The sequence below is a fragment of the Pseudomonas sp. S3_A09 genome (genome assembly GCF_054668065.1).
In genome coordinates this window covers 1,848,935-1,904,617 of record NZ_CP162752.1, presented here as the reverse complement: position 1 = coordinate 1,904,617, position 55,683 = coordinate 1,848,935, and the positions used below count along the sequence as shown (strand labels likewise).

56 protein-coding genes and 2 pseudogenes (2 of these 58 only partly in view) are annotated in these 55,683 nt (G+C 60.7%); 28 read left to right on the top strand and 30 right to left on the bottom strand.

What is annotated here, in order from left to right; translation table 11 throughout:
- From rpsD to bfr, 5 genes and pseudogenes are all read left to right on the top strand, one after another.
- Positions 1–107, top strand: the 3' end of a protein-coding gene (gene rpsD, locus AB4N92_RS09020) for a 30S ribosomal protein S4 (RefSeq protein ID WP_003176404.1). 514 nt of this gene lie to the left of the window's left edge; only the last 107 of its 621 coding nucleotides appear in the window; the start codon falls outside the window, past its left edge; it ends in the stop codon at positions 105–107.
- Between the two features lie 22 nt (positions 108–129).
- Positions 130–1,131, top strand: coding sequence for a DNA-directed RNA polymerase subunit alpha (locus tag AB4N92_RS09015; protein ID WP_003176403.1), 1,002 nt, complete (start codon positions 130–132; stop codon positions 1,129–1,131).
- A 41-nt stretch (positions 1,132–1,172) separates the two neighbouring features.
- Complete coding sequence (gene rplQ, locus AB4N92_RS09010; RefSeq protein WP_003176402.1) at positions 1,173–1,559, top strand: 50S ribosomal protein L17; 387 nt, start codon at positions 1,173–1,175, stop codon at positions 1,557–1,559.
- A gap of 238 nt (positions 1,560–1,797) precedes the next feature.
- A pseudogene (locus AB4N92_RS09005) lies at positions 1,798–3,245 on the top strand (catalase).
- A 155-nt stretch (positions 3,246–3,400) separates the two neighbouring features.
- Complete coding sequence (bfr, locus tag AB4N92_RS09000; RefSeq protein ID WP_003176400.1) at positions 3,401–3,865, top strand: bacterioferritin; 465 nt, start codon at positions 3,401–3,403, stop codon at positions 3,863–3,865.
- A gap of 66 nt (positions 3,866–3,931) precedes the next feature.
- Here the strand turns inward: bfr and uvrA are convergent, their stop codons facing one another.
- The gene (gene uvrA / locus AB4N92_RS08995) at positions 3,932–6,766 is read right to left on the bottom strand and encodes an excinuclease ABC subunit UvrA (protein ID WP_010206877.1); all 2,835 of its coding nucleotides are present in this window, start codon (positions 6,764–6,766) and stop codon (positions 3,932–3,934) included.
- A 178-nt stretch (positions 6,767–6,944) separates the two neighbouring features.
- Between uvrA and AB4N92_RS08990 the strand changes: the two genes are divergently transcribed.
- On the top strand, positions 6,945–8,339 hold the full coding sequence (locus AB4N92_RS08990; protein WP_010206876.1) for an MFS transporter: 1,395 nt from the start codon (positions 6,945–6,947) through the stop codon (positions 8,337–8,339).
- A 9-nt stretch (positions 8,340–8,348) separates the two neighbouring features.
- Positions 8,349–8,864 carry a single-stranded DNA-binding protein gene (locus AB4N92_RS08985; protein WP_003232445.1) on the top strand — a complete coding sequence of 172 codons (516 nt, stop codon included), beginning with the start codon at positions 8,349–8,351 and terminating at the stop codon, positions 8,862–8,864.
- 90 nt (positions 8,865–8,954) lie between these two features.
- On the opposite strand, the gene AB4N92_RS08980 is transcribed toward AB4N92_RS08985, so the two are convergent.
- Entirely contained in the window at positions 8,955–9,890 is a 936-nt protein-coding gene (locus AB4N92_RS08980; RefSeq protein ID WP_021492992.1) for a hypothetical protein, read from the bottom strand.
- A gap of 182 nt (positions 9,891–10,072) precedes the next feature.
- Here AB4N92_RS08980 and tam point away from each other — a divergent pair, with 182 nt between their 5' ends.
- Positions 10,073–10,834: a trans-aconitate 2-methyltransferase gene (gene tam, locus AB4N92_RS08975; RefSeq protein ID WP_042570817.1), complete on the top strand. Its 762-nt coding sequence runs from the start codon at positions 10,073–10,075 to the stop codon at positions 10,832–10,834.
- Positions 10,835–10,855: 21 nt separating this feature from the next.
- Here tam and AB4N92_RS08970 read toward each other — a convergent pair whose 3' ends face one another.
- Positions 10,856–11,419 (bottom strand): cysteine hydrolase family protein, encoded by a 564-nt coding sequence (locus AB4N92_RS08970; RefSeq protein ID WP_042570818.1) that lies wholly within the window; start codon positions 11,417–11,419, stop codon positions 10,856–10,858.
- Between the two features lie 97 nt (positions 11,420–11,516).
- Here AB4N92_RS08970 and AB4N92_RS08965 point away from each other — a divergent pair, with 97 nt between their 5' ends.
- The 3 genes from AB4N92_RS08965 (at position 11,517) to AB4N92_RS08955 (ending at position 14,502) form a co-directional block, all read left to right on the top strand.
- Entirely contained in the window at positions 11,517–12,476 is a 960-nt protein-coding gene (locus AB4N92_RS08965) for a GlxA family transcriptional regulator (RefSeq protein ID WP_137206169.1), read from the top strand.
- A gap of 171 nt (positions 12,477–12,647) precedes the next feature.
- The gene (locus AB4N92_RS08960) at positions 12,648–13,757 is read left to right on the top strand and encodes a DUF3182 family protein (RefSeq protein WP_137206170.1); all 1,110 of its coding nucleotides are present in this window, start codon (positions 12,648–12,650) and stop codon (positions 13,755–13,757) included.
- Positions 13,747–14,502, top strand: a complete 756-nt coding sequence (locus AB4N92_RS08955; RefSeq protein WP_010206862.1) for an alpha/beta hydrolase family protein — start codon at positions 13,747–13,749, stop codon at positions 14,500–14,502. Before AB4N92_RS08960 ends, AB4N92_RS08955 begins: the two co-directional genes overlap by 11 nt.
- A gap of 4 nt (positions 14,503–14,506) precedes the next feature.
- Here AB4N92_RS08955 and AB4N92_RS08950 read toward each other — a convergent pair whose 3' ends face one another.
- The 3 genes from AB4N92_RS08950 to AB4N92_RS08940 are packed head-to-tail and all read right to left on the bottom strand — an operon-like array spanning position 14,507 to position 17,482.
- Complete coding sequence (locus tag AB4N92_RS08950; RefSeq protein WP_010206861.1) at positions 14,507–15,454, bottom strand: lysylphosphatidylglycerol synthase domain-containing protein; 948 nt, start codon at positions 15,452–15,454, stop codon at positions 14,507–14,509.
- The gene (gene clsB / locus AB4N92_RS08945) at positions 15,444–16,706 is read right to left on the bottom strand and encodes a cardiolipin synthase ClsB (protein ID WP_010206860.1); all 1,263 of its coding nucleotides are present in this window, start codon (positions 16,704–16,706) and stop codon (positions 15,444–15,446) included. Before clsB ends, AB4N92_RS08950 begins: the two co-directional genes overlap by 11 nt.
- A complete protein-coding gene (locus AB4N92_RS08940; RefSeq protein WP_010206859.1) occupies positions 16,703–17,482 on the bottom strand; it encodes an endonuclease/exonuclease/phosphatase family protein in 780 nt (259 codons plus the stop codon). Before AB4N92_RS08940 ends, clsB begins: the two co-directional genes overlap by 4 nt.
- 171 nt (positions 17,483–17,653) lie before the next feature.
- On the opposite strand from AB4N92_RS08940, the gene AB4N92_RS08935 reads away from it, so the two are divergent.
- Positions 17,654–19,738 carry a mechanosensitive ion channel family protein gene (locus tag AB4N92_RS08935; protein ID WP_021492987.1) on the top strand — a complete coding sequence of 695 codons (2,085 nt, stop codon included), beginning with the start codon at positions 17,654–17,656 and terminating at the stop codon, positions 19,736–19,738.
- Between the two features lie 86 nt (positions 19,739–19,824).
- On the top strand, positions 19,825–20,709 hold the full coding sequence (locus AB4N92_RS08930; protein WP_010206856.1) for a sugar nucleotide-binding protein: 885 nt from the start codon (positions 19,825–19,827) through the stop codon (positions 20,707–20,709).
- Positions 20,710–20,773: 64 nt separating this feature from the next.
- Here the strand turns inward: AB4N92_RS08930 and AB4N92_RS08925 are convergent, their stop codons facing one another.
- From AB4N92_RS08925 to AB4N92_RS08905, 5 genes are all read right to left on the bottom strand, one after another.
- The gene (locus AB4N92_RS08925) at positions 20,774–21,472 is read right to left on the bottom strand and encodes an OmpW/AlkL family protein (protein ID WP_010206855.1); all 699 of its coding nucleotides are present in this window, start codon (positions 21,470–21,472) and stop codon (positions 20,774–20,776) included.
- Positions 21,473–21,566: 94 nt separating this feature from the next.
- A complete protein-coding gene (locus AB4N92_RS08920; protein WP_010206854.1) occupies positions 21,567–22,079 on the bottom strand; it encodes a DUF3299 domain-containing protein in 513 nt (170 codons plus the stop codon).
- An 11-nt stretch (positions 22,080–22,090) separates the two neighbouring features.
- A complete protein-coding gene (locus AB4N92_RS08915; protein ID WP_010206853.1) occupies positions 22,091–23,356 on the bottom strand; it encodes an ABC transporter permease in 1,266 nt (421 codons plus the stop codon).
- A gap of 1 nt (position 23,357) precedes the next feature.
- Positions 23,358–24,068, bottom strand: coding sequence for an ABC transporter ATP-binding protein (locus AB4N92_RS08910; RefSeq protein ID WP_021492985.1), 711 nt, complete (start codon positions 24,066–24,068; stop codon positions 23,358–23,360).
- Positions 24,069–24,206: 138 nt separating this feature from the next.
- Positions 24,207–24,809, bottom strand: coding sequence for a DUF2796 domain-containing protein (locus tag AB4N92_RS08905; protein ID WP_010206849.1), 603 nt, complete (start codon positions 24,807–24,809; stop codon positions 24,207–24,209).
- Between the two features lie 130 nt (positions 24,810–24,939).
- On the opposite strand from AB4N92_RS08905, the gene AB4N92_RS08900 reads away from it, so the two are divergent.
- Positions 24,940–25,287 (top strand): hypothetical protein, encoded by a 348-nt coding sequence (locus AB4N92_RS08900; protein WP_010206848.1) that lies wholly within the window; start codon positions 24,940–24,942, stop codon positions 25,285–25,287.
- On the opposite strand, the gene trxA is transcribed toward AB4N92_RS08900, so the two are convergent.
- The 3 genes from trxA to AB4N92_RS08885 all read right to left on the bottom strand — a co-directional run bounded on the left by trxA (position 25,284) and on the right by AB4N92_RS08885 (position 27,416).
- Positions 25,284–26,156 (bottom strand): thioredoxin, encoded by an 873-nt coding sequence (trxA, locus tag AB4N92_RS08895; RefSeq protein WP_010206846.1) that lies wholly within the window; start codon positions 26,154–26,156, stop codon positions 25,284–25,286. The genes AB4N92_RS08900 and trxA overlap by 4 nt on opposite strands.
- Before the next feature lie 151 nt (positions 26,157–26,307).
- The gene (locus AB4N92_RS08890; RefSeq protein WP_010206845.1) at positions 26,308–26,964 is read right to left on the bottom strand and encodes a class I SAM-dependent methyltransferase; all 657 of its coding nucleotides are present in this window, start codon (positions 26,962–26,964) and stop codon (positions 26,308–26,310) included.
- Positions 26,961–27,416, bottom strand: a complete 456-nt coding sequence (locus tag AB4N92_RS08885) for a YbaY family lipoprotein (RefSeq protein ID WP_010206844.1) — start codon at positions 27,414–27,416, stop codon at positions 26,961–26,963. The genes AB4N92_RS08890 and AB4N92_RS08885 overlap by 4 nt, the downstream gene beginning before the upstream one ends.
- Before the next feature lie 140 nt (positions 27,417–27,556).
- Here AB4N92_RS08885 and nrdR point away from each other — a divergent pair, with 140 nt between their 5' ends.
- The 12 genes and pseudogenes from nrdR to AB4N92_RS08825 all read left to right on the top strand — a co-directional run.
- Positions 27,557–28,021, top strand: a complete 465-nt coding sequence (gene nrdR, locus AB4N92_RS08880; RefSeq protein ID WP_010206843.1) for a transcriptional regulator NrdR — start codon at positions 27,557–27,559, stop codon at positions 28,019–28,021.
- Positions 28,018–29,154: a bifunctional diaminohydroxyphosphoribosylaminopyrimidine deaminase/5-amino-6-(5-phosphoribosylamino)uracil reductase RibD gene (gene ribD, locus AB4N92_RS08875; protein ID WP_010206842.1), complete on the top strand. Its 1,137-nt coding sequence runs from the start codon at positions 28,018–28,020 to the stop codon at positions 29,152–29,154. Before nrdR ends, ribD begins: the two co-directional genes overlap by 4 nt.
- Before the next feature lie 48 nt (positions 29,155–29,202).
- Positions 29,203–29,865: a riboflavin synthase gene (locus tag AB4N92_RS08870; protein WP_010206841.1), complete on the top strand. Its 663-nt coding sequence runs from the start codon at positions 29,203–29,205 to the stop codon at positions 29,863–29,865.
- A gap of 15 nt (positions 29,866–29,880) precedes the next feature.
- Positions 29,881–30,972: a bifunctional 3,4-dihydroxy-2-butanone-4-phosphate synthase/GTP cyclohydrolase II gene (gene ribBA, locus AB4N92_RS08865; protein ID WP_010206838.1), complete on the top strand. Its 1,092-nt coding sequence runs from the start codon at positions 29,881–29,883 to the stop codon at positions 30,970–30,972.
- A 90-nt stretch (positions 30,973–31,062) separates the two neighbouring features.
- Positions 31,063–31,539: a 6,7-dimethyl-8-ribityllumazine synthase gene (ribH, locus tag AB4N92_RS08860; protein WP_003194576.1), complete on the top strand. Its 477-nt coding sequence runs from the start codon at positions 31,063–31,065 to the stop codon at positions 31,537–31,539.
- Positions 31,536–32,036: a transcription antitermination factor NusB gene (gene nusB, locus AB4N92_RS08855; RefSeq protein ID WP_460129857.1), complete on the top strand. Its 501-nt coding sequence runs from the start codon at positions 31,536–31,538 to the stop codon at positions 32,034–32,036. Before ribH ends, nusB begins: the two co-directional genes overlap by 4 nt.
- Before the next feature lie 18 nt (positions 32,037–32,054).
- Positions 32,055–33,020, top strand: a complete 966-nt coding sequence (gene thiL, locus AB4N92_RS08850; protein ID WP_236267430.1) for a thiamine-phosphate kinase — start codon at positions 32,055–32,057, stop codon at positions 33,018–33,020.
- A gap of 66 nt (positions 33,021–33,086) precedes the next feature.
- The gene (locus AB4N92_RS08845) at positions 33,087–33,806 is read left to right on the top strand and encodes a substrate-binding periplasmic protein (RefSeq protein ID WP_010206832.1); all 720 of its coding nucleotides are present in this window, start codon (positions 33,087–33,089) and stop codon (positions 33,804–33,806) included.
- A 150-nt stretch (positions 33,807–33,956) separates the two neighbouring features.
- Positions 33,957–34,574 (top strand): GTP cyclohydrolase II, encoded by a 618-nt coding sequence (gene ribA, locus AB4N92_RS08840; protein WP_010206831.1) that lies wholly within the window; start codon positions 33,957–33,959, stop codon positions 34,572–34,574.
- Complete coding sequence (locus AB4N92_RS08835) at positions 34,571–34,990, top strand: nuclear FMR1 interacting 1 family protein (RefSeq protein WP_010206829.1); 420 nt, start codon at positions 34,571–34,573, stop codon at positions 34,988–34,990. Before ribA ends, AB4N92_RS08835 begins: the two co-directional genes overlap by 4 nt.
- Positions 34,987–35,775, top strand: coding sequence for a cobalamin-binding protein (locus AB4N92_RS08830; protein ID WP_021492980.1), 789 nt, complete (start codon positions 34,987–34,989; stop codon positions 35,773–35,775). The genes AB4N92_RS08835 and AB4N92_RS08830 overlap by 4 nt, the downstream gene beginning before the upstream one ends.
- A 55-nt stretch (positions 35,776–35,830) precedes the next feature.
- A pseudogene (locus AB4N92_RS08825) lies at positions 35,831–36,025 on the top strand (cobalamin-binding protein); the annotation flags it as partial.
- A gap of 93 nt (positions 36,026–36,118) precedes the next feature.
- Here AB4N92_RS08825 and AB4N92_RS08820 read toward each other — a convergent pair.
- The 16 genes from AB4N92_RS08820 to exaC all read right to left on the bottom strand — a co-directional run bounded on the left by AB4N92_RS08820 (position 36,119) and on the right by exaC (position 53,329).
- Positions 36,119–38,014 (bottom strand): TonB-dependent receptor domain-containing protein, encoded by a 1,896-nt coding sequence (locus AB4N92_RS08820; RefSeq protein WP_236266945.1) that lies wholly within the window; start codon positions 38,012–38,014, stop codon positions 36,119–36,121.
- A 157-nt stretch (positions 38,015–38,171) separates the two neighbouring features.
- Entirely contained in the window at positions 38,172–40,070 is a 1,899-nt protein-coding gene (dxs, locus tag AB4N92_RS08815; RefSeq protein ID WP_010206825.1) for a 1-deoxy-D-xylulose-5-phosphate synthase, read from the bottom strand.
- A gap of 110 nt (positions 40,071–40,180) precedes the next feature.
- Positions 40,181–41,068 carry a (2E,6E)-farnesyl diphosphate synthase gene (gene ispA / locus AB4N92_RS08810; RefSeq protein ID WP_236266946.1) on the bottom strand — a complete coding sequence of 296 codons (888 nt, stop codon included), beginning with the start codon at positions 41,066–41,068 and terminating at the stop codon, positions 40,181–40,183.
- Positions 41,065–41,307, bottom strand: a complete 243-nt coding sequence (locus AB4N92_RS08805; protein WP_003194556.1) for an exodeoxyribonuclease VII small subunit — start codon at positions 41,305–41,307, stop codon at positions 41,065–41,067. The genes ispA and AB4N92_RS08805 overlap by 4 nt, the downstream gene beginning before the upstream one ends.
- Before the next feature lie 290 nt (positions 41,308–41,597).
- A complete protein-coding gene (locus AB4N92_RS08800) occupies positions 41,598–42,032 on the bottom strand; it encodes a hypothetical protein (RefSeq protein ID WP_028618099.1) in 435 nt (144 codons plus the stop codon).
- Between the two features lie 29 nt (positions 42,033–42,061).
- Positions 42,062–42,628, bottom strand: a complete 567-nt coding sequence (locus AB4N92_RS08795; RefSeq protein WP_010206821.1) for a hypothetical protein — start codon at positions 42,626–42,628, stop codon at positions 42,062–42,064.
- A 153-nt stretch (positions 42,629–42,781) separates the two neighbouring features.
- On the bottom strand, positions 42,782–43,414 hold the full coding sequence (gene ycaC / locus AB4N92_RS08790) for an isochorismate family cysteine hydrolase YcaC (protein ID WP_010206820.1): 633 nt from the start codon (positions 43,412–43,414) through the stop codon (positions 42,782–42,784).
- A gap of 563 nt (positions 43,415–43,977) precedes the next feature.
- Positions 43,978–44,754, bottom strand: coding sequence for a LexA family transcriptional regulator (locus AB4N92_RS08785; protein WP_029529012.1), 777 nt, complete (start codon positions 44,752–44,754; stop codon positions 43,978–43,980).
- A gap of 214 nt (positions 44,755–44,968) precedes the next feature.
- Entirely contained in the window at positions 44,969–45,496 is a 528-nt protein-coding gene (gene ppa / locus AB4N92_RS08780; RefSeq protein ID WP_003219382.1) for an inorganic diphosphatase, read from the bottom strand.
- A 109-nt stretch (positions 45,497–45,605) separates the two neighbouring features.
- On the bottom strand, positions 45,606–46,421 hold the full coding sequence (locus tag AB4N92_RS08775; RefSeq protein WP_021492978.1) for a M90 family metallopeptidase: 816 nt from the start codon (positions 46,419–46,421) through the stop codon (positions 45,606–45,608).
- A 6-nt stretch (positions 46,422–46,427) separates the two neighbouring features.
- On the bottom strand, positions 46,428–47,084 hold the full coding sequence (locus AB4N92_RS08770; RefSeq protein WP_010206817.1) for a DedA family protein: 657 nt from the start codon (positions 47,082–47,084) through the stop codon (positions 46,428–46,430).
- A gap of 305 nt (positions 47,085–47,389) precedes the next feature.
- Entirely contained in the window at positions 47,390–47,848 is a 459-nt protein-coding gene (locus tag AB4N92_RS08765; RefSeq protein WP_021492977.1) for a GNAT family N-acetyltransferase, read from the bottom strand.
- 92 nt (positions 47,849–47,940) lie between these two features.
- Entirely contained in the window at positions 47,941–48,774 is an 834-nt protein-coding gene (gene eutC / locus AB4N92_RS08760) for an ethanolamine ammonia-lyase subunit EutC (RefSeq protein ID WP_010206815.1), read from the bottom strand.
- Entirely contained in the window at positions 48,771–50,165 is a 1,395-nt protein-coding gene (locus AB4N92_RS08755) for an ethanolamine ammonia-lyase subunit EutB (protein ID WP_021492976.1), read from the bottom strand. Before AB4N92_RS08755 ends, eutC begins: the two co-directional genes overlap by 4 nt.
- 52 nt (positions 50,166–50,217) lie before the next feature.
- A complete protein-coding gene (eat, locus tag AB4N92_RS08750) occupies positions 50,218–51,651 on the bottom strand; it encodes an ethanolamine permease (RefSeq protein WP_198831825.1) in 1,434 nt (477 codons plus the stop codon).
- Positions 51,652–51,808: 157 nt separating this feature from the next.
- Entirely contained in the window at positions 51,809–53,329 is a 1,521-nt protein-coding gene (gene exaC / locus AB4N92_RS08745) for an acetaldehyde dehydrogenase ExaC (RefSeq protein ID WP_010206811.1), read from the bottom strand.
- Positions 53,330–53,602: 273 nt separating this feature from the next.
- On the opposite strand from exaC, the gene AB4N92_RS08740 reads away from it, so the two are divergent.
- Together AB4N92_RS08740 and mpl are read left to right on the top strand one after the other, a co-directional pair.
- On the top strand, positions 53,603–55,501 hold the full coding sequence (locus AB4N92_RS08740; protein ID WP_042570824.1) for a sigma-54-dependent Fis family transcriptional regulator: 1,899 nt from the start codon (positions 53,603–53,605) through the stop codon (positions 55,499–55,501).
- 57 nt (positions 55,502–55,558) lie between these two features.
- A protein-coding gene (mpl, locus tag AB4N92_RS08735) for a UDP-N-acetylmuramate:L-alanyl-gamma-D-glutamyl-meso-diaminopimelate ligase (RefSeq protein ID WP_236266947.1) crosses the window boundary here: on the top strand, positions 55,559–55,683 show its start. The gene runs 1,225 nt beyond the window's last position; 125 of the gene's 1,350 nt are visible here — the first part of the coding sequence; it begins with the start codon at positions 55,559–55,561; its stop codon lies beyond the right edge, outside the window.

Below are 55,683 nucleotides of genomic sequence, written 5' to 3'. Positions count from 1 at the left end.
AAGTAGACACTGAGAAGAAGTCGGGCGTTTTCAAGAACGTTCCTGCTCGCAGTGATCTGTCCGCCGACATCAACGAAAGCCTGATTGTCGAGCTCTACTCCAAGTAAGGGCTAGAAAATAGGTGCATCCATGCAGATTTCGGTAAATGAGTTCCTGACACCCCGCCACATTGATGTGCAGGTTGTCAGTCCAACCCGCGCCAAAATTACTCTCGAGCCTCTCGAGCGTGGTTTTGGCCACACCCTGGGCAACGCGCTGCGCCGCATCCTGTTGTCCTCAATGCCCGGCTGTGCAGTAGTCGAGGCCGAGATTGACGGTGTGCTCCACGAGTACAGCGCCATCGAAGGTGTACAGGAAGACGTAATTGAAATCCTGTTGAACCTTAAAGGTCTGGCTATCAAGCTGCACGGCCGTGACGAAGTTACGCTGACCTTGTCGAAGAAGGGTTCGGGGGTGGTTACCGCTGCCGATATTCAGCTGGATCATGATGTCGAGATCGTTAACCCCGATCACGTAATCGCTAACCTGGCGTCTAACGGCGCCCTGAACATGAAGCTCACCGTAGCTCGTGGTCGTGGTTATGAACCGGCCGACTCGCGTCAGAGCGATGAAGACGAAAGCCGCAGCATTGGTCGCTTGCAGCTTGACTCTTCGTTCAGCCCGGTTCGCCGTATCGCATACGTGGTTGAAAACGCCCGTGTCGAACAGCGTACTAACCTGGACAAGCTGGTTATTGATCTGGAAACCAACGGTACTCTGGATCCTGAAGAGGCTATCCGCCGCGCTGCAACCATTCTGCAACAGCAGTTGGCTGCGTTCGTCGACCTCAAAGGTGACAGCGAACCAGTGGTAATCGAGCAGGAAGACGAGATCGATCCGATCCTGCTTCGCCCGGTTGACGATCTGGAACTGACTGTACGTTCGGCTAACTGCCTTAAGGCGGAAAACATTTACTACATCGGCGACCTGATTCAGCGTACCGAAGTAGAACTGTTGAAGACTCCGAACCTGGGCAAGAAATCCTTGACTGAAATCAAGGACGTTCTGGCCTCCCGCGGTCTGTCCCTCGGCATGCGCCTCGACAACTGGCCGCCTGCAAGTCTTAAGAAGGACGACAAGGCGACTGCCTGATCGTCGTAATCACCGAACGTGAGTTTGGTAAGGAATGAACCATGCGTCATCGTAAAAGTGGTCGTCACCTGAGCCGTACCAGCTCGCACCGCAAGGCCATGTTCCAAAACATGGCGGTGTCGCTGTTCGAGCACGAGCTGATCAAAACTACACTGCCGAAAGCTAAAGAACTGCGTCGCGTTGCTGAGCCGCTGATCACTTTGGCCAAGACAGACAGCCTGGCTAACCGCCGTCTGGCTTTCGACCGTACTCGTTCGAAAGCTATCGTTGGTAAGCTCTTCAACGACCTGGGCAAGCGTTACGCTACCCGTGAGGGTGGCTACCTGCGCATCCTCAAGTGCGGTTTCCGCGCTGGCGACAACGCGCCTATGGCGTACGTCGAGTTGGTTGATCGTGCTACTGCCGGCGAAGCTGTAAGCGCCGAGTAAGACGACAAGCTGTAACGAAGAACCGGGCCTAGTGCCCGGTTTTTTGTGCGCGTAATAAAAGCGCGATGCGTACAAGCTTCCGGGGGTTTAGCTTGGCACTATGACGTTTGGGGAGTTTGGTAGTTATTCTCTATCGATGCCTACAATTTAATGAATTTGTAGACGTCATATTGATGATCAATACTTCCTCCAAGCCGATTAGCCGGCAGTTCCAAGTCCGACCTGAGGGAAATTGAGCATGAGCCAGAACAAAATCCTTACTACCGCCAGCGGCGCGCCCGTTGCGGATAACCAGAATTCCCGATCCGCCGGCCCGCGCGGTCCGCTGCTGCTCGACGATTTTCACCTGATCGAGAAGCTCGCTCACTTCAACCGTGAAAACATTCCTGAGCGTCGTGTGCATGCGAAGGGGTCGGGTGCCTACGGTACTTTCACGGTCACCCAAGACATCACTCAGTACACCAGCGCCAAGCTGTTCGAGTCGGTTGGCAAGCAAACCCCTACCTTCCTGCGGTTTTCCACCGTAGGGGGGAGCGCGGTTCGGCTGATACCGAGCGCGACCCACGTGGTTTCGCCTTGAAGTTCTACACTGAAGAAGGCAACTGGGACATCGTGGGTAACAACACCCCCGTGTTTTTCATCCGCGATCCGTTGAAGTTCCCGGACTTCATCCACACCCAAAAACGCCTGCCGCAAAGCAACCTGAAAAGCGCGCAGATGATGTGGGATTTCTGGTCGCACTCCCCAGAGGCACTGCACCAGGTCACCATCCTGTTTTCGGACCGTGGTATTCCTGACGGCTACCGCCACATGCACGGCTTCGGCAGCCACACCTATAGCCTGATCAACGCCAAGGGTGAGCGTCACTGGGTTAAGTGGCACTACAAAACCAAGCAAGGCATCAAGAACCTGGCGCCGGCCGAAGCGGCACGCCTGGCGGGTACCGACCCTGATTACGCCCAGCGCGATCTGTTCGGTGCGATCGAACGGGGTGACTTCCCGAAATGGCGTGTCTGCATCCAGATCATGACCGAGGCTCAGGCCAACGCTCATTACGAAAATCCTTTTGATGTGACCAAAACCTGGTCGCAGAAGGAGTTTCCGCTGATCGAAGTCGGAGAACTGGAGCTTAATCGCAACCCACAAAACTACTTCGCTGAAGTGGAACAGGCTGCGTTCGGGCCTAGCAACATGGTTCCAGGTGTAGGCCTGTCGCCAGACCGTATGTTGCAAGGCCGTGTGTTCGCGTATGCAGATGCCCACCGCTACCGTGTTGGCACCAACCACCAGCAACTGCCGGTGAACGCCCCACGTAGCCCGGTGAACAGCTATCAGCGTGATGGCTCGATGGCATTCGGCAGCAACGGTGGCGCAGCGCCCAACTACGAGCCGAACAGCTACGCCGATGCGCCGAAACAAGCCCCTCAATACGCTGAGCCTGCTTTGGCCTTGAGCGGTGCGGCAGATCGTTACGATCACCGTGAAGACACTGACTACTACAGCCACGCCGGTGCGCTGTTCCGCCTGATGAACGATGAGCAGAAAGCCTTGCTCACCAGCAATATCGCCGGAGCAATGGGCGGCGTTTCCAGTGATGTGGTCCAGCGTCAATTGCAGCACTTCTACAAGGCAGATCCTGCTTATGGAGAAGCAATCGCAAAGGCACTGGGTGTATCGCTTAACTAACTCTAAACGATAAGCAGAACCGCCCTCATTTGGGCGGTTTTTGCGTTATTTCAGCTACTTTTCTCCGGAAATCTTCACTTTTCTGCCGTTGGTCCCGTGACCTTCAGGTCATCATGGTTCAAACTACAGACTTTCAAGCAGGGAGATGTAGGGCGATGCAAGGTCACCCCGACGTAATCGATTACCTCAACACGTTGCTGACGGGCGAACTGGCGGCTCGTGACCAATATTTCATCCACTCGCGTATGTACGAAGACTGGGGCTTTACCGAGCTCTACGAGCGTATCAACCATGAGATGGAAGAAGAGGCACAGCACGCCGACGCACTGATGCGCCGTATCCTCATGCTCGAAGGCACGCCGCGTATGCGTCCCGATGATCTGGACGTGGGCACAACCGTACCTGACATGCTCGCTGCCGACCTGCGCCTCGAGTACAAGGTCCGTGCCGCGCTCTGCAAAGGCATCGAACTCTGCGAGCAGCACAACGACTATGTTACCCGGGAGATCCTGCGGGTGCAGTTGAATGACACCGAAGAAGATCACACCTACTGGCTTGAAAAGCAGTTGGGCCTGATCAAGCTGATCGGCCTGGAGAATTACCTGCAATCGCAGTTCTGATTTCCGGCTACAAAAAAGCCCCTGTCACCGCAAGGTGACAGGGGCTTTTCATTGGGCCTGAAAAGGTCAGGCCCGGTCGCGTTCCAGCAACGGCTTCAGGTAGTAACCGGTATGCGACTGCGGCATTTCGGAGACCTGCTCCGGCGTGCCTACGGCAATGATCTGGCCACCCTTGGAACCGCCTTCCGGCCCCAGGTCCACCAGCCAATCGGCCGTCTTGATCACATCAAGGTTGTGCTCGATTACCACCACGGTGTTGCCGTGGTCGCGCAGGCGGTGCAGCACGTCCAGCAATTGCTGTATATCCGCGAAGTGCAGGCCCGTGGTCGGCTCATCGAGGATATACAGGGTCTTGCCGGTATCGCGTTTGGACAGCTCGCGAGACAACTTCACCCGCTGCGCCTCACCACCTGACAGCGTGGTCGCCGACTGACCCAGCTTGATATACGACAAACCCACGTCCATCAGCGTCTGCAGTTTGCGCGCCAACGCCGGAACTGCGTCGAAGAACACCCGCGCTTCCTCGATGGTCATCTCCAGGGTTTCGTGGATGCTCTTGCCCTTGTACTTGATCTCCAGGGTCTCGCGGTTGTAGCGCTTGCTTTTGCACACATCGCACGGCACGTAGATGTCCGGCAGGAAGTGCATTTCCACCTTGATCAAGCCGTCGCCCTGGCACGCTTCGCAGCGTCCGCCCTTGACGTTGAACGAGAACCGACCCGGCCCGTAACCCCGTGAGCGGGATTCCGGAACCCCGGCAAACAGTTCACGAATGGGCGTGAACAAACCGGTGTAGGTCGCCGGGTTGGAACGTGGCGTCCGGCCAATCGGGCTTTGGTCGATGTCGACCACCTTATCCAGGTGTTCCAGGCCTTTGATGCTGTCGTGCGCCGCCGCTTCCAAGGTGGTCGCGCCGTTCAGGGCAGTGGCACTCAAGGGAAACAACGTGTTGTTTATGAGCGTCGATTTACCTGAGCCGGAAACACCGGTCACGCATGTCAGCAAACCAATTGGAATTTCCAAGTCGACATTGCGCAAGTTGTTACCGCGTGCGCCCTTGAGGTGCAGCGCCAGCTTCTTGTTACGCGGTGTGCGTTTGGCCGGCACTTCGATCTTGACGCGGCCAGACAAGTATTTGCCGGTCAGCGAGTCCGGGTGAGCCATGACTTCGGCCGGGGTGCCTTCAGCGACAATATGTCCGCCATGCACACCGGCGCCCGGGCCGATATCAACCACGTAATCCGCCAGGCGAATCGCGTCTTCATCGTGTTCGACCACAATCACCGTGTTGCCGATATCCCGCAGGTGTTTCAACGTACCCAGCAGGCGATCGTTGTCGCGCTGGTGCAGGCCAATCGACGGTTCGTCGAGGATGTACAACACACCCACAAGGCCGGCGCCGATCTGGCTGGCCAGGCGGATGCGCTGTGCTTCACCGCCGGACAAGGTATCGGCGCTGCGGTCCAGAGAGAGGTAATCCAGGCCAACGTTGACCAGGAACTGCAACCGCTCGCGAATCTCCTTGAGGATCTTGTCGGCGATTTCTCCACGGCGGCCGGTCAGCTTGAGTACGCCAAAGTATTCGCAGGCATCACCGATCGGCAGGTTGGTCACCGCCGGCAATGTTTTCTCGCCCACCCACACATGCCGCGCCTCACGACGCAGGCGAGTGCCGCGGCAATCCGGGCAAGGTTGTGTGCTGAGGAATTTCGCCAGTTCTTCGCGCACGCTGGCCGATTCGGTCTCGCGGTAGCGACGCTCCAGGTTCGGCACGATGCCTTCGAACGGGTGCGAGCGCTTGACGATATCGCCACGGTCGTTCAGGTACTTGAAGTCGACGTTCTGCGAACCACTGCCGTGCAAGATGACCTTCTGCTGGTCCGCCGGCAGTTGGTTGAACGGTACCTCCAGGCTGAACTTGTAATGCGACGCCAACGACCCCAGCATCTGGAAGTAGTAAACGTTGCGCCGATCCCAGCCGCGTATCGCCCCCTCCGCCAGCGTCATGTCACCGTTGACCAGGCGCTTGATGTCGAAGAACTGCTTCACCCCCAGGCCATCACAGGTCGGGCAGGCGCCGGCCGGGTTGTTGAAGGAGAACAGCTTGGGTTCAAGCTCGCTGATGGCGTGGCCGCAAATCGGGCAGGCAAAGCGCGCGGAGAAGATGATCTCTTCGCCCGGCTCGTCGTCCATCGGCGCCACGAGTGCAATGCCGTCGGCCAGCTTCAGCGCGGTTTCGAAGGATTCCGCCAGGCGCTGCTGCAGATCGGCGCGCACTTTGAAACGGTCAACGACCACATCGATCGAGTGCTTCTTCTGCTTGTCGAGCTTCGGCGCCTCGTCCAGCTCATAGAGCTTGCCGTTGATGCGTGCACGTACAAAACCTTGCGCCCGCAGCTCTTCGAAGACGGAAAGGTGTTCACCCTTGCGCTCACGGATCACCGGTGCCAGCAGCATCAGCTTGGCGCCTTCCGGCTGGGCCAGCACCAGGTCGACCATCTGGCTGACTGTCTGGGCTTCCAGGGGAATGTCGTGGTCCGGGCAACGCGGAATACCCACACGTGCATACAGCAGGCGCAGGTAGTCGTAGATTTCGGTGATGGTGCCCACGGTAGAGCGCGGGTTATGGGAGGTCGACTTCTGTTCGATGGAGATCGCCGGCGACAGGCCTTCAATGGTGTCGACGTCGGGCTTTTCCATCATCGACAGGAACTGGCGGGCATAGGCCGACAGCGATTCCACATAGCGACGCTGGCCTTCGGCATACAGCGTGTCGAACGCCAGGGACGATTTGCCGGACCCGGACAAACCGGTGATGACGATCAGTTTGTCCCGGGGCAGGGTCAGGTCGATGTTCTTCAGGTTGTGGGTTCTAGCCCCACGAATCAGGATCTTGTCCAAGATGGCCTCGCACGGCGGGCGTAAATAATGCCGGAGTATACGGCTAAAGACTGGATGAATATACACTGTCAAAAGGCCGCTTGCAGCCTTAGATGAAAGCTGCGCGGCAAAGCGCCGCATATACCCTCTCAATCGATGGGACTGGTAGAATCGCCGCCGGTTCACATGAGGTTTTTCCATGCACGATCCCCACAGCGAGCGCATGAGTAGCGGCGAGACCCGAGCGGCAAGCGGTCTGGCCCTGGTGTTCGCCTTCCGTATGCTGGGCATGTTTATGGTGTTGCCGGTGCTGGCGACCTATGGAATGGATCTCGCCGGCGCGACCCCCGCATTGATTGGCCTGGCCATTGGCGCGTATGGCCTGACCCAGGCCATTTTCCAGATCCCGTTCGGGATCATTTCCGACCGTATTGGCCGTCGCCCGGTGATCTACCTCGGGCTGATCGTGTTTGCCCTCGGCAGTGTGCTGGCGGCCCAGTCCGACTCCATATGGGGCGTGATTGCCGGGCGTATCCTGCAAGGCGCCGGCGCGATTTCCGCGGCCGTGATGGCCTTGCTGTCGGACCTGACCCGCGAACAACACCGCACCAAGGCCATGGCCATGATCGGCATGACCATCGGTCTGTCGTTTGCCGTGGCCATGGTCGTCGGCCCTTTGCTGACCCGCGCGTTCGGCCTGCACGGACTGTTCCTCGCCACCGGTGGCATGGCGCTGTTCGGCATCGTGATCGTGGCCTTTATGGTGCCGCGCTCCACCGGCACGTTGCAGCATCGCGAATCGGGTGTCGCGCGCAAGGCACTCTTGCCGACACTCAAGCACCCCGACCTGCTGCGCCTGGATTTAGGTATCTTCGTATTACACGCCATGCTGATGTGCAGCTTCGTTGCCTTGCCCCTGGCACTGGTGGAAAAAGCCGGTCTGCCCAAGGAACAGCACTGGTGGGTCTACCTGACAGCGCTGCTGATCTCATTCTTCGCCATGATTCCGTTCATCATTTATGGCGAGAAAAAACGCAAAATGAAACGAATCCTGCTCGGTGCCGTCACGACGCTGATGCTCACTGAGCTATTCTTCTGGCAGTTCGGCGACAGCCTGCGGGCGCTGGTAATCGGCACGGTGGTGTTCTTCACTGCGTTCAACCTGCTGGAGGCTTCACTGCCTTCGCTGATCAGTAAAGTTTCACCGGCCGGTGGCAAGGGCACGGCGATGGGCGTGTATTCCACCAGTCAGTTCCTCGGCTCTGCACTGGGCGGCATCATGGGGGGCTGGATGTTCCAGCATGGCGGTTTGTCGGTTGTCTTCCTCGGATGCGCCGGGCTGGCTGCACTTTGGCTGGCCTTTGCTGTTACCATGCGCGAACCTCCCTACGTCACAAGTTTGCGTTTGCCGCTATCGCCTGAGGCGATCCGCGAAAGCGGCCTGGTAGAGCGCCTTAAGGCCGTCGTAGGGGTAACAGATGCAGTCGTGGTCGCGGAAGAGGCGGCCATTTACATCAAATTGGACACCGAATTATTGGATCGCGCGACGCTCGAGCAACTGGTCAACCCAGTGCCGACAGCGCGCCCAGCCTAGGAGAACGTTATGGCCCGTGGGGTTAACAAAGTCATATTGGTCGGTACATGCGGCCAGGATCCCGAAGTTCGCTACTTGCCTAACGGTAACGCCGTGACCAACCTGAGTCTGGCGACCAGCGAACAGTGGACCGACAAGCAGACTGGCCAGAAGGTCGAGAAAACCGAATGGCACCGCGTGTCGATGTTCGGCAAGGTTGCCGAGATCGCTGGTGAGTACCTGCGCAAAGGTTCGCAGGTCTACATCGAAGGCAAACTGCAGACCCGCGAGTGGGAAAAAGACGGCATCAAGCGTTACACCACTGAAATCGTGGTCGACATGCAAGGCACCATGCAACTGCTGGGCGGCCGTCCGCAGGGCGACCAACAAGGCCAAGGCGGCATGTCCAACTCGGCACCGCGTCCACAGCAGTCCCGCCCACAGCCAAGCCAGCAGCCACAGCGTGAGTCGCGCCCAGCGCCACAACAGGCTGCCCCGCAACCGGCTCCGGATTTCGACAGCTTTGATGACGATATTCCGTTCTGACGGACGACTTCGCGTCAGTATCCATCAAACCCCTGGGTCCCATGACTCAGGGGTTTTTTATTGGGTGTGACACAGGCCTTGGCCATGAGGCTATCGAATCCAATCATCCACGGAGCGTCGTTTGGCTTTCTTGCCTGTCAGCAAGATGGGTTTTCCCCAGTCGAACAATGATGTGGATATCCGATGTTTCTTGCCTTTGAACACGGTGCTGAGCATTGCCCGGATATTCTCCAGCAAGGGAGGTTCAAGATCCGCTTGAAGGGGGTAGCCCTGCGGATAATTTCGCCGTTCGACCCAATACACGATGCGAGAAGTGATGAACAGGAAGAGCATCATCGCGCCCATCGTGAACGGCAGCGTCAAGTACGGCGGGAGGCTCTCGGGCTTGTTCCAGATGACGTCCAGGCCGTAGTCCCGTAGCAGAAGCGCGCCCGCGATGAAGAACCCCGGCAACGTATTGAAGATGAGCAGCAAGCAGGTCAACATCGATAAGCGTTCGAGGAACGGTGCCCTGACTTCCTCCGCCGTATGATCAATCGGACTGTCCTGCCCGATGATTCGCCCTATAACCTTGACTTCGGTCATGGCGTTGCCCGTCACGAAGATGGGCACAATCAGGTACTCACCGGGGTTTATGCAGTCAAAGTCGATGCGTATTGTCGTCGGGCTTGTAATCGTTGCCGCACAGTCGGTCTGGTCTTCGAAAGGGACGGTCTTGGCGCTCACCAGGGTGCAGTCATCGCCGACCTGTATCTGGAGTGGCGCCGATGGCGTCAGGTCCGATTGCACGACCGGTTGATTGCCTTTGTTCCAGATCAGCATGCCGATCACGTACACGCCTCTGTGCTGATTGCCTTCTTCATCACATATGCGAAACGGCAGTTCTTTCGGTATCTCAGCCACGATGCCCCTGAGCAGCAGGCGCGCCTCCAGGCGTTTATGGGGGAGGCTGGGCTTTCGGCCGAACAGCGTGGTGATCAAACGAACAAGTGCAGTAACCGGGGAGAGAAATTCTCCGAGTGTCATATAGGCCTCCCATCCCTAGGCAAAAAACGAGGTATGTCATCTTCAACGTGTCGTGACTATAAACGCTTTGTACCGGGGAGGCTGTTTTCGGGACAGCGGACCAGGCGTGCAGCACTCGGTATTTGTCCTCGAGGCTCACACGATTTAGGCTGGCGCCAACGTCAACAAGATGGAAAGCCGCGATGACCTGGTCTGCCAAGCAATACACACTGTTCGAACAACAGCGCACCCGTCCCGTCCGTGACTTGGTCGCGGCCATTCCGAATGCCGAGGTGCGCAACGCCGTGGATCTGGGCTGCGGCCCCGGTAACTCCACCGAAGTGCTGGCCGAGCGTTTTCCGCAAGCCCATGTCACCGGCATGGACAGCTCCGACGACATGCTGGTGGACGCCCGCAAACGGCTGCCGGCACTGAGCTTCGAACTGGCGGATATAGGTGACTGGAAACCTGTGCAAGCCTTCGATGTGATCCTGGCCAACGCGTCCCTGCAATGGTTACCGGATCACGCCATGCTTTACCCGCACCTGGCCCGCCAACTGACGCCCGGTGGCACGCTGGCGGTGCAAACCCCGGACAACCTCGATGAGCCTGCCCACCGGCTTGCCCGCGACGTCGCGGCCGATGGTCCTTGGTCGGCCAAGATCGGCGCGGTCAAACACAACCAGCGTCATACCGCGAGCTACTACTACGAACTGCTGAGCAAGCATTGCAGTACCGTCGATGTGTGGCGCACCACGTATCAGCACCCGTTGGCGGACCACGCGGCGGTGGTGGAGTGGTTCAAAGCATCGGCGCTCAGACCGTTCCTTGCGCCTTTGACCGACGGCGAGAAAGCCGCCTTCCTGCAGGAATACCAGGCGCGGATTACCCAGGCCTATCCAGCCCTGGCGGATGGCACCGTGTTGCTGCCGTTTCCGCGCCTGTTCATCATCGCGACCCGCTGACGCTAAGACGACAAGTGGCGGTCAAGCCGCCGCCGCTTGCGCTTTCAAGTACTCATCTGCCGACACCACACCCGCATAACCAAAGGCCAGCGACGCCATGTACGCCCCATGCACCTGCGCCGCCGGAATCACCTGGCCATTGAACTCCAGGTCCCGTGTCGCGCACGCGTCATGAATCACCGTGACCTTGTAGCCCAGGTCCGCCGCCGCCCGTACCACGCCGTCGATGCACATGTGGCTCATGCTGCCAACCACTACCAGGTCTGTGATGGTGCGTTGTTCCAGCAGTGCGCGCAGGTTGGTTTCGCGAAACGCATTCACAAAGTGTTTAAGCACCACCGGCTCACTGCCTTCGTTCAGCACCTTGGAATGCAGATGCGCCCCTTCGGAGCCCGGCGTGAAGAACGGCGCGTCATCGGACGTGAACTCATGGCGCACATGAATCACCGCATCGCCTGCCTGGCGAAACGCCTGCAGTACTTGCGCGGCCTTGTCTGCCGCGGCGTCCACGCCGTCGAGTGGCCACTTGCCTTGGGGGAAGTAGTCGTTCTGGATATCGATTAGGATGAGCGCTTGCTTGGCCATGTTGTGTTGCCTCGTGATGGGTTGATGGGCCCAGTATCTTAGCTGGCGCCCGCACCGGGGATTGGCTGCGCCGACAATAACAGGGGGAAAACTGACAATGGTGGTCGTCGAGCTGGGCGTGTTGATCTATCAAGGTGCGCAGTTGGCCGCCGTGCATGGCTTGACCGACCTGTTCGGCGTGGCCAACCGCATCGCCGCCGAACATCAATCCGCGCAATTGCCCTTGCTGCGGGTCAGCCATTGGCAGGTGGATGTTACCGGTAAACCGGCGCGCGTATTCAGCAGTCACCCTGGCCCCGAGCAACCGATGATGGCCGTGCTGGTGCCGCCGTCGATTGGTGAATTCACCGAAGACCAGGCGCCCCTCGCGCTGTTGGAGTGGATTCGCCAGCAACACGCGGCGGGTACGGTGTTGGGCGGTGTGTGCATTGGCTCGATCATGCTGGCGCGCAGTGGGTTGCTTGACGGACGTAGTGCCACCACCCATTGGTCTTCTGCCAAATCTTTCGCCGCCCGTTACCCGGCGGTGCGCCTGGAGGCGGATAAGCCCATCGTCGATGACGGCGACCTGATCACCACTGCCGGCTTGATGGCCTGGTCCGAACTCGGCCTGCGCCTGGTCGACCGCCTGATGGGCCCAAGTATCGCGGCCGATACCGCGCGGTTCCTGGTGATCGAACACAGTGACAGTGCCAGCCAATGCGGCAGTAACTTTGCGCCGATTCTCGGCCACGGCGACACGGCCATCCTCAAGGTTCAGCACTGGTTGCAGGCCAGCGGCGCGGTGGATGTTTCCCTGGCCGCGATGGCCCGGGAAGCCGGTTTGGAAGAGCGCACCTTCCTACGGCGCTTTCGCAACGCCACGGGTTTGAAACCCACCGAATACTGTCAGCACTTGCGCGTGGGCAAGGCGCGGCAGATGCTGGAATTCACTAACGGCACCATCGACCATATCGCCTGGACTGTGGGTTACCAGGACCCGAGTGCCTTTCGCGCCACCTTCAAGAAGATCACCGGCTTGGCGCCCAGCGATTACCGCAGCCGTTTCGGCGTGTGAATCGTGCAGAACGCCGCCGCATCAGAAGGGCGTCGTGCAGAAAAGAGCAGGCCAACTGCCATCGGTTTTTCAGCAACTGGTTGATTTGAAAGTATTCTTGCCCGAGAGCGCCTTGGCCTGATCTCTGCAACGTTCTGTATACACACATGGCGGGATGGCCAAGGGGGACGCATGACCCCGATTCAACGCAAGAAGCTGGTAGTCGCTCACTCCACACGTGAGGGCGCGCCCCTGCATGAAATCGAAACCAACCGCGCCCTGGCGCGCTGGCTGGCGCAGATCCTCGGGCTCAAGTTCGGTGGCAGTTATGACGCTGATCTGCACGCGGGGCTGGCGCTGTACCTGCTGCCCACACAAACCCTGGTCGGCCCGGCCCAGGCGCGAGCGCTCAATATCACGGGGCCGCAGGATTTGTGGGGCGGGTACGTTGACCACGATTTCATCTGCACCAAAGCCATCAGCCATGGTTTGCTCGGCCCTGAAGCCAAAGCGCCCGAAGGTTGGTCGGCACTGTTCTGCGAGCGTGTCCGTAAAGTCGTGCTGGACGGCTTGAGCGTTTTCGCACTGGAAGACGCGCGCCCAGCCGCCACGCGCTTGCTCTACAGTGGACCCATCCGTTTGAAACCCGTGCACGCCTGCGCGGGCCGAGGGCAGGAAGTTATCCACAGCCTGGATGAATTCGAAGCGCTGCTGGCGCGACCTGATGCCGCGAAACTCTTTAGCGAAGGCGTGGTGCTGGAGCAAGACCTGCACGACGTGGTCACCCACAGCGTCGGCCAGAGCTTTATCGGTGATTACGTGTTCAGCTACTGCGGCGAGCAATACCTGACGCAAGACGGGCAGGGCGAAGACGTTTACGGTGGCTCCAACCTGCTGGTGGTGCCGGGTTACTACGAAGACCTGTTACAGCTCCAACTGCCCGACGACGTACGCGAAGCCATCAAACAAGCCCAGGTCTTCGATACGGCTGCCGATGAAGCCTACCCTGGCTTCTATGCATCGCGGCGCAACTATGACATTGCCCAGGGTCTCGACAGCGACGGCCAGCGCCGCAGTGGTGTGCTCGAACAATCCTGGCGGATGGGCGGGGCCAGCAGCGCGGAAGTCGCGGCGCTACAAAGTTTTATCAACAACCCTGGCCTGCGTGCGATCCATGTGTCCTCCGTGGAAACCTATGTGGACCAACCGTTGCCGGCCGATGCCATCGAGGTGTATCGCGGCCCGGCGGAAAACAGCGAGTTTCTTCTCAAGTACGTGACGGTTAAATCTTATGACGGCTAGAAGCGAAAGCATTGCGATCGATATTGACGACGAACAGATGAGCGGCACCTTCCTGAGCCCCAAATCCAAAGTGCCCGGCGTGTTGTTTGTGCACGGTTGGGGCGGTAGCCAGGAGCGAGACCTTGAGCGCGCCAAAGGCATCGCCGGCTTGGGCTGTGTCTGCCTGACCTTCGACTTGCGCGGGCACGCTGGCACGGGCATTCCATTGTCGCGCGTCACCCGCGAAGACAACCTGCGCGACCTGCTGGCGGCCTATGACCGGCTGTTGGCGCACCCGGCCATCGACACCTCGGCGGTCGCGGTGGTGGGCACCAGTTACGGTGGCTACCTCGCGGCGATTCTCACCTCACTGCGCCCGGTGCGCTGGCTGGCGCTGCGCGTGCCGGCGCTGTACCGCGATCATGAGTGGCTCAAGCCCAAGCGTGATCTGGACAAGGCCGACCTGATGGATTACCGCAGCACCTTGGTCCACGCCGAAACCAATCGCGCCTTGCACGCGTGTTCGGCGTTTACCGGGGATGTCTTGATCGTTGAGTCGGAAACCGATGACCACGTGCCCCATGCCACCATCATGAGTTACCGCGCGGCGTGCCAGCAGACTCACTCCCTGACCCATCGCATCATCGACGGCGCCGACCATTCCCTCAGCGATCCGGTGTCCCAGCAAGCGTACACCTCAATCCTGGTGGACTGGATCACCGAGATGGTGGTGGGCGAGCGGTTGAGCATCATCCAATCCCAGTAAGCGTTCAGGCGGGTGTTTTTTTCACCCGCAACGCCTTTGCCTTCGCCTCCACGCCCAGATACATCACCAGTGCGATCAGCAGCGGCACAATAAAGTAGATGGCCCGATACGCAATCAACCCGGCCAGTAAGCTGCCCCGCGACGCTTCATGCTGCAACAGCGCAATAAAGACCGCTTCGAGCACACCCAGCCCGGCCGGAATATGGGTGAGCACCCCGGCAATCGCGCTGATCAACAACACGCCCAGCACCAGCGGATAGTCCAGCTTGGCCGGCAAAAGGGTGAAGATCACCGCGGCCATCAGCGACCAATTCAACGCGCCCAGCATCAACTGCAAACACGCCATGCGCACCGATGGCAGGTTGATTTCCATGCCGCGAATTGTCCACGCGCGTTTCTTCGAAAACTGGCAGGCCAGTAGATAGCCGAGGCTGGCCAGTACCAACAATGCGCCAATGCCTTGCAATGCGGTGGTGCTGACTTTCCATCCCGGCGGCATGGTCACCAGGCCGCTGCTGAACACCACCCCGGCAATCGCCATGTAGCCAAACCAATTGGTGGCCAGGCTCAGACCGAGGATCTTGGCGATATTGCTGGTGCTCACCCCTAGTCGCGAATACAGCCGATAACGCATGGCAATGCCGCCGACCCACGCGCTCAGATTGAGGTTGAAGGCGTAGCTGATGATGCCCACCGGCAGGATCTGCTTCCACACCAGGTTCTGACGGATGTAGGTGCGGCCGATCAAGTCGAAGCTGGCGTACACCAGAAAACTGCACAGTGTCAGTGCACCTGCAATCACCAGTGTGCGCACCTTGAAGTCGCCCAGGGTTTGCACCACTTCGCTCCAATCGATACGCCGCGCGAGCAGGGTGAACAACACGATCAGCACCAGGAAGAAGGCGATGGTCAGCGGTTTCTTCCAGCGTTTGAACCTGGATTCAGTGGTCATTGGCCTGGCTCTCAATCGGTTTCAAACGTGGCTTGTGCGCGGGCAGCCAACCCGTCAACGCAGGGAAATGGCGCATCACATGAAACACCAGAAAACCCACCGTCAATCGCCAGAGCCACAGGCGCGGCTTGCGGTTTTCCGGCATGGTCTGGCAGTGGTCGCGGGCGAGTATCTCCAGGCGTTTGTAGAGCTGTTGATTGAATCCGCGGTCGCGAATCAATACGTTGGCTTCCAGGTTCAGCGACAGGCTCAACGGGTCCAGATTGCTCGACCCCACGGTGCTCCATTCGTCATCCACCAACGCGACTTTGCCGTGCAGCGGGCGCTGGCAATATTCGTGGATCACCACGCCATCCTTGAGCAGGTAGTCGTAGAGCATCCGCGCCGCCAGTTTGGCCAGCAGGACGTCTGGCTGGCCCTGCATGATCAGTTGCACGTGCACGCCCCGGCGCGCGGCGTTGCGGATTTCGCGCAGCAGGCGATAGCCTGGGAAGAAGTAGGCGTTGGCAATCACCGCGCGTTTTTGTGCCTTGCTCAGCGCGTGGATATACGCCTCTTCGATGTCATCGCGATGCTGTACGTTGTCCCGGTAAATCAGGCGCACCAGGCCGTCGCCCTTGTCGGTGGACCACAACGAAGGCCGCTGCTGGCGCCGCCGCCAGCCACGTCGCGTGCGGACCTGGCGACCGCTTTGCGCCAGGGCGAAGTGATGCAGGTCAGCCACGGCGGGGCCTATTACCTGCACCGCGTAATCCTGCTTGGCTTCGGGGCCGAAATCCCCCAGGTGATCGGCGGAGAAATTGATCCCGCCGATAAACGCCACTTCAGCGTCCACCACCACAATCTTGCGGTGCAGGCGGCGAAACCAATTGGTGCGAAAACCCAGGGTCTTGGATGCCGGGTCAAACATTTGCACCGTGACCCCGGCGGCCGCCAGTTCGCCGAGAAACGTTGGGCTCAGTTCGCCACAACCAAAACCGTCCAGGCTGACCACTACCTTGACCCCACGCTCTGCGGCCTCGATCAAGATGCCCTGCAGCTCATGGCCTACCTTGTCTTCGAAGAGGATGAAGGTCTCCAGCAGAATCTCCCGTCGGGCCGCGCGCAGGGCTTCGAACACCTTGGGAAAATAGGCCTCGCCGTTCTCCAGCAACTCAATCTGGTTGCCACTCTGCCAGCCGTAATCCAGGTCGCGAGCCTTGGCTTCGTCCGGCGGCTGGTCGGTGGAGATATGTTCCACGGCCACGTTCATAGCTCGATCTCCACCGAGAGCGGTACATGGTCGGACAGGTGGGACCAAGGCCGAGTCGTCAGCACCCTAGGGTTATGCACCTTCAGATTGCGCACATAAATCCGGTCCAGCGCCAGCAACGGCAGGCGCGCCGGGAAGGTGCGCGCAGGTTTGCCCATGGATTCAATAAACACCTCCTTCAAGCCGGCCTTGCTCAGGTCGGCCTTTTGTCGCCAATCGTTGAAATCACCGGCGACCACCAGCGGCGCGTCGGCCGGGATCTCGCTGATGCGCTGTTCGATCAGGCGTAATTGCTGCTGGCGGTGTACCTCGCGCAAGCCCAGGTGGATGCAAATCGCATGTATCTCCTGGCCGGTACCTGGCATACGCAGCACGCAATGCAGCAGGCCACGGTTTTCATGGCCGCTTTGGGAGATATCGAGGTTGTCATGGCGCACGATCTGGAATTTCGACAGCAGCGCATTGCCGTGGTCGCCATGGGGATAGACGGCATTGCGCCCGTAGGCGAACTGCGGCCAGATGCTGTCGGCGAGGAACTCGTACTGCGGCATGTTCGGCCAGTCACTGAAGCGCTGGGGGTGGCGTTCGTGGGTGCCGTGGATTTCCTGGAGGAACACCATGTCGGCGCCCACGCTGCGCACCGCTTCACGCAGCTCGGGCAGGATGAAACGTCGGTTCAGGGCAGTGAAGCCCTTGTGGATATTGACCGTCAGCACCGTGAAGCGAGTGATGGCGACGCTGGGGGTGATGGGCACCCAGTCGGGGATCGCAGCCATGATTGCTCCTGTGGAAGAAGTGGGGGCCTGGCCCCCTGTTTATGGCTGACTGTGATTTTTGGCTGAAAGTTTCCAGCGTCCTACAGACGGCATAAAGATGTCGCTGAAGGGGAACGATCAACGCCCAAACCCGTCAGTTCCTTACAGACCCTTCTGAAGGAGCCCGGTGTTTTGCTGAATCTAAAGACTGCATTACTGCTCGGCGCGCTGCTGTTCTGCGGCAGTGGCGCGCTACAGGCTGCGGCCACGGCGCCTGAACCTGAAGCGCCGGCGAAGCCGGAATTGCTGGTGGAGGGCGGTTTGCTGGGGGCGATCAGTTCCAGCATTGATGACGTACAGCAAAAGCTCGATCTCAATCAGAACCTGATCGATGAGTGGCGCCTGCGGGCGGACCGAGCGGCCGATGAGGTCGGGCGGTTGGTCAATCAGACGGCTGCGCGCTCACCCTGGAGCGTGGCGGGGGATTTCCTGTTGCTGTCCGGCGTGTGGTGCGGGGCTTTTGTGGTGCTGACGCTCCTGGGGCGGTTTATCGTGCAGCGCTTGGGCCGTCGCACTTTCTTCGAGCGGCGCGAGCGCCTGCTGGCAGTGCTCGGGTACGTGATTCCCTATACGATTCCTGCGCTGATTTGCCTGCCGCTGACCCTGTATGTCAGCCACTTTTTACCCACCTCCATAGGTCGCGCGCTGGCGCTGTGTTTTGCCTACGCCACCAGCAGCGGCATTTTTTCTACCTCGATGCTGTTGTGCGTCATTGTCATGTTCAATGTCGGACACAAGCGCCCGGCGGTTCGGATTATTCGCAGCTACTGCCCCAAACCGCTGTTCCTGATCGGCTTTCTCGCGGCCCTCAGCGATGCGTTGACCAGCCCCCAGATCGCTCGCCAGCTCGGTGGCAATATCACCAGCAGTATCGCGGTGTTTACCGGTTTGTTCGCGGCGGTGATCTTCGGCGTGCTGGTGGTACGACTGCGTCGGCCGGTGGCTCATCTGATTCGTAACCGGCCGTTGGCCCAACGCCTCAAACATCCGGCGTTGCAGCAATCACTGCGGGTGTTTTCCGGGTTGTGGTATTGGCCGATTCTGCTGATGGTGCTGGTCTCGGGAATCAACCTGATCGGCGCCGGCGACGATAATCAGAAGACCCTGCGTTGCGCGCTGTTCACCACGATCCTGCTGATCGGCACGGTGTTTCTCAGCACGGTGTTGCAACACCTGTTCAAGTCGCGCAGCCAGGTGGCGATTCAGCGCAGCAGTGCCTACAAGGAACGCTTCCTCAGCCTGTTGCACGCGATCCTGCGTATTGTCATGGCCATCGCGTTTATCGAGATCCTCGGGCGGATCTGGGGGGTGTCGCTGTTCGAATTCGCCCAACGCAATTCGGTGGGTCGGGCGATCAGCGATTCTCTCAGCAGCATCGGCCTGATCCTGCTGATGACCTGGCTGTTCTGGGTGGTGCTCGACACGGCTATCCAGGAAGCGTTGAAACCGCCGGTCAACAAACGCTCCAGTCGCCAGCCCAGCACGCGAGTGAAAACCATCCTGCCGCTGCTGCGTAATGCGGTGAAGATCATTCTGGTGGTGATCTGCGCGATCACTACCATGGCCAATCTCGGGATCAACGTCGCGCCGCTGCTGGCCGGTGCCGGGGTGGTCGGCCTGGCCATTGGTTTCGGCTCGCAACAACTGGTGCAGGACGTGATCACCGGGCTGTTCATCATCATCGAAGACACCCTGTCCATTGGCGACTGGGTGGTGCTCGACTCGGGCCACGCCGGCACCGTCGAAGGCCTGACGATTCGCACACTGCGCCTGCGCGATGGCAAGGGCTTTGTGCACTCGGTGCCGTTCGGGCAAATCAAGGCAGTCACCAACCAGTCGCGGCAATTTGCGTATGCGTTCTTCTCGGTGCAGTTCACTTACGACACGGACGTGGACAAGGCGGTGGAGCTGATCCGCGAGGCGGGGCAGTCGATCCGTGATGACGTGTTCCTCAAGTACAACCTGCAAGGGCCGCTGGAGGTGTTTGGCGTCGACAAGATGGACCTTAATGGCGTGGTGCTCACTGCGCAGTTTCGCACGGTGTCGGGCGGGCAATATGCGGTGAGTCGCGCGTTCAACCAGCGCTTGAAAAAGCTTGTGGATAACTGTGGCGAGGTGCATTTCGCGCAGACTTATCCACAGCAGGTCCTGGTGCCTGCGCGGACGGCCCTTGAGCATGAACCTACCGAGGCTGGCGCGAAGATAGTTAATCCGTGACGGTTGCGCTACAAACCCGCAAAATGCAACGATTCTGATAAATACCTAATAACCATCGTTCCATACTGACCGGGCCTGCTCAATCTATGCGAATGCGCCTTATGTTACTGGGCGGCGGGAATGCCCTCGGGCAGGCGCTGATTCGCCTCGGTGCAGAGGAAGACATCGGTTTCCTCGCACCCAAACCGCCCCAAGACGGCTGGGATGCCGCGAGCCTCACCCAATTGCTCGACGACACCCGTCCCGATGCGTTGATCAACCTCGCCTACTATTTCGACTGGTTCCAGGCCGAAGCGGTCAGCGAAACCCGCCTGGCTGGCCAAGAGTTCGCCATCGAGCGCCTGGCCGAGCTGTGCCAGCACCACAACATCACCCTGCTGCAACCGTCCAGCTACCGCGTGTTCGATGGCTCCCGCGCTACCGCCTACAGCGAAAAGGACGAGCCGGTGCCCCTGGGCCTGCGCGGCCAGGCGTTGTGGCGCATCGAGCAAAGTGTGCGCGCCACCTGCCCGCAACATGTGTTGCTACGGTTTGGCTGGCTGCTGGATGACAGCGCTGACGGCACCCTCGGGCGCTTCCTGGCCCGGGCGGAGAAACCGGATGAATTGCTGATGGCGGACGACCGTCGCGGCAATCCGACGCCGGTGGACGATGCCGCGCGGGTGATCATCTCGGTGCTCAAGCAGCTCGATTGTGCGGCGCCGCTGTGGGGCACCTATCACTATGCCGGCCAAGAGGCGACCACGCCGTTGGCGCTGGGCCAGGCTATCCTCACCGAAGCGCGCAGCTACCATCTGCTGGCGATCGAATCCCCCACCGCCCAGGCCCACGCGGCCCGGCCGGATGCGAGCGAAGAACCGCAACACGCGGTACTCGCCTGCAAGAAAATCCTCCACACCTTCGGCATCAAGCCACGGGCATGGCGGGCCGGGCTGCCGGCGTTGCTGGATCGTTTCTACCGCCACAGCTGAATACACGCAAAACCAAATGTGGGAGCGGCGGTGCGCCGCTCCCACATTGGTTATGCAGTGTTGCTTAGAACTTGTAGCCGATACCCACCATGTAAACCATCGGATCCACGTCCACATTGACCTTGGCGCGGGTGCCTTGGCCTAGGGCATTGTTGTCCACGGTCGCCTTGGTGCTGATGTCGATATAGCGCGCCTGGGCGTTGATCATCCACTTGTCGTTGATCATGTAGTCCGCGCCAATCTGCGCGGCCCAGCCCCAGGAGTTTTCAGCCTTGAAGTTGCTGAAGCCGGCGCCTTGAGCACGGCTGCCGACGTGTTCGTCGTAGATCCAGGTGTAGTTGATACCGGCGCCCACGTACGGCTGGAAGGCCGACTTGTTGTCCAGTGGGTAGTACACGATGCTCAGGGTCGGCGGCAGGTGTTTCAGGGTGCCGAGCTTGCCGTTGGCGGCGCCAAGGGCGGTGTTCTTGATCTTCACATCATGCTCGAACGGCGTCGCGGCCAGCAGTTCGATACCGACGTGGTTGGTCAGCATGTAGGCGAAGTTCAGACCCAGTTGGGTATCGCTGCTCATGGTCGCCTTGCCGCCCAGGTTGGCGCCCGCCAATGGACCCTGGTCAACTTTGACGTGACCGCTGTCCGCCTTCGGGTTCACGGTGATTGCACCGGCACGCACCAGAATGTCACCCGCTTCATGAGCGTGTACGACGGGGGCGACGAGGGCGAGCGCGAAGAGGGACGCGCCGAGCAGAGACTTGTTCATGGGAGCTCCAAAGGACGTTTAAAAGTTGTACGTCCAATGGTAAAGATCGTTCCGCCCGGTCTTTTGACTCAGCTCAATGAAAGGGCGATCAGCGCTATTCCGGCAGTTCGTACATGTAAATCTTCTCGGCTTCCATCTGGTAACCGGCATCGGCCAGCTCGCTGGTGGATGGCTTGACCTGCATCGCGCCTTCGATCCAGTACGGCTGGTACAGCTCATCGAGTTTCACGCCGATTTCGCTTTTGACATGCACGATCTGGTTCGAGGGCGGCGGCGGGACATGGATGCACGCGCCGAAATACGGCACCAGCAAGAACTCGGTGGTGCGCCCGTTTTCGCTGACCTCCAGTGGCACGATGTAGCCGGGCAAGCGAATGTGCTGGCCATTGAGCCCTGGCACCACCGGCGCGTTGGGCATTTCCTGCTTGGCAGCCGGTGCCGACTCCAGGGCATCCGCCATGCCGGAGAGATTGTGCAGCGGTTGCATGTTCGGCACTTCCGGCTCGGCATCCGGTGGGATCAGTTCCGACCAGGTCAGCTCTTTGGGCTCGGCGGCCCAGGCGGGCAGCGCGATCAGCAGAAACAATGCAAACAGGACGCGACGCATCAAGGCCTTCCTCATAAACGTATGGACAGGCCATCGGCCAGGGATTGCCGATAGGCACGCCACGCGGGCACGCTGCCCATCAACAGTGCGGCGGCCAGGATACCGGCGAGCAGCGTCCATTCATATTCGCTCGGCCAGGACATCGGCAGGTCCAGGCCGTAATTGGCCTGCAGATACCCGCGTGAGGCGGCGATGCACACGTAAAGCAAACCAACGCCGGCTACCACGCCGGACAGCGCCAGGGCGAAGGCTTCGAAGATCAGCAACGTCGCGATATGCCAAGGGCGCGCACCTACAGAGCGCAAAATCGCCATTTCGCGGCGGCGTTCGTTGAGGCTGGTGAGGATCGCTGTGAGCATGCCGATCAAGCCGGTAAGCACCACGAACAGCGAGATCACGAACAGCGCTTTTTCGGCGGTGCCCATCATGCTCCATAACTCTTGCAGCGCCACGCCGGGCAGGATCGCCAGCATCGGCTCGCCACGGAACTCGTTGATTTCCCGTTGCAGGGCGAAGGTGGAAATCTTGTTGTTCAGGCCCAGCATGAACGCGGTGATGGCCTGCGGCGTGAGGTCCATGTTGCGCGCCTGGTCGGCACTGATGCGGCCTTTGCCCTGGGCCGGCACGCCGTTGTGCCAGTCGATGTGGATCGCCTCCATGCCGCCGAGGCTGATGTGCAACGTGCGATCCACCGGTGTGCCGGTGCGCTTGAGGATGCCGACTACGGTGAAGGGCTTGTCATCGTGCTTCACCAGGCTGACCACGGCTACGCCGTGGGCCAGCACCAGTTTGTCGCCGAGTTTGTAATGCAACGCGTCGGCGACTTCTGCACCGAGCACCACTTCAAACGGGTCGGTGGCGAAGGCGCGTCCGCTGGCCAGTTCGAGGTTTTGCTTGCGGCCGTATTGGTAATGTTCGAAGTAGGATTCATTGGTGCCCATCACACGGTAGCCGCGATGGGAGTCGCCGAGGGAAATCGGGATCGCCCATTTCACCTGAGGGCTGGCGGCGAAATGCTCGAAGCTGTCCCAGCGGATGTTGTTGGTGGCATTGCCAATGCGGAACACCGAGTACAGCAGCAGGTTCACCGAACCTGAGCGCGCACCGACGATCAGGTCGGTGCCGCTGATGGTGCTGGCGAAACTGTTGCGCGCCTCAACGCGCACGCGCTCCACCGCCAGCAACAGGCACACCGACAGGGCGATGGCGAATGCGGTGAGGATCGCGGTAAAGCGGCGGTTAGCCAGGCTGGCCATGGCTAGACGGAACAGATACATCTCAAACCTCTGCGGGCGTGGCGGCGCGATTGAGTTCGGCCAGCGACAGGTTGCGGTCGAACAACGAAGCCAGGCTCTGGTCATGGCTGACAAACAACAGGCTGGCGCCGGCCTCACGGCATTCGGCAAACAACAGCTGTAGGAAGGCTTCGCGGGCGTCGTGGTCCAGGGCCGAGGTGGGTTCGTCGGCGATCACCAGTTCCGGTTGGCCGATCAACGCACGGGCGGCGGCCACCCGCTGCTGCTGGCCGATGGAAAGTGAGTCGGCGCGGCGCTCCAGCAGGGATTTGTCTTTCAATCCCAGGTGCGCGAGTAAAGCGGCGGCGGCCTGGTCGACACTGCCGTGGCGCTGTTTCGCCCGTTGCGCACGCAGTGTGGAAAAGTGGCAGGGCAACTCGACGTTCTCGCGTACCGACAAGAACGGCAGCAGGTTGAACTGCTGGAAAATGTAGCCGGTGTGGTCGACGCGAAAACGATCGCGCGCGCCAGCCGAAAGCTCGGTCAGTTCCTGGCCGAGCAGGCGGATACTGCCCCGGCTGGGTTTCTGCACCCCGCCAAGCAGGCCCAGCAATGTGGTTTTGCCACTGCCGCTCGGGCCCTTGAGAAACAGGGTTTCTCCTGCTTCCAGGCGGAACGCAGGGATGTCCAGCAACTGTGGGTGATTGGGCCAGTTGAAGCCCAGGTCAGACAGTTCGATCAATGCGTGGGTCATGGGGGATCAGTATTGCCTGGTGGTGGAAAATGACGCCGATCCATTGTGGGAGCTGGCTTGCCTGCGATACGGGCGACTCGGTTTTTGCAGACAGACCGAGGCGATCCCTTCGCAGGCAAGCCAGCTCCCACAGCCAAATCAGAACTTCAGGGTGGCTGCTGTGGCCGTTGCGTCAACCCCTTGCTGGCCGCTCGGGCCGATCAGTTGTACCTGAATTTTCTGGGTGGCGGGGAAGGTCTTGAACACCTGGGTCAGGTCGAGGTTGCTCAAGGCCGTCGGCGTGGCGCAGGTGAATTGGTAGTGGGCGTGGATTTCGCTGTGGTCGTGATGGTGTTCGTGGGCGGCCGCGCCTTTGCCGTCGGTGGCGTGGTCATCATCGTCATCATGGTCGGCCTCGGGCTTGTCGCCGAACAGCGGGCTGTTGAGTGCCTGGCTGCTGACCACACAACCGGCGGCTTTAGGCAGGTTGAACAGGGCGACAGGGTTTTCCAGCTGTTTGCGCACGGCGGCGACCTTGGCTTTGTCTGCCGGGGTGGTGGCCAGGTGTTCGAAACCCACCAGGTTCATTGCCGGGCTATCCAGCTCCAGCTCCAGGGCCTGGCCGTCGAGCACCGCGTTGAGACGGCCCACGCCGTGTTCATGGGCACCAAGGCTAGGGTGTTCATGGTCGTGATCATCATGAGCGTGGGCAACCGCCAATGGCAGCAGGGCAAACGGCAAAGCAAGCAACAGACGGCGCATGAGAAGGCTCCAGAACATGAAAGTTTTGTTATGTGATCTTATAACAATGTGCCCAGAGTTTGACCGCCCGCTTGGCGTTGCGCAAGCCGCATGGGAGCATGCCTGTCAGAAAACTGCAGGAGTAAGGACGATGTTGCGAATTCGTGGAACCGTCGGCGACCTGCCGGTGGATTTGACCCTGGAGCTGGACGACGGCGACTGGGCGCGGCTCGGCGCACAGTTGCAGGCGACGCCCGTGGCCAGCGCGACGGCTGCGCCGGTGGCTCCGGTCAAACACAATGATGATCTATGGCAGAGTGCCCAGGACCTGTTGCGCGAGGCAGGGCAACTCAGTGGCCTGGAGCTGCTTGACCAGTTGGAAGGCTTGGCCGGCGACGCTTCGGCGGGCAAGCGTCTGTTGGTGCGCCTGCGCCATAGCGCCCAGGTGAAGGTTGCCAGCGGCGGGGATACGCCGCTGTACAGCTGGGTCGGCGATTAGTACAGCGCGGCAAACAACTTGCGGCGGTACACGGTCACCAGTGGGTGATCGTTGCCCAGCAGTTCGAACACCTGCAGCAAGGCCTTGTGCGGCAGGCCTTCGCTGTAGCTGCGGTTGCGGATGAACAGCTTGAGCAAACCTTCCAGCGCCGCGTCGTACTGCTGACGCGCCAGTTGCTGGATCGCCAGTTGATAGGCGGCTTCGTCGTCCTGCGGGTTTTGCGCCAGGCGGCTTTTCAGGTCGGCGGCGTCCGGCAGGTCGGCAGCCTGACGCAGGAAGGTGATCTGTGCCTTCGCACCGGCGAGGGCGGCTTTGTGGTCGTCGCTTTTAACCGCGTCCAGCACGGTCTGGGCTTCGCCCAATTCACCGCGTTCGGCCAGGCAGCGTGCGTACAGGATCAGCGCCGCAGCGTTGGTATTGTCCTCGCCCAACAGCGCCACCAACACCGCTTCGGCATCGCTGATGCGACCTTCGGCAAACAAGGCCTGGGCCTGCTCCAACGGATTCGCCGCCGCCGGTGGTGGCATCTGTACATGGGGCTCCAACAGCGCCCGCACCGCCGACTCCGGCTGCGCCCCGGCAAACCCGTCCACCGGCTGGCCATCCTTGAACAGCACCACCGTCGGCAGGCTTTGAATGCCAAAACGCGCGACGATGTCCTGCTCGGCCTCGCAATCGACCTTGGCCAACAGCAACTCGCCCTGATAACTCTCGGCAATCTTCGCGAGCATCGGCATCAACGCCTTGCAGGGCGCGCACCACTCGGCCCAGAAATCCACCAGCACGGGTTTCTCGAAGGAGTTCTGGATTACCGCCTGGTCGAAGGTGGCAGTGGTGACATCGAAGATGTACGGCGTGGGTTCACTCATCGGGCGTCTCGAATAAAGCGGGAATGGGGCAACTATAAGGGCTGGCGCGGTTGGCTGAAAGTGCGGTGGAGTTGGCACCGCTTTCGCGAGCAAGGCCGCTCCCACAGGGGGAACGGGCCCAAGTGTGGGAGCGGGCTTGCTCGCGAAGGTCTCATGCGCGCCGCGAATGGTACAGGCTTACCTTGCGAAATTCCCAAGGCTCCGCCAAGTCCGGCAACGTCAATGCATCAAGGATCTCCAGCCGCTGATAATCCGGGTGCTGAAAATCCCTCACCCGCGAATCCGCCACCAACGCTTCACGGCCACGGGTCAAGAATTGATCCAGCAACGGCAGGTTCGCCCGGTCGTAGAGCACATCGGCGACCAGGATCAGGTCGAAGCGGTCGGCTTCGGCGAAGAAGTCCGCCGAATAACCCAGCGCTACGCCGTTGAGTTCGGCATTCGCTCGACAGGACGCCAACGCCAGTGGGTCCAGGTCGCAGGCCACCACTTCCCGTGCGCCGGCCTTGGCTGCCGCAATCCCTGCAACACCTGAACCCGCGCCAAAATCCAGCACGCGCTTGCCCGCGACCCACTCAGGGTTCGCCGCCAGGTACCGCGCCAGCGCCAGGCCGCTGGCCCAGCAAAAACTCCAGTAGGGCGGTTCATGCAGGATGCGCCGGGTTTCCTCGGGGCTGAAGGCACGGTCCATGTTGTCCGCATCCAGCAGCCATAACGACAACGCGGTGCCCGGCAGCGGGCAGGGCACCAGTTGCGCGTCGCCGATCAGCCCGCTCAGCGCGGCTTGCAGGTCCAGCGGTGGCGTCATGGTGCCTTGACGAGTTGCAGGGGGCCGGTGGACTGGTTGATCGCCTGGGTCACACGCACGGCGGGCAGGTGCAGGATCAACTGGCCGGATTGGCTGGCGCGGCCACGCAGTTCAACCCGCGCGCCGGCCGGGAAGGCTTCGGGGTTGAAGCGCAGGCGAAAGGCCAGGGGCTTGCCGTTGCCGCTCAATACGCTGCTGGCCAGCAATTGTTGCGGGCGCGAACGGTCGTCGATCACCAGCAGCGCCATCTCGACTTCGGCACCCGCCGGAATGTTGGTCAGGCTGCCGCTGATTTCCCGTTGATAGGCGGGGAGGGGACCCAGGTCTTCAATGCCAGGTACTTTTTTCTCTTGCGCGGGAGTGGGTTGAGGTGCGGCCGGCTTGGGGGCTTCGCTGCTGCAGGCGACCAGGAAACTGAACAGGGTGAGCAAAACAAGTGGTCGTAACTGCATGTACGGCTCCAGAAAGGACAAAATCCGTGGCTAAAAAAATATGAAACATAATAGTCAGCCTATATACCGTAAAGGCTATGGCTTGTCTTGCCACGGGGATGCGCTACCATGGCCCTCCCTTTATTTGTTGCCTGCCCACCATGCACTGTCCCTTCTGCGGTGCCAACGACACCAAGGTCATTGACTCGCGTCTGGTCGCCGAGGGCGATCAAGTGCGTCGCCGGCGCGAATGCCTGGCCTGCGGTGAACGTTTCACCACCTTTGAAACCGCCGAACTGGTATTGCCACGTCTGATCAAATCCGACGGTAGCCGCCAGCCTTTCGACGAAGAAAAACTGCGCGCCGGTATGCAGCGCGCCCTGGAAAAACGCCCGGTGAGTGTCGAGCGGCTGGAGGCGGCGCTGGTGCATATCAAGCACAAGTTGCGTGCGACCGGTGAGCGCGAGGTCAAGAGCCTGGTGGTTGGAGAACTGGTGATGGGCGAGCTGCAAAAGCTCGACGAAGTTGCCTATATCCGTTTCGCCTCGGTGTATCGACGCTTCCAGGACCTCAACGAGTTCCGCGAAGAGATCGACCGCCTGGCCCGTGAGCCTGCCAAAGAATGAACCCACTGCCTGCCGAACAAGCTGTGCTCGACGCCCATTACATGGCCCGTGCCCTGGAACTGGCGCGCAAGGGCCTGTACACCACCCATCCCAACCCGCGTGTGGGGTGCGTGATTGTACGTGACGGGCAGATTGTCGGCGAAGGCTGGCATGAGCGAACCGGCGAACCCCATGCCGAGCCCAATGCCCTGCGCGCCGCTGGTGCCAGGGCCCGTGGCGCCACGGTGTATGTGACCCTCGAACCGTGCAGCCACCACGGGCATACGCCGCCCTGCGCTGATGCGTTGGTCACTGCGGGTGTCGCTCGCGTTGTGGCTGGCATGCAGGACCCGAATCCCGAAGTGGCGGGGCGCGGCATGCAGCGCTTGGCTCAGGCCGGTATTGAGGTCCGTAGCGGGGTGCTGGAAGCTGAAGCGCGCGCGCTGAATCCAGGTTTCCTCAAGCGCATGGAACACGGCCTGCCCTTCGTGCGGGTCAAGCTGGCGATGAGCCTGGACGGCCGCACCGCGATGGCCAACGGCGAAAGCCAATGGATCACCGGCCCCGCCGCTCGCGCCGCCGTGCAGCGCCTGCGCGCCGAGGCCAGCGTGGTGCTGACCGGCGCCGATACGGTGCTGGCCGACGGGGCACGCCTGACCGTGCGCGCCGCCGAACTCGGCCTGGACGAAGCCACCACCGCCCTGGCCATGTCACGTCCGCCGTTGCGGGTGTTGATCGACGGCCGCCTGCGCGTGCCGCTCAATGCGCCGTTCTTCAAGGCCGGGCCGGCGCTGGTCATCACCTGCGTAACCCCGGAAAACCAGTTTCCCCGTGGCCCCGAGTGCCTGGTGGTACCGGGCGTCGATGGTCAGGTCGACCTGCGCTCGGCGCTGGTCGCGCTGGCAGCCCGTGGCGTCAATGAAGTGTTGGTGGAGGCCGGCCCAAGCCTGGCCGGTGCGTTTGCCCAGCAAGGCCTGGTGGATGAATACGTGATTTTCATCGCCGGCAAGTTCCTCGGCTCCGCCGCCCGGCCTTTGTTGGACTGGCCGCTTGAGAAACTGGCCAACGCCCCCCAACTCAAGATCACTGAAATGCGCGCTGTAGGCGACGACTGGCGAGTGACTGCCATCCCTGTGCCAGCAGCGAGCGTATAATTCCCGGCCTGCGCTTGCGCGTCAGCCCCTCGTTTTCAGGAGAACGAAATGTTCACCGGCATTATCGAATCCATCGGCAGCATCCGTGCAATGACCCCAAAAGGCGGCGACGTACGCCTGCTGGTTGAAACCGGCAAGCTCGACCTGGGTGACGTCAAGCTGGGCGACAGTATTGCCGTCAGCGGCGTTTGCCTGACCGTCATCGAACTGCCGGGCAATGGTTTTGCCGCTGATGTCAGCCGGGAAACCCTGGATTGCACCGCGATGAACGACCTCAAGGCCGGCAGCCCGGTCAACCTGGAAAAAGCCCTGACCCCCACCACCCGTCTCGGTGGTCACCTGGTCAGCGGCCACGTCGACGGCGTCGGCGAAGTGGTTGCCCGCAGCGAAAACGCGCGTGCCGTGGAGTTTCGCATCCGCGCGCCGAAAGAATTGGCCAAGTACATCGCCCACAAAGGCTCGATCACCGTCGACGGCACCAGCCTGACCGTGAACGCCGTGAATGGCGCCGAGTTTGAACTGACCATCATTCCCCACACCCTCAGCGAAACCATCATGGCGTCTTACCAGCCGGGTCGCCGGGTGAACCTGGAAGTGGACTTGCTTGCCCGTTACCTGGAGCGCCTGTTGCTGGGCGATAAGGCCGCAGAGCCCGCCACCGGTAACATCACCGAAAGTTTTCTGGCCGCTAACGGCTACCTGAAATCCTGACCAAGGGGGTGCCGCGTGGCGCTCAATAGCATCGAAGAACTGGTTGAAGACATCCGCCAAGGCAAGATGGTCATCCTGATGGATGACGAAGACCGCGAGAACGAAGGCGACATCATCATGGCCGCCGAGGCCTGCTTGCCTGAGCACATCAACTTCATGGCCAAGCACGCGCGCGGGTTGATCTGCATGCCCATGAGCCGTGAGCGTTGTGAATTGCTCAAGCTGCCGTTGATGGCACCTCGCAATGGCTCGGGTTTTGGCACCAAGTTCACCGTATCGATTGAGGCCACCACCGGCGTCACCACCGGTATCTCTGCTGCTGACCGTGCACGCACCGTGCAGGCCGCCGCCGCGAAAGACGCCAAGGCCGAAGACATCGTCAGCCCCGGCCACATCTTCCCACTGATGGCCCAGCCCGGCGGAACCCTGGCCCGCGCCGGCCACACCGAAGCCGCCTGCGACCTGGCGCGCATGGCCGGTTTCGAGCCGAGCGGGGTGATCTGCGAAGTGATGAACGACGACGGCACCATGGCCCGTCGCACCGAACTCGAGGCGTTTGCCGCCGAGCACAACCTCAAGATCGGCACCATCGCCGACCTGATTCACTACCGCATGATCCACGAACGTACCGTTCAGCGGATTGCCGAGCAGCCACTGGACAGCGAATTGGGCCAATTCAATCTGGTGACCTACCGTGATTCAGTGGAAGGTGACGTGCACATGGCCCTGACTCTGGGCACCATTTGCGCCGAAGAGCCGACCTTGGTGCGCGTGCACAACATGGACCCATTGCGCGACCTGTTGATGGTCAAGCAGCCCGGCCGCTGGAGCCTGCGCGCCGCCATGACTGCGGTTTCCGAGGCCGGCAGTGGTGTGGTGCTGTTGCTCGGTCACCCGTTGGATGGCGATGTCTTGCTGGCGCATATCCGCGAAACGGCTGATCACGCGCCAGTGAAAAAACCGACCACCTACAGCATCGTCGGTGCCGGTTCGCAGATCCTGCGTGACCTGGGCGTGCGCAAAATGCGCCTGATGAGTGCGCCAATGAAATTTAATGCGATATCCGGTTTCGACCTGGAAGTAGTAGAATACGTGCCCTCCGAATAAAGGCTGGCGATTTTCGCCCCTTGTTCGTGGTTCAAATATCACTAAGGGACGCGTCATACACGCGTCCCGGCTCTTTAAGAGATTTGTCGAATGACCCTGAAGACCATCGAAGGTACCTTCATCGCCCCCAAAGGCCGCTACGCCCTGGTGGTTGGCCGCTTCAACAGCTTCGTGGTTGAAAGCCTGGTAAGCGGTGCCGTGGACGCCTTGGTTCGCCACGGTGTGAGCGAGAGCGATATCACCCTCATCCGCGCCCCTGGCGCCTTCGAAATTCCACTGGTTGCGCAAAAAGTTGCTCAGCAGGGTGAATACGCGGCGATCATCGCCCTGGGCGCGGTCATTCGTGGCGGTACTCCGCATTTCGAATACGTGGCAGGTGAATGCACCAAGGGCCTGGCCCAGGTGTCCATGGAGTTCGGCGTACCCGTCGCTTTCGGCGTGCTGACGGTGGATTCCATCGAGCAAGCCATCGAGCGTTCCGGCACCAAGGCCGGCAACAAAGGCGCTGAAGCTGCCCTGTCCGCCCTGGAAATGGTCAGCCTGCTGTCGCAGTTGGAGGCCAAGTGATTTCCGACGAGAGCGACAACTTCAACCCGCGCGAGCCACGTCCAGCCGATGCTGGCAAGCCATCCAAGAACGAGAAGCGTCGCGCTGCTCGTCAGTTGGCGACCCAGGCGCTGTATCAGCGTCACCTGGCGGGCGCTTCGTTGAACGAGATCGAAGCACAGTTTCGCGTCGACAACGATTTTAGCTTCGCCGACCTGCCGTACTTCCACGACATTCTGCACGGTGTACATGCCCACCTGACCGAGATCGATACAGCCCTGGCACCTTGCCTGGACCTGACCATCGAAGAGCTGGACCCGGTTGAGCTGTGCGTGATGCGCCTGTCTGCCTGGGAACTGCTGTATCGCGTCGACGTGCCGTACCGCGTGGTAATCAACGAAGGTATCGAGTTGGCGAAAGTCTACGGTTCGACCGACGGCCACAAGTTCGTCAACGGCGTGCTCGACAAGCTGGCTCCGCGCCTGCGTGAAGCCGAAGTGAAGGCGTACAAGCGCTAAACCGCGCTTGGGACCTGAATGGGCGAGTTTGAGCTGATCCGCAACTACTTCGCCGCCGCGCCTTGTGCGCAGGGCGGCGAGGGCATTGCCTTGGGGATCGGTGACGACTGCGCCTTGCTGGCGCTCCCTGCCGGGGAGCAGCTGGCAGTCTCCACCGATACATTGGTGGCCGGGGTGCATTTTGCCGACCCCTGCGACCCGTTCCTGCTGGGCCAGCGCTCGTTGGCCGTGGCAGTCAGCGACCTGGCCGCCATGGGCGCCCATCCCCTCGCGTTTACCCTTGCCCTGACCACGCCGACCGTCAATGCCGATTGGCTGCAACGCTATGCCGAGGGTTTGAACCTCATGGCGCAGCGCTGCGGCGTGGGCCTGGTGGGCGGCGATACCACCCGTGGCCCCTTGAGCCTGACCCTGACCGTGTTTGGTCGCGTACCCGCCGGGCAAGCCTTGACCCGCAGCGGTGCGCGGCCGGGTGACCTGCTGTGTGTCGGCGGTGAATTGGGCAATGCCGCCGGCGCGTTGTCGTTGGTATTGGGCCAGCGCAATGCTGACGCGGCCGTTGCCGATCCGCTACTGGCCCACTACTGGTCGCCGCAGCCGCAGTTGGCCCTGGGGCTGGCACTGCGCGGCAAGGCCACGGCTGCCATGGATATTTCCGACGGTCTCTTGGCCGATTGCGGGCATATCGCCACGGCCTCGGCTGTCAGCCTGTTGATCGAACGCCAGCGCTTGCCCCTGTCCCAGGCGTTGTTGGCGTTTGTCGGCGAGGATGCGGCGCGCGTCGCGGCCCTGAGCGGGGGCGACGACTACGTGCTGGTGTTCACCTTGCCATCCGACGAGCTGGCATCGTTGCTGGCCGACGGCTGGCCGGTCCATGTGATCGGCCGGGTCGAGGCGGGGCAGGGCGTGACGCTGCTCGACGGCAAGGGGCACGACATCACGCCAGCCATCCATGGTTATCAACACTTTCAGCAGACCCCCTGAGTCGGTGCGCTGCGCTACCCTTTATCGCGTAATCACGGATGCAAGGCCCTGTAGGAGGTCGCCACCATGGATGTGCGCCGTTGGCTGCTGATAGTGCTGTGTGTCTTTACGGCGGTCGTCCAGGCGCAGGACGCGCCCGGCAAGGTCGTGTTGGCCAGTGAGGAGTGGAACGACTACACCAACAAAAATGGCAGCGGCCTGGCCTGGGACGTACTGCGCCAGGTGTTTGAACCCGCCGGAATAACGCTGCAGACGCGTTCAGTGCCCTACACCCGCTCGGTCGGCCTGGCCCAGCGCGGCGAAGTGGATGGCTGGGTCGGTTCCTATCGTGAGGAAGCCACCGGGGTGCTGTACCCCCATTGGAATTTCGATTCCGACCACATCTACGCCCTCGGCCTGGCCGGCACGCCGGCGCCGACGCTGGCTACGCTGGGTAATTACCGCCTGGCCTGGGTGCGTGGCTACAAGTACGAGGAGTACTTGCCCACTGTGCAGCGCTTCAACCAAATCGAGCGCCGCGACGGCATTTTGCCGATGCTGGAACACGCGCGAGCCGACTTCTACATCGATGCGCTGACCGAGGCCCAGTACGTGCTCAATCAGGCGGATGACCCGTCCAGATTCAGACTGACCCACATCGTCGAAATCCCGCTTTATATCGGGTTTGCCGATAACGAACGAGGTCGCGCCTTGATGGCTGTATTCGACCAACGCATGGCTGTTCTGGTGAAAAGCGGCGCGTTGAAGGCGATTTTTGAACGCTGGAAACAGCCATATCCGTTCTAAGTAGGCGCGAGCAAGCGCACGTCTACATAGAATCAATAAGAAGGCCAATCGAACCGATTGATCTTTATCAGCGATAATTCAGCTTAAGCGTCCGTAGGAAGCTGCTGTTACAATGGCCGCCATCGTAAAAACTGAAATCAGGAGCACACGGTGCCCGTCGTTTTCGTCGCCGCTTCCAAGCTGCCTACCCCTTTTGCCACGTTCACCATTAACGGCTTCCTCGAAGACGCCACCGGGCGCGAGCACGTTGTGCTGAGCCTGGGCGATATCGCTGATGGCGCGCCGGTGCTGGGTCGTGTGCATTCCGAATGCCTGACCGGCGACGCGTTGTTCAGCCAGCGTTGCGACTGCGGTTCGCAACTGGAAGCCGCCATGCGGGCCATCGCCCGTGAAGGTCGCGGCGTGTTGCTGTACCTGCGTCAGGAAGGTCGTGGCATTGGCCTGATGAACAAGATCCGCGCCTACGAGCTGCAAGATGGCGGCGCCGACACCGTCGAGGCTAACGAGCGCCTGGGCTTTGCCGCCGACCAGCGTGACTACGCGATCTGCCTGCCGATGCTGGAGCATCTGGGCGTGAAATCCCTGCGCCTGATGACCAACAACCCGCGCAAGGTCAAAGCGTTGACCGAGATGGGCATCACCGTGGCCGAGCGTGTGCCGCTGCACACCGGGCACAACCCGCACAACAAGCTCTACCTGGCCACCAAGGCCAGCAAGCTCGACCACATGATGGGCAACGAGCATCAGGGCGAGGTCGACCGCGCGTGACCCGTGGCCAGGTGAAACGGCGACTGTCCTTCAACTGGTGGCAGTACCTGGCCCTGGCGTTGTTCCCCCTGTTCGTGATCAACCTGGTGTTTGGTCAGGCTGAGTCCTTGCTGCCAGTGTTGGCCATGCCGTTCTTCATTGCCGGCGTGGCCTCGATGTTTCTTAGCCTGCGTTACTTCAACGGCTATAAACACGCGTTGATCGCCACCTCCAAAGCCCTCGATACCCCCGAAGAGCCGGCTGCCTGGATCACCCTGGCGGCCCGTCGGCGCACGGCGTTGCTGGTGGCGGCCGTGCCGGCCTGGATCGGCGCGCTGGCCGTGTTCGTTGGCTTGGAAGCCGTGCCGCTGTTCCTGCTGGCGCTGTCGACGCTGGTGCTGTTTTACCTTTACCGCATCCCCCGTCAATTAGGATGAGGCGTCACTGGCTGGCGGTCCTGCTGCTGGCGTTCTGTGCTCAGGCTTTGGCGGCCGAGCGGGTGGTCAGCCTGGCGCCGTCCCTGTCTGAAATCGTCGTCGAACTGGGCGCCGCCGACTTGCTGGTGGGTGTGCTCGACGGCGGCGATCGTCCGGTTGCCCTGGCGCAAGTGCCGTCGGTGGGGCATTACGGCCAATTGGACATGGAGCGCCTGCTAAGCCTCAAGCCCGACCTGATCCTGCTGTGGCCCGGCAGCGTCGGCCCGGCCCAGCGTGAGCAATTGCAGCGCCTGAACATCCCGATTTATGTCGCCGAACCCCATAGCCTTGAACAGCTCACCACCCAAGTCCAGGCTATCGCCGAGCAATTGGGGCGACCTGAGTCCGGTCGTCAATTGGCCGCGCACTTGCGCCAACGCTTGGCCGACCTGCGTCAGCGCTATCAGCGTGTCGAACCATTGCGCGTGTTTTACCAGGTATGGAACCAGCCGCTGTATACCGTGGGCGGCGGGCAAATCATCAGCGATGCGTTGAGTGTGTGCGGGGCGCGCAATGTGTTCGACGATCTCAAGCTGCCGGCGCCGCAGGTGAGCATCGAGTCGGTGTTGCAGCGTGACCCCGAGTTGATTCTGGTCGGGGATCAAGCGCAGAGGGAGGCCTGGAGGGTCTGGCCAGCGATGGCGGAGCGGGTGCGGTTGGTGCCAGACAAAGGCCTGGAGCGGCCCAGCGGGCAGATGCTGGAGGCGGTGGCGCGGCTGTGTCAGGTGATTGCACCTAACAAGTGATACCGCTTTCGCGAGCAAGCCCGCTCCCACATTTGGAATGCGTTTGTCCTGTGGGAGTATCGAGTCGGTGTTGCAGCGTGACCCCGAGTTGATTCTGGTCGGGGATCAAGCGCAGAGGGAGGCCTGGAAGGTCTGGCCAGCGATGGCGGAGCGGGTGCGGTTGGTGCCAGACAAAGGCCTGGAGCGGCCCAGCGGGCAGATGCTGGAGGCGGTGGCGCGGCTGTGTCAGGTGATTGCACCTAACAAGTGATACCGCTTTCGCGAGCACGCCCGCTCCCACATTTGGAATGCGTTTGCCCTGTGGGAGCGGGCTTGCTCGCGAAGAGGCCCGTACAGGCGACGATCAAATGTCCGGTGTCCAAGTCACCCCAAGCATCCACACCCGACCTTCCTCTCGGTAATCCTGATTATTGGCGTATGTCGGGTCGTTATAGCTATAGCGCGCCCGTGCATAAGTCTTATCCAGCAAGTTGTCGACCTTCAACGACAACGCCACTTCCCGATTCAGCGCCCAACTGCTGCGCAATCCCAGTAAGGCATACCCGCCCAGGCGGTGGGTGTTGTCCTCATCGTCATAACTGCTGCTGATGGCCTGCCAACTGGCGCCCACCCCCAGTTTGTCGAACTGCCGATCCAGATCCAGATTCACCGTACGCCGCGCCCGGCGGGCCAAGGTGTGTCCGCTGTCGCGGTCGCGTGGGTCGATGATCGACAGCCCCAGGTTGCCTTGCCAGCCGAACAGCTCCTGCTTGAGCGCGGCTTCAAAGCCGTTGATGCGCGCTGACGCCACGTTCTGCGGCTTGCCGGAGCGGTCGAGGATGATCGCATCGCTCAAGTCGGTGCGGTACAGCGAGGCTTCCAGGCGTGTGCTGTCGCTCAACTGGCTGCGCCATTGCAGTTCGTAGCTCTTTGAGGTTTCGGGCTGCAGGTTGGGGTTGCTGTACTTCGTATCCGGGTAATACAGGTCGTTGAAGGTCGGCGCACGGAAGCCTTCGCTGTAGCTCAGCAACACATCGTTGTCCGGGTTGACCGGCAAGGTCAGGGTGCCGCTCCAGCTATTCTGTCCACCGAACTGCTGGTTCTGGTCACGTCGCAGGCCCAGTTCCGTGGAAAACCAATCACCCTTGAACCGATGCTGCACAAAGGCCGCGCGGTTCCAGCGACTGTTTTCGGTAAAGAGGGTGGAGCCGTGGAAGCGGTCTTCATACCAGTCGCCGCCGAGAATCAGGCTGTTCCGGTCGTTCAGCGTCAGGTCGTTCTGCCAGTTGACCGAGTCGCGGTAGGTGTTGAACACGCTGAAATCGTCACTGAGGGTGTCGCGCTTGGTATCGCGGTTCTCGCTGTGGCCTAACTCCAGGCGTGATTGCCAGCGCTCGTTGAGCTTGGCATCGACATAGCCGCTGGCACTGCTGACGGTGTAGTTGGTGTAGGGCTTTTGCCCCAGCGTTCGCCCGGTAGTGGCGTCGTAGCGGCCGAAACTGTTGTCGTACTCTGACTTGCCGCGGTTATCCAACAGGTTGAAACCGGCCTCCAGCTCATCGCTGAAGGAATGGCTGAGGTTCAGGCTGAGGGACTGATTGCGGTAGGCGTCATGGTCGCCATCGCTGGGGAATGATGTATGCGTCGAGTTGATACCCGCGGTGTCATCCAGGCTCGCGCCGAGGTTGAAACGGGTGTGTTCATCGCCGCCGGACAGGCCAAGGCTGCGCTCCCAGGTCTGGTTGCTGCCAAAGCCCAACTTCAGGCGTGGTTGCAGGCCTTGCTCGGTATTCCGGCGGGTAAACACCTGGATCACCCCGCCAATCGCATCGCTGCCGTAGATCACCGAGCGTGAGCCGCGCAGCACTTCCACTCGTTCAATCTGGTCGACGTTCAGGTATTGCAAGCCGCTGTCGCCGGAGGTGGTATTGGCGATACGTTGGCCGTCCACCAATACCAGGCTTTGCGCGGATTTGGTGCCGCGAATGTAGATCCCCGGCAGGCTGCCACGGCCACCGGTAGGCGCGACCTGCACGCCAGGCACGCGACTGAGCAGGTCGGTGACGCTGGTGGGTTGCAGGCGGTCGATGTCGTCACGGGTGAACACTGTGTTGGCGGCGCTGCTGTCGTTGCGTGCCTGCACCTGGCGGTTCGCGCTGATGACCACGTTGGGAAGTTTCAGGGCGTCGTCGCGTGTGTCGGCGAGCAGGTCCGGAGAGGTTAGCAGCAGCAACGGCAGGGCGAAGCAGAGGCGATTCATGGGCGGTCCACGGCTGTTAAAATTGACACAAAACCAATGTGGGAGCGGGCTTGCTCACGAAAGAGGTGAGGCAGCCACATAAGTAGTGACTGATACACCGCTTTCGCGAGCAAGCCCGCTCCCACATTTTAGTCCCCGTTTCAGCCGGGAGATTGGGTTACAGGCCCAGCAGCGCCATGCGCTCGCGCACCGATGCCTCAATGCCGGCTTCATCCAACCCGCATTCCGCCAGCATCTGCGCCGGCTTGGCGTGTTCGACGTACACATCCGGCAAGCCCAGGTGCAGCACCGACTTGAGGATGTTCTCCCGCGCCAGGAACTCGCTGACTGCCGCACCGGCGCCGCCCATGATGGCGTTTTCTTCGACGGTCACCAGCAATTCGTGGCTGCCGGCAATCTCACGTACCAAGGCTTCATCCAGGGGTTTGACGAAGCGCATGTCGACCACGGTGGCGTCGATCTTCTCGGCGACTTTCAAGGCTTCGGCCAGTTGCACGCCAAACACCAGGAATGCGGTCTTGCTGCCTTGGCGACGCACGATGCCCTTGCCGATCTCGATAGGCTCAAGATCCTTCTCGATCACCGCATTCGGGCCATTACCGCGCGGGTAACGCACGGCCGCCGGGCCGTTGTACAGGTGGCCGGTGCTGAGCATCTTGCGCAGTTCGTTCTCGTCGCTTGGCGTCATTACCAGCATGCCGGGGATGCAGCGAAGGTAGGACAGGTCGAAGCTGCCGGCGTGAGTCGGGCCGTCTTCGCCCACTAAGCCTGCGCGGTCGATGGCAAACAGCACGTCGAGGTTCTGCACCGCCACATCGTGAACAAGCTGGTCATAACCGCGTTGCAGGAAAGTGGAGTAGATCGCCACCACCGGCTTGGCGCCTTCACAGGCCATGCCGGCAGCGAACGTCACCGCGTGCTGCTCGGCAATCGCCACGTCGAAATAACGCAGTGGGAAGCGCTCGCTGAACGCGACCAGGTCGGAGCCTTCCTTCATCGCCGGGGTAATGCCCACCAAGCGCGGATCGGCGGCGGCCATGTCACACAGCCATTCGCCGAACACACCGGAATACTTCGGCCCGCTGGCCTTTTTCGGCGCAGCGGCAGGCGCGTCCACCGGCTCCAGCTTGGTGATGGCGTGGTAGCCGATCGGGTCGACTTCCGCCGGGGCGAAGCCTTTGCCTTTCTTGGTGACGATGTGCAGGAACTGCGGCCCCTTGAGGTCACGCATGTTACGCAGCGTGGCGATCAGGGTCGGCAGGTCGTGGCCGTCGATCGGGCCGATGTAGTTCCAGCCCAGCTCTTCGAACAGGGTGCCGGGCACCAGCATGCCCTTGGCGTATTCTTCGGTACGACGGGCAATTTCCCACGCGCCAGGCAGACGCGAGAGGACCTTCTTGCTGCCTTCGCGCATGCTGGCATACGTGCGGCTGGAGAGGATCTTGGCCAGGTAGTTGGACAGGCCGCCGACATTGCGCGAGATCGACATGTCGTTGTCGTTGAGGATCACCAGCATGTTGGCATCCACTTCCGGCGCATGGTTGAGCGCTTCGAAGGCCATGCCGGCGGTCAGCGCGCCATCACCAATCACCGCAATCGCCTTGCGATCACTGCCTTGCAGGCGGGCGGCAATCGCCATGCCAAGCGCGGCGCTGATCGAGGTACTGGAGTGGCCGACGCCAAAGGTGTCGTACTCGCTCTCGGCGCGGCGCGGGAAGGCGGCAATGCCGTCCTTCTGGCGCAGGCTGCCCATGCGCTCGCGGCGACCCGTGAGGATCTTGTGCGGATACGCCTGATGGCCCACGTCCCACACCAGCCGGTCATCCGGGGTGTCGAACACGTAATGCAGGGCGATGGTCAGCTCGATGACGCCCAGGCCGGCGCCAAAATGCCCACCGGTCTGGCCGACCGTGTAGAGCAATTCCAGGCGCAACTCATCGGCCAGGGTTTCCAGCTCGGCTTCACCCAATCGACGCAGGCCGGCCGGCGTGACAGCACGGTCAAGCAGGGGCGTGGACGGGCGCTTGCGGGGAATCTCTTGAAACGTCGTGGGCATCAGGCGAATCGTTATAGGTATAGAAGAGGCGGCAGTTTACCTCAAGCATCGCGAACTGCCCACGCAGAGCGCCCAACTTGGCCGATATGCGGCCGCAAAGGCCGCCGTTATCAGTGCCGGCGTTCGACGATATACCGCGCCAAGTCACGCAGTGGCTCGGCCGCCGCGTCGAAAGGTCGCAGGGCGTCCAGGGCCTGGTCACGCAGCTCCAGGGCATAGGCCTTGGCGGCTTCCAGCCCGAGCAGTGCAGGATATGTCGGTTTATCCCGTGCGATATCGGCACCTTGGCGTTTGCCCAGAGTGGCAGTGTCACTTTCTACGTCGAGAATATCGTCCTGCACCTGGAACGCCAGGCCGATGGCCAGCGCGTAGGTCTTCAGCGCCGCCAATTGAGCGGCTTGCGCACGCCCACTGGCCAGGGCGCCCAGGTGTACGGCGGCTTCGATCAAGGCACCGGTCTTGTGGCGGTGCATGTATTCCAGCGCCTGTTGATCAAGCTTCCGGCCCACCGACCCCAAGTCGATGGCCTGGCCACCGACCATCCCGGCCGGGCCCGCTGCCACGGCCAGCGCCGTGACCATGCGTAAACGGATCTCGGCATTGACGTTGCTCAGCGCCGGGTCCAGCAGTGCGCTGAACGCCAGGCTTTGCAGGCCATCGCCGGCGAGGATCGCGCAGGCTTCATCAAAGGCTTTGTGAGTGGTCGGCTGGCCGCGACGCAAATCGTCGTCGTCCATCGCCGGCAAGTCGTCATGCACCAGGGAATAGGCGTGGATCAACTCCACCGCACAGGCCGCGCCATTGGCCTGCTCAGCGGCTGCGCCCAAGGCTTCACACGCCGCATACGCCAGCAACGGACGCACGCGCTTGCCGCCATTCATCACGCTGTAGCGCATGGCTTCGTAAAGACGCTTGAGTTCAGGGCTTGGCGCAACAAACAAGGGCTCCAGCGCCGCATTGACCCGGGCTTGGCTACTGGCCTGATACGCGTCGATCATTCCGGCTGTTCCGCATCGAAAGGTTCTTCGGCCAACTCCCCGTCACGCTCCAGCAGCACTTGCACCTTCTGCTCCGCCTGCGCGAGCGCGCTCTGGCAGTCGCGGGTCAGGCCGATGCCTTGCTCAAACGCCGTCAACGAGTCTTCCAGCGACAACTCGCCGTTCTCCAGACGCTCGACCAGGGCTTGCAGGTCGGCGAGGGATTGTTCGAAATCGAGTGCAACTTTTTTGCGGGCCATGGCGGCTATTCCGGTAGACGGTAAACCGGCGCGACACTAGCAGACATGGGGGATTGGGGCAAATGAGCGGGGGTGTCACTTGCCCGCTGTCTTGGCCTGATACCGGGTGCTGCGACCGCCACCGGGCAGCCGGACCAGGCAGTCAGCCCTGTCTGCATCTTTTCCAGGGCAGTGAGCTGCACGTCCAGTTCGCTGGGGTTTCAGGGGAGGGGATGCTGTAGCGGCGAGAGTCAAGCATCTAGCCTCGGTTCTCGTTCGTGCAACACGCTGTTGCACAAACGATCCCAGCCTCAAAACCCCGGCGGAATATACCCCGGCACAAATGGCACGTTCAGGCACTTGCCATGCAGGATCCGGCCATCCTCAATCCTGAACAGCACGATCTTCTTCGCCTTATCCACCGTGGCTTCCAGCTTGCAATCCGAACTGTGCCCGACTTGCTGGTAATACTCCGTATACACCATCCCGTTCCCGGTGTGGTTCATTGAAGTCCCAGCGGCTTCGGTGGTCGTCCAGGATGAGGACTTGTGCCAGGTCATCACCACCTGGGTGTCGCCATTGGGTGCATTCTGCTTCTTCATCGAGTCGGGCTTGCCGAATAAATCCAGCGCCTCTTGCACGTCACGGCCTTCCCAACGCGATTGTGCAATCAGGTGGCACCCGTTGATAAACAGCACGGCCGGCAACAAAAGTCCTGCCAGCAACAGCCTTGTCCATGTAGGCATCGTGAATCCTTCTTGTCGGTAGGGGTTGCTCAGCGCTTGTTGCCCAGCATGTCGTCGAGGTCATCAATCATCTGGCTCTTCTCCTGAGTCGGGCCCAACTGCTCGAACATGGCCTTGGTGGTCTGGATCATCTGCAGATGGGTCATCTTGCCCATGGCGATGGTGTCCTTGCTCTTGCCCGGTTCGCAGACATACGCGAGCGTGCGGTCGAGCCAGAACTCCTTTGGCGTCTGCCACGTGTTGGAGACCTTTAAGTGCGTGAGGGTGTAGGAAAATGGCGCGACCGACTGGCCGTTGAGAAAGCGCACCTTGCGCGTGGAGCACTGCACTTCGATGTTGTACACATCGATCATTGGTTTGCCCGGTTCTTCATACACCACCGTGACGGCCACCAATTTGGCGCCCTTGTTGTGGTTCGAGGGCACCACCGAGGTACGGTCGGCCACATACATCACATTTTGATGGGCCCGGCCGCTGCCGTAGATGATCGACCAGTCGCCAATCGGTGTTTGTTCATCGGCCAATACCGATGTTGCGCTGGTCAGCAATAGGGGCAGAAGTGCCAGGCAGCGACCGACCTTGGTTAAAGTATTCAATAGCGTCCTTCCTTGAGGCTCGAAATAAGCGAAGGACTTTAGTGGTGAGGCGGTGCAGCCACAATTAGGGCGAGTGTACTAATGGCGAATGGCTAGGTAACGACGCAAAAAGCCTGCGTTTCAAGGCAGGCTTATGGTGTGTGGCGATTTGACTTAGTCTTTGCGAGCCGTCAGCGCCGCATAACCATTCATCAAGTTGCGATAGTTGGGAATACGCTGGGACAACAGATTCCCCAGGCCTTCGATATCGTTGCGCCAGTCGCGGTGCAGCTCACACGCCACCGAGAACCAGTTCATCAACTGCGCACCGGCTTGCGTCATCCGGCTCCACGCCGCCTGCTGCACCGTGGTATTGAACGTGCCCGACGCATCGGTCACCACAAACACCTCAAACCCTTCCGCCAGCGCCGACAAAGTCGGGAACGCTACGCACACATCCGTCACTACACCGGCAATGATGATCTGCTTACGGCCGGTCGCCTTGATCGCCTTGACGAAGTCTTCGTTGTCCCACGCGTTGATCTGGCCAGGGCGGGCGATGTACGGCGCGTCCGGGAACATCTCTTTCAACTCCGGCACCAGCGGGCCATTCGGGCCTTGCTCGAAACTGGTGGTAAGGATGGTCGGTAGGTTGAAGAACTTGGCCAGGTCGGCCAGGGCCAACACGTTGTTCTTGAACTCGTTGGGCGAGAAGTCCTGCACCAGAGAGATCAGGCCGGTCTGGTGATCGACCAACAGAACAATGGCGTCGTCTTTGTTGAGGCGGTTGTAGGTTGGAGCGCTCATGGTTGAATCCTTTTTTGTTTAGGTTGGTTGGGCGTTGCGTTCAACATGGGCACAGATTAATGGGTGGCTATTGGGGGATAAAGCAGGTGAAAACGGTAATACCGTCAACTCAGGCGTGACAATGCTTGTCTTTGCGTACGCCAAGCCTTTTGTCGTTAATGAGGGACTGAGGTTTTAGGACGCCTGGGGGCGTGTGACTGGGTTGCAGCAGTGACTTGGTGGGGGTGGCGAAGACAGTGGCGGAGCGGGCTATGGCGTGTATTCAGCTTTAGAGGCAGGGCGGGCTATAAGCTGCCCGCTTTTGCTCATTCAAATGTCCAACGGCTTGTCGGACAATTGACTTGGGGTTCATGCGGGCATTAAAAAGCCGGCTTGTGGCCGGCTTCTCGGGGACTGCTTCAGCTTGTTTTTGACAAGCCTCACCAGCCTTCAAATCGCTCAGCCCACGTTGCGTCGGGCTGAATAGTAGGGGCATCAGCGGGAACTCCTCCGCATCGCCAGCAGGGTGAATAGCCTTAAGCCACCCACTGCCAAATGTGCGGCGCATGATACCCACATTCCCCTCAGTTGCCCACCTCCGGATCCGATTTAGAGCCTTCCCAGCCCAGTAGGTGCTCATCCAGCGGCACCGGTGGACGGCGGTTGTTGAGGGTGGACCACCAGAACACCCACCCCACAATCTGGACGTTCTGCTCAAACCGTTGCTCGTACGTCAGGTATTCGTCCGGATGTTCACCGGCGTTGTGGCTGCGCATCCGCAACCCACCGCCAGGTCGGTTGTAGAGGTATTTGATGCGCAGCATCCCGTCGTGCTCTACCGCATAAATTTCGCCGTCGATGATTTGCGTGCGGCCTCGGTCGATAGCGAGGGTGGCGCCTTGCTGGATGATGTCGATCATGCTGTTGTCGACCATGTAGGCGCCCAGGGCACGGTCGGGGTGCACGTTAAGGGCTTGGAGGGTGTGCAGGGTGACGCGGATGCGTTCGATAGAGGTAAATGAGGGGTGGAGGTCGATCTCCACGTCGATTTTTTCCGGGAGACAGGCGGGGCCTGTGAGGTATTGGCCGCTTCCTTCGCGGGTGGTGGGCAGTCCTTTTCGGGTGTTCGGGCCTTCCAGCAGGAAGTTGGCCGGTGGGTGTTTGGGGCCTTCGCCGGTGCGCAGCCAACGGCTGGAGATGCACAGCAGTTCTGCGATTTCGTTGAGTCGACCCATGGGGACGCCGCGCTTGAACCAGTTGTTCACGTGTTGGGGCGTGACGCCGCGGTTCTTGGCGAAGTCGGAGGCGGAAAGGTGGACTTCCCGTAATAGCGCTTTTAAACGATCACCTGATGTATTCATGAACGCAGAGTTTACTGGCCGGAATTACAGATCAAATAAACCATGCGTTGAGTTGCGTGTGTAGGTCGTTGCTTAGTTGTAGCCTGATACTTCGGATTCAGGTGCTGGTTAAACCTTTTATATAAGTTAATGAACTTGTCGTTTAATTTTTCCCACAAAAAAAGCCCCGAATGATCGGGGCTTTTTCAGTTGCCGGGGCAATGAGGAGCGGGTATCAGCCTTTGTAGGCAGCGACCGACTTCAGGATCTCGGCGCGGGCGGCATCTGCGTTGCCCCAACCGTCGATCTTCACCCATTTGCCTTTTTCGAGGTCTTTGTAGTTCTCGAAGAAGTGTTTGATCTGCTCCAGCAGCAGGGGCGGCAGGTCGGTGTATTCCTTCACGTCCACGTACAGCTGGGACAGCTTGTCGTGTGGAACCGCGATCACTTTGGCATCGCCGCCGCCGTCGTCGGTCATGTTCAGGATGCCGACTGGACGCGCGCGGATAACCGAACCTGGGGTAACCGGGTAAGGGGTTACGACCAGCACGTCGAGGGGATCACCGTCGTCAGCCAGGGTGTTAGGGATGAAACCGTAGTTGGCCGGGTAGAACATCGGGGTGGCCATGAAACGGTCAACGAACAGGCAGTCGCTGTCTTTGTCGATTTCGTATTTGATCGGCGCGTGGTTGGCCGGAATCTCGATGGCGACGTAGATGTCGTTCGGCAGGTCTTTGCCAGCCGGAATCTTGCTGTAGCTCATTGGGCGTTGCCCCCGTTAATTGGCCAAGAAACTTGGCCGGATTGGCCTAAAAGTGGCGGCGATTATAGGCACATTCTGACGCCGATGCCATGCGCCAGACGTCGTACGGTCATTCGTCCTGTGGCTGATAACGCGGGTCGCTGGCTTGCAGTTGGGTCAGGCGGGCCAAGGGATCCTGGCGATAAAAGCGGCTGAGTTGGGCGTACACCTGTGGATAACGGTTGACCAGCAAATCCGGAGCGCTGAAAAAATATTCGCTGGTGACGGCGAAAAATTCAGCCGGGTTTTCGGCGGCGTAGGGGTCGATCTCGGTGTCGGCGTCCGGGTTGGCGTCCAGTTGGCGATTGAGGTCGTCGTAGGCGCTCTGCATCACGCTGGCCCATTCCTGCACGCGCATGTCGTTGTGCAGTGGCGGCAGGCCGTTGGCGTCGCCGTTGAGCATGTCGAGTTTGTGCGCCAGTTCGTGGATGACCAGGTTGTAGCCTTCCCAGTTGCCACTGGCCAGCACCCCGGGCCAGGCGAGGATCACCGGCCCCTGTTGCCAGGCTTCGCCGCTGTGTTCGCCGTCCCATTCGTGTTCGATGCCACTGCTGTCGCGATGGCGCTGGGGGCTGACGAAGTCGTCGGGGTACAGCACGATTTCATGGAAGCCCTGGTACCAGTCGAGGTCGCCCAGGTTCATCAACGGCAATTGCGCCTGAGCGGCGAGCAGCAGGCGTTGTTCCTGGTGCAGCTCGACGCCGGGCAGGGCGGTCAGGTGCTTTTCGGCGAGGAACACCACGCAGGCTTCGCGCAGCCATTGGTCCTGCTCGGCGCTGATGCCGTCGAGGAAGGTCAAATGGTGGCGCACCCGCTGCCAGGTGTCATCGGCAATCGGGTGCTTGGCCAGCAAGCGCTGGCGACGCCAGGCGCTGAGCGACCACATCGGCGCTTACTGCGACTTGACTTCGGAGGACGCGCGGCCAAAACGGCTGCGGAACACGCCAATGATCATCGGCACCAGCGACAGCAGAATGATGAACACCACCAGCAGCGACAGGTTTTTCTTGATGAACGGCACGTTGCCGAAGAAGTAACCCAAGGTCACCAGGCCGCCGACCCACAGGATGGTGCCGAATACGCTGAAGCCGAAGAAGCGCGGATAAGGCATTTTGGCGATACCGGCCACGAACGGCGCGAAGGTGCGCAGGATCGGCAGGAAGCGCGCCAGGGTCACGGTCTTGCCGCCGTGCTTGTCGTAGAAGTCGTGGGTCTTCTGCAGGTAGTCGCGGCGGAAGATTTTCGAGTTCGGGTTGCTGAACAGGCGTTCTCCGGCTGTTCGCCCGATCACATAGTTGGTGCTGTCGCCCAGGATTGCCGCCAGCATCAACAGGCCGGCGAGTAACACCGGGTCCATGCCGCCGCCAGCCGCCACGGCGCCTGCGATGAACAGCAACGAATCACCCGGCAGGAATGGCATCACCACCAGGCCGGTTTCGCAAAAAATGACCAGAAACAGAATGGCGTAGATCCACGGACCGTAATTGGTTACCAGCAGGTCGAGGTAGACGTCGAGATGCAGGATAAGGTCGAGCGGGTTGAAATCCATGGATGGCACCTGTGTGGATGGCCCGGCTCAGCAGGCCTGTGCGGAAGCTCGGGTAATAAGGCTACAAGTGTATGCCGCAATTCTTACAACCCTGAAAGGTCCGCATTATACGGATTGAGGCGTGAAAAGCGTGTTGGTTTTGTAGCGGGGGATGTCGTGGGTGTTCCAGGCATACATCGATCAAAATGTGGGAGCGGGCTTGCTCGCGAATGCGGCGTATCAGCCGACTAATCCGGTGACTGCCCCGCCGCTTTCGCGAGCAAGCCCGCTCCCACAGGGGATTTGTGGCGTTTTGGCTATTGGGGTCAGTCTTCGTTGATTGGCAAGGTGTAGTTCTTGAACTCGGTGTCCTCGCGAAACCCGATCGACTCATAGGTCTTCTGCGCCACTTCATTGTCACTGCTGGTCGAGACCCGCAACCGTACCGCGTGGGTCTCCTTGGCCATTTTCTTCGCCGTGCGCATCAGGTTGTCCGCCACCAGTTGTCGGCGCGCGTCTTCAGCCACGTAGATGTCGTTGAGGATCCACACGCGCTTGAGTGATAGCGACGAAAAGCTCGGGTACAGCTGGCAAAAGCCCAGCAGTTTCTTGTCGTCATCATCCGCCAGGGCCAGGTAAATCACCGATTCCTTGCGGCGCAGGCGTTTTTCCAGAAAGGCCCGCGATGAATCCGGGAAGGGCAAGGCCCCGTAGAACTCGCGGTATTTGACGAACAACGGGGTCAGCAGGTCCAGGTGTTCCGGGGTCGCTTGAGTAATCCGCATGCCAGGCCTCAACTTCCAAATGGGGTATGACCACACAAGCGGCCGTGACTCGATGCTGCCTAATGGCGCGAAAAAGCGCAATCGTACCGCGATCAGTCATCCGGTGAACTGAGCAGGAAATTGCCTTTCATCAGGTCCGGATCATCGGATTCAATGGTCTGAACCTGCGCTTCGTCCTTGAGGTTGACCCCCGACAGCTGCCGACGACACGCTTCTCGCATCAAATACAGCAAGCGATGAGCCGCCATGCCATAGCTCAGGCCCTCCAGGCGTACATTCGAGATGCAATTGCGATAGGCGTCGGTGAGGCCGACCTTGGGGTTGTAGGTGAAATACAGCCCCAGACTGTCCGGTGAACTGAGCCCCGGCCGTTCGCCGATCAGGATCACCACCATCTTGGCGCCGAGCAATTGCCCGATTTCATCCGCCACCGCCACGCGGCCTTGTTCCACCAGGATGACCGGCGACAACGACCAGCCTTCGGCGTGGGTTTGTTCTTCCATGCGCGTCAGAAACGGCAAGGTGTGTTTATGCACGGCCAGCGCGGATAAACCATCGGCCACTACAACGGCCAAATCCACGCCGCCGGGGTTGGCCGACGCGTGGTCGCGCAGCGCTTGGGCGGATTCATCGCTCAAGCGCCGCCCCAAATCCGGGCGTTGCAGGTAGCTGTGGCGGTCTGCAGCGGCGCTGTGCAGCAGCAGGCTGTCACGCCCGCGTTCGGCCAGCTGACTGCTGAGGCCCGCATGGTCAAAGGGCAAATGCACCGCGTCCCGCGCCTGGGCGTGGGCAAACTGAAAATCCAGCTGCGCGTGGGTGGGAATGCTGGTGCCGGTTCGGCCCAGGGCAATGCGCGCCGGGGTCAGGCGGCGCAGTTCCAGCCAGGGGTTGTCAGGCAGGTCGAGTTGCACAGGCGGCTCCTTCATCCCAGTTGCGCCAGGGCTTGGCGAAACGCCGGTGGCAGGCTGTTGCCGAAGTGCACCTTGCCGTCGGCTTGCGTGAAGATGCCCATTTTTGCCAGCCACTGCTCAAACTCCGGCGCCGGTTTTAAACCCAATGTTTGCCGGGCGTAGAGCGCGTCGTGGAACGAGGTGGTCTGGTAGTTGAGCATAATGTCGTCGGAACCGGGGATGCCCATGATGAAATTGATCCCGGCCACGCCCAGCAGGGTCAGCAGGGTGTCCATGTCGTCCTGGTCGGCTTCGGCGTGGTTGGTGTAACAGATGTCGCACCCCATGGGCACGCCGAGTAGCTTGCCGCAGAAGTGGTCTTCCAGGCCGGCGCGGATGATCTGCTTGCCGTTGTACAGGTACTCCGGGCCGATAAATCCTACGACTGTATTTACCAGAAACGGTTTGAAATGTCGGGCTACCGCGTAGGCGCGCGTTTCGCAGGTTTGTTGGTCGACGCCAAAGTGCGCGTTGGCCGATAAGGCGCTGCCTTGACCTGTCTCGAAATACATCAAGTTCTGGCCCAAGGTGCCGCGATTGAGGCTCAACCCTGCTTCGTAACCTTCCTGCAGCACGCTCAGGCTGATGCCGAAACTGGCATTGGCCGCCTCGGTGCCGGCGATCGACTGGAACACCAGGTCCAGCGGTACGCCACGGTTGATCGCTTCGATGGAGGTGGTGACATGAGTGAGCACGCAGGCCTGGGTCGGGATTTCGTAGCGCTGGATGATCGCGTCGAGCATTTCCAGCATGGCGCAGATCGAGGCGATGCTATCGGTGGCCGGGTTGATGCCGATCATGGCGTCGCCGTTGCCGTACAGCAGACCATCCAGAATGCTCGCGGCGATGCCCGCCGGTTCGTCTGTAGGATGGTTGGGTTGCAGGCGGGTGGATAAACGCCCGCGCAGGCCCATGGTGCCGCGAAATTGCGTGACCACGCGGATCTTCTGCGCCACCAGTACCAGGTCCTGCACGCGCATGATTTTGGACACGGCGGCGGCCATCTCTGGCGTCAGACCTGGCGCCAAGGCGCGCAGGGAATGTTCGTCGGCCGCGTCGCTGAGCAGCCAGTCGCGCAGGCCGCCCACGGTCAGGTGGCTGACCGGTGCAAACGCCTGGGTGTCGTGGGTGTCGATGATCAGCCGGGTGACTTCATCACTTTCATAGGGGATCAACACTTCCTGCAGAAAGTGTTTCAGCGGGATATTCGCCAGCGCCATCTGCGCCGCCACCCGCTCACCGTCATTCTGTGCGGCGACGCCGGCCAGGAAGTCTCCGGAACGCGCGGGGCTGGCCTTGGCCATCACGTCCTTGAGGCTGTCGAAGCGGTAGGTTTGTGCACCCACCGCGTGGGAAAAGCTTGCCATACAGTGTCTCCTTGGCGGCGCGGGCAATTGCTCGCGCCGAGGTTTACGGCAGTTAGTGCAAGGCGGCCTCTGCGGCCTGGATCGCCGCGAATTCCTCTTCGGGCGTGCCTGCTACCAAGTGATGCCGGCTGTAGAAAGCAAAGTAAGCAATTAATACTCCATAGATGATCGCGGCGCCAATCACCACCCGTGGATCCACCAGAAAGCCCGCCACCACGGCCACGCAGGCCAGTACCAGCGCAACGCCTGAAGTGAAGATGCCACCCGGCGTGCGGTACGGACGGTCCATTTTGGGGCGACGGATGCGCAGGGTGATGTGCGCGGCCATCATCAGCACGTAGGAAATCGTCGCGCCGAACACCGCCACCAGAATCAGCAGGTCACCCTGGCCGGTCAGCGACAGGCCAAAACCGATGATGCCGGGGATCACCAGTGCCAGGACCGGCGCCTTGCTTTTGTTGGTCTGGGACAGTTTGCGCGGCAGGTAGCCGGCGCGTGACAGTGCGAAAATCTGCCGCGAATAGGCATAGATGATCGAGAAAAAGCTCGCGATCAGACCCGCCAGGCCGACTAGGTTGACGAAGCTGCCCATCCAGGTGGAACCGCCGTAGGACAACGCCAACGCTTCAACCAGCGGGTTGCCGGATTTGACCAGCGCGTAAGTGCCAGCGCCGCCCGGTGCAATAACGAGGATAAGCAGGGCAAAGCTGGTCAGCACCACGATGGCGCCAATCAAGCCGCGCGGCAGGTCGCGTTTCGGGTTTTTGGTTTCTTCGGCCGCCAGGGGCACACCTTCTACCGCGAGGAAAAACCAGATGGCATAGGGAATCGCCGCCCACACACCCACGTAGCCGAATGGCAGGAAGGTGCTGGCGCCCTTTGCCTCGGTCACTGGAATGTCCAGCAGGTTGGCGACATTGAAGTGCGGCACCATCGCCACCAGGAACACTCCCAGGGCAATCGCGGCCACGGCGGTGATCACAAACATCAACTTCAGCGCTTCACCGACACCAAAGATGTGGATGGCGATAAAGATGATGTAGAACGCCAGGTAGATCATCCAGCCGCCGATGCCAAACAGCGACTCGCAATACGCGCCGATAAACACCGCGATGGCGGCGGGGGCGATGGCGTATTCGATCAGGATCGCGGTGCCCGTTAGGAACCCGCCCCAAGGCCCGAATGCACTGCGGGCAAAGCCGTAGCCGCCACCGGCGGTAGGAATCATGGAAGACAGTTCGGCCAGGGAAAAGCACATGCATAGGTACATGGTGGCCATCAGCAATGTCGCGAGGAACATCCCGCCCCAGCCACCCTGGGCCAGGCCGAAGTTCCAGCCGGCGTAGTCGCCGGAGATGACGTAGGCAACGCCGAGGCCAACCAGCAGCACCCAGCCGGCGGCGCCTTTTTTCAGTTCGCGTTGCTGGAAGTATTGGGAGTCGACTTTTTCGAAGTCGACGGAGGATCCAGTAGGTTCGCTAGGCATTGGAAAGTACCTTCCATTCTTATTGTTTTTAACTCGGCCTCTGTGTGCCGAATGAGGTAGCAGCTACTTGCGAAGTTCAAATGTGGGAGCAGGCAAGCCAGCTCCCACACTTGATCTCATTTCAAGTTGAGAGCGGGTCGCCTGCTAGGAGGCAACGTTAGAAGAAGCCAAGTGGATTAATGTCGTAACTCACCAGCAAGTTCTTGGTCTGCTGGTAGTGATCCAACATCATCTTGTGCGTCTCACGCCCCACGCCGGACTTCTTGTAACCGCCGAATGCCGCATGCGCCGGGTACAGGTGGTAGCAGTTGGTCCACACGCGGCCCGCTTTGATCGCGCGGCCCATGCGGTAGGCGCGGTTGATGTCGCGAGTCCACACGCCGGCGCCCAGGCCGAACTCGGTGTCGTTGGCAATTGCCAGGGCTTCGGCTTCGTCCTTGAAGGTGGTGATGCTCACCACCGGGCCGAAGATTTCTTCCTGGAACACACGCATTTCGTTGGTGCCCTTGAGCAGGGTCGGCTGGATGTAATAACCCCCAGCCATATCACCGCTGAGCTGCTCTACTTTGCCGCCCGTCAGCAGTTGTGCGCCTTCGCCCTTGGCGATTTCCAGGTAGGACAGGATCTTGTCGAACTGTTGCTCGGACGCCTGGGCGCCGACCATGGTGTCGGTGTCCAGCGGGTCGCCGCGTTTGATCTGCTCGACTTTCTTCATGACCACTTTCATGAAGTCGTCGTAGATCGACTCTTCCACCAGCGCGCGGGAAGGGCAGGTGCACACTTCGCCCTGGTTGAAGAACGCCAGTACCAGGCCTTCAGCGGCCTTTTCAATAAAGGAAGGCTCGGCTTTCATAATGTCGGCAAAGAAGATGTTCGGCGACTTGCCGCCCAGTTCAACCGTCGACGGAATGATGTTTTCCGCAGCACATTTCATGATGTGCGAGCCCACTGGCGTGGAGCCGGTGAAGGCGATTTTAGCGATACGCTTGCTGGTGGCCAGCGCTTCGCCGGCCTCTTTGCCGTAGCCGTGCACCACGTTCAGGACGCCCGGCGGCAGCAGGTCGCCGATCAGTTCCATCAGCACGTTGATGCCCAGCGGGGTTTGCTCGGCGGGTTTGAGCACCACGCAGTTACCAGCGGCCAGGGCTGGGGCGAGTTTCCACGCGGCCATCAGCAGCGGGAAGTTCCACGGAATGATTTGGCCAACCACGCCCAGTGGCTCATGGAAGTGGTACGACGCGGTGTGCTCGTTGATCTCGGCGCTGGTGCCTTCCTGGGCGCGGATGCAGCCGGCGAAGTAACGGAAGTGGTCGGCGGCCAGCGGGATGTCAGCGTTGAGGGTTTCACGCACGGCTTTGCCGTTGTCCCAGGTTTCGGTGATGGCCAGCAGTTCGAGGTTCTGTTCAATGCGGTCGGCGATTTTCAGCAGGACCAGCGCGCGGTCCTGGGCCGAGGTCTTGCCCCAGGCGTCGGCGGCGGCATGGGCGGCGTCCAGAGCCTTGTCGATGTCTTTGGCCGTGGAGCGCGGGAATTCGGCGATTGCCTTGCCGTTGACCGGCGAGGTGTTGGTGAAATAGTTGCCATCGACCGGCGCAACGAACTCGCCACCGATGTAGTTGCCGTACTTGGCCTTGAACGAAACGATGGCGCCTTCAGTACCGGGGTGTGCGTAACGCATGGTGGGTATCTCCTGGCTTTTATGTTTATTGGGAGCGCAGCGCGACAAGCGCTTGATAAAGCGTAGAGCAAAGGTTGGGCCACCGTTTCGTGGACCAGCGAAATCAAGGGGTTGGACATTGTTGCAAGGCGTGGCTGTGGCAGGGTCGATACGGGCGATGTGACAGTTTGTGCCACAAACGGTACAGCCTGTGACCAGTGGGTCGGCCTGGGATTGCATTGCCTGGTTCGCTGGGGGATGCTGGGGGTTCTCACGCAGGGAGAGTAATAAGAAATGCACAACGATCATTTCAGCCGCCATGCCCAGCAAGTCCTCACCGTGGCGCATGGCCGCGACCCGTCCAGCGATCCGTCCATCGCCCGCTCCTGGCTGCGTTGCCTGGAGGACTATCACCTCGACCCTGCGCAAACCATTGCACCCACTGTGCTCGAACACGGTCGCTTGCTGGAAAGCCGCGAGCGCCTGCAGCAAGTGCTGCACATTGCCGGCAGCGAGATGAACAGCCTGCATCAGCAGCTCTCCGGTGCGGGGCATGCTGTGTTGCTGACCGATGCGCGCGGCGTGATCCTCAACTGTGTCACCGCGCCGTCCGAGCGCAAGATCTTCGAGCGCGCCGGGTTGTGGCTGGGTGCCGATTGGAGCGAGGCCTGCGAAGGCACCAACGGCATCGGCACCTGCCTGGTGGAGCGCCAATCCCTGACCATTCATCGTGACGAACACTTCCGGGGCCGGCACACCGGGCTGACCTGCTCGGCGAGCCCGGTGTTCGATCCGCAGGGTGATCTGCTGGCCGTGCTGGATGTGTCCTCCGCACGGGAGGCCGTGTCGCGCCAGAGCCAGTTCCACACCATGGCGTTGGTGAACCTGTCGGCGAAGATGATCGAGAGTTGCTACTTCCTGCGTCACTTTGAACACCACTGGTTGCTGCGTTTTCACTTGCAGGCGGAGTCGGTGGGGTTGTTCAGTGAAGGGTTGCTGGCATTCGACGGAGACGGGCGCATCTGTGCGGTCAACCAGAGCGCGCTGAACCTGTTGGGCCAGGTGCGTGGCGGTTTGTTGGGGCACCCGGTGGAAGCGTTTTTTGATTGCTCACTGGATCAACTGCTTGGCCGCGCCAGCGCCAATGCCACGGCCAGTTGGCCGCTGCGGACCCGTGATGGGCGACAGTTATTTGCCGCGCTGCGTGGCCAAGTGCGCAGCGCATCGACACCTTTCGTCCAGCCTGAGCCCGCTCCGTTGCCCGGTATTTGCCTGGGCGATCCGACGCTGCAACAGGACTTTCGCAAGGCGCTGCGGGTATTCGAGCGTGATGTGCCGCTGTTGATCAATGGCGAAACCGGCTCCGGCAAAGAGGCCTTCGCCAAGGCGGTGCACCTGGCGAGCCAGCGTGCCAACAAGGCGTTCGTCGCACTCAATTGCGCCGCCATCCCGGAAAGCCTGATCGAAAGCGAACTGTTCGGCTATCGCGGCGGCAGCTTCACCGGTGCGCGCAAAGAGGGCATGCAAGGCAAATTGCAGCAAGCCGATGGCGGCACCCTGTTCCTCGATGAAATCGGTGATATGCCCCTGGCGCTGCAAACCCGCCTGTTAAGGGTTCTGGAAGATCGGCTGGTGGTGCCGCTCGGCGGTGAGCCCCAGGCGGTGAACGTACGAATTATCAGCGCGACTCACCGGAATTTGCTGGAGCGTGTGCAGGACGGTAGCTTTCGCGAGGACCTGTATTACCGGCTCAATGGCCTGGAAGTCGGTTTGCCGCCTTTGCGCGAGCGCAGTGATAAAGCCCAGTTGCTGGATTTCCTGCTGACCCAGGAGGCCAATGGTGAGCCGGTTGCCCTCGACCCGTCGGCGCGGGGAGCGTTGTTGGCGTTTGCCTGGCCGGGGAACGTCCGCCAGCTGCGCACGGTGCTGCGCACCTTGGTGGCGCTGTGTGATGAGGGGCGTGTTGGCCTGGAAGATTTGCCTGCGCAGATTCGTCAGGTCAGGCCCGTGGCAGTCGCGCAGACCAAACCGCTGGAGTCGCCGCTGGAAGACGCCGAGCGCCTGGCGTTGCTCACGGCGTTGCAGCAGCAGCGCTGGCACATGACGCACACGGCGGAGCAACTGGGCGTCAGCCGCAACACGCTGTATAGAAAGCTGCGCCGGCATGGCATCGCGCGTCACGCCCTCAGCTAAAGGGTGCGATTTTCGCCCCCCTGCGCTAACCTGCCTCGATGTTTTACGAGGTCGACTATGCACATTCATATTCTCGGTATTTGCGGCACATTCATGGGCTCGATGGCAGTACTGGCCAAAGAGCTGGGCCATCACGTGACAGGCTCCGACGCCAACGTCTATCCGCCCATGAGCACGCAACT

Coding starts and splice junctions, on each gene's coding strand:
- AB4N92_RS09015 (WP_003176403.1), top strand. CDS start 130: ATGCAGATTTCGGTAAATGAGTTCCTGACACCCCGCCACATTGATGTG.
- rplQ (WP_003176402.1), top strand. CDS start 1,173: ATGCGTCATCGTAAAAGTGGTCGTCACCTGAGCCGTACCAGCTCGCAC.
- bfr (WP_003176400.1), top strand. CDS start 3,401: ATGCAAGGTCACCCCGACGTAATCGATTACCTCAACACGTTGCTGACG.
- AB4N92_RS08990 (WP_010206876.1), top strand. CDS start 6,945: ATGCACGATCCCCACAGCGAGCGCATGAGTAGCGGCGAGACCCGAGCG.
- AB4N92_RS08985 (WP_003232445.1), top strand. CDS start 8,349: ATGGCCCGTGGGGTTAACAAAGTCATATTGGTCGGTACATGCGGCCAG.
- AB4N92_RS08980 (WP_021492992.1), bottom strand. CDS start 9,890: ATGACACTCGGAGAATTTCTCTCCCCGGTTACTGCACTTGTTCGTTTG.
- tam (WP_042570817.1), top strand. CDS start 10,073: ATGACCTGGTCTGCCAAGCAATACACACTGTTCGAACAACAGCGCACC.
- AB4N92_RS08970 (WP_042570818.1), bottom strand. CDS start 11,419: ATGGCCAAGCAAGCGCTCATCCTAATCGATATCCAGAACGACTACTTC.
- AB4N92_RS08965 (WP_137206169.1), top strand. CDS start 11,517: ATGGTGGTCGTCGAGCTGGGCGTGTTGATCTATCAAGGTGCGCAGTTG.
- AB4N92_RS08960 (WP_137206170.1), top strand. CDS start 12,648: ATGACCCCGATTCAACGCAAGAAGCTGGTAGTCGCTCACTCCACACGT.
- AB4N92_RS08955 (WP_010206862.1), top strand. CDS start 13,747: ATGACGGCTAGAAGCGAAAGCATTGCGATCGATATTGACGACGAACAG.
- AB4N92_RS08950 (WP_010206861.1), bottom strand. CDS start 15,454: ATGACCACTGAATCCAGGTTCAAACGCTGGAAGAAACCGCTGACCATC.
- clsB (WP_010206860.1), bottom strand. CDS start 16,706: ATGAACGTGGCCGTGGAACATATCTCCACCGACCAGCCGCCGGACGAA.
- AB4N92_RS08940 (WP_010206859.1), bottom strand. CDS start 17,482: ATGGCTGCGATCCCCGACTGGGTGCCCATCACCCCCAGCGTCGCCATC.
- AB4N92_RS08930 (WP_010206856.1), top strand. CDS start 19,825: ATGCGAATGCGCCTTATGTTACTGGGCGGCGGGAATGCCCTCGGGCAG.
- AB4N92_RS08925 (WP_010206855.1), bottom strand. CDS start 21,472: ATGAACAAGTCTCTGCTCGGCGCGTCCCTCTTCGCGCTCGCCCTCGTC.
- AB4N92_RS08920 (WP_010206854.1), bottom strand. CDS start 22,079: ATGCGTCGCGTCCTGTTTGCATTGTTTCTGCTGATCGCGCTGCCCGCC.
- AB4N92_RS08915 (WP_010206853.1), bottom strand. CDS start 23,356: ATGTATCTGTTCCGTCTAGCCATGGCCAGCCTGGCTAACCGCCGCTTT.
- AB4N92_RS08910 (WP_021492985.1), bottom strand. CDS start 24,068: ATGACCCACGCATTGATCGAACTGTCTGACCTGGGCTTCAACTGGCCC.
- AB4N92_RS08905 (WP_010206849.1), bottom strand. CDS start 24,809: ATGCGCCGTCTGTTGCTTGCTTTGCCGTTTGCCCTGCTGCCATTGGCG.
- AB4N92_RS08900 (WP_010206848.1), top strand. CDS start 24,940: ATGTTGCGAATTCGTGGAACCGTCGGCGACCTGCCGGTGGATTTGACC.
- trxA (WP_010206846.1), bottom strand. CDS start 26,156: ATGAGTGAACCCACGCCGTACATCTTCGATGTCACCACTGCCACCTTC.
- AB4N92_RS08890 (WP_010206845.1), bottom strand. CDS start 26,964: ATGACGCCACCGCTGGACCTGCAAGCCGCGCTGAGCGGGCTGATCGGC.
- AB4N92_RS08885 (WP_010206844.1), bottom strand. CDS start 27,416: ATGCAGTTACGACCACTTGTTTTGCTCACCCTGTTCAGTTTCCTGGTC.
- nrdR (WP_010206843.1), top strand. CDS start 27,557: ATGCACTGTCCCTTCTGCGGTGCCAACGACACCAAGGTCATTGACTCG.
- ribD (WP_010206842.1), top strand. CDS start 28,018: ATGAACCCACTGCCTGCCGAACAAGCTGTGCTCGACGCCCATTACATG.
- AB4N92_RS08870 (WP_010206841.1), top strand. CDS start 29,203: ATGTTCACCGGCATTATCGAATCCATCGGCAGCATCCGTGCAATGACC.
- ribH (WP_003194576.1), top strand. CDS start 31,063: ATGACCCTGAAGACCATCGAAGGTACCTTCATCGCCCCCAAAGGCCGC.
- thiL (WP_236267430.1), top strand. CDS start 32,055: ATGGGCGAGTTTGAGCTGATCCGCAACTACTTCGCCGCCGCGCCTTGT.
- AB4N92_RS08845 (WP_010206832.1), top strand. CDS start 33,087: ATGGATGTGCGCCGTTGGCTGCTGATAGTGCTGTGTGTCTTTACGGCG.
- AB4N92_RS08830 (WP_021492980.1), top strand. CDS start 34,987: ATGAGGCGTCACTGGCTGGCGGTCCTGCTGCTGGCGTTCTGTGCTCAG.
- AB4N92_RS08820 (WP_236266945.1), bottom strand. CDS start 38,014: ATGAATCGCCTCTGCTTCGCCCTGCCGTTGCTGCTGCTAACCTCTCCG.
- dxs (WP_010206825.1), bottom strand. CDS start 40,070: ATGCCCACGACGTTTCAAGAGATTCCCCGCAAGCGCCCGTCCACGCCC.
- ispA (WP_236266946.1), bottom strand. CDS start 41,068: ATGATCGACGCGTATCAGGCCAGTAGCCAAGCCCGGGTCAATGCGGCG.
- AB4N92_RS08805 (WP_003194556.1), bottom strand. CDS start 41,307: ATGGCCCGCAAAAAAGTTGCACTCGATTTCGAACAATCCCTCGCCGAC.
- AB4N92_RS08800 (WP_028618099.1), bottom strand. CDS start 42,032: ATGCCTACATGGACAAGGCTGTTGCTGGCAGGACTTTTGTTGCCGGCC.
- ycaC (WP_010206820.1), bottom strand. CDS start 43,414: ATGAGCGCTCCAACCTACAACCGCCTCAACAAAGACGACGCCATTGTT.
- AB4N92_RS08785 (WP_029529012.1), bottom strand. CDS start 44,754: ATGAATACATCAGGTGATCGTTTAAAAGCGCTATTACGGGAAGTCCAC.
- ppa (WP_003219382.1), bottom strand. CDS start 45,496: ATGAGCTACAGCAAGATTCCGGCTGGCAAAGACCTGCCGAACGACATC.
- AB4N92_RS08775 (WP_021492978.1), bottom strand. CDS start 46,421: ATGTGGTCGCTCAGCGCCTGGCGTCGCCAGCGCTTGCTGGCCAAGCAC.
- AB4N92_RS08770 (WP_010206817.1), bottom strand. CDS start 47,084: ATGGATTTCAACCCGCTCGACCTTATCCTGCATCTCGACGTCTACCTC.
- AB4N92_RS08765 (WP_021492977.1), bottom strand. CDS start 47,848: ATGCGGATTACTCAAGCGACCCCGGAACACCTGGACCTGCTGACCCCG.
- eutC (WP_010206815.1), bottom strand. CDS start 48,774: ATGAAGGAGCCGCCTGTGCAACTCGACCTGCCTGACAACCCCTGGCTG.
- AB4N92_RS08755 (WP_021492976.1), bottom strand. CDS start 50,165: ATGGCAAGCTTTTCCCACGCGGTGGGTGCACAAACCTACCGCTTCGAC.
- eat (WP_198831825.1), bottom strand. CDS start 51,651: ATGCCTAGCGAACCTACTGGATCCTCCGTCGACTTCGAAAAAGTCGAC.
- exaC (WP_010206811.1), bottom strand. CDS start 53,329: ATGCGTTACGCACACCCCGGTACTGAAGGCGCCATCGTTTCGTTCAAG.
- AB4N92_RS08740 (WP_042570824.1), top strand. CDS start 53,603: ATGCACAACGATCATTTCAGCCGCCATGCCCAGCAAGTCCTCACCGTG.